The 56,431-nt window shown below is 68.3% G+C and carries 57 protein-coding genes (2 of these 57 cut by a window edge); 27 read left to right on the top strand and 30 right to left on the bottom strand.

From position 1 onward, the window contains the following. A protein-coding gene (locus LKO27_RS15580) for a CHAT domain-containing protein (protein ID WP_227736980.1) crosses the window boundary here: on the top strand, nt 1–1,861 show its 3' portion. The gene continues 629 nt to the left of window position 1, outside the view; 1,861 of the gene's 2,490 nt are visible here — the last part of the coding sequence; its start codon lies off the left edge, out of view; its stop codon occupies nt 1,859–1,861. 113 nt (nt 1,862–1,974) lie between these two features. Then, nucleotides 1,975–2,571, top strand: coding sequence for a hypothetical protein (locus tag LKO27_RS08580; protein WP_227736978.1), 597 nt, complete (start codon nt 1,975–1,977; stop codon nt 2,569–2,571). An 11-nt stretch (nt 2,572–2,582) separates the two neighbouring features. Here the strand turns inward: LKO27_RS08580 and LKO27_RS08575 are convergent, their stop codons facing one another. The 7 genes from LKO27_RS08575 to LKO27_RS08545 are packed head-to-tail and all read right to left on the bottom strand — an operon-like array spanning nt 2,583 to nt 9,326. Next, on the bottom strand, nt 2,583–4,343 hold the full coding sequence (locus LKO27_RS08575; RefSeq protein ID WP_227736977.1) for an ABC-F family ATP-binding cassette domain-containing protein: 1,761 nt from the start codon (nt 4,341–4,343) through the stop codon (nt 2,583–2,585). A 7-nt stretch (nt 4,344–4,350) separates the two neighbouring features. After that, nucleotides 4,351–5,118 carry a DUF4191 domain-containing protein gene (locus tag LKO27_RS08570; protein WP_227737260.1) on the bottom strand — a complete coding sequence of 256 codons (768 nt, stop codon included), beginning with the start codon at nt 5,116–5,118 and terminating at the stop codon, nt 4,351–4,353. Continuing rightward, nucleotides 5,115–6,056, bottom strand: coding sequence for a lipoyl synthase (locus LKO27_RS08565; RefSeq protein ID WP_227736975.1), 942 nt, complete (start codon nt 6,054–6,056; stop codon nt 5,115–5,117). Before LKO27_RS08565 ends, LKO27_RS08570 begins: the two co-directional genes overlap by 4 nt. A 10-nt stretch (nt 6,057–6,066) precedes the next feature. Next, complete coding sequence (gene lipB, locus LKO27_RS08560) at nt 6,067–6,735, bottom strand: lipoyl(octanoyl) transferase LipB (protein WP_227736974.1); 669 nt, start codon at nt 6,733–6,735, stop codon at nt 6,067–6,069. 47 nt (nt 6,736–6,782) lie between these two features. Continuing rightward, entirely contained in the window at nt 6,783–6,998 is a 216-nt protein-coding gene (locus LKO27_RS08555; protein ID WP_227736972.1) for a DUF1731 domain-containing protein, read from the bottom strand. Then, nucleotides 6,998–8,086, bottom strand: a complete 1,089-nt coding sequence (locus tag LKO27_RS08550) for an NAD-dependent epimerase/dehydratase family protein (RefSeq protein ID WP_227736971.1) — start codon at nt 8,084–8,086, stop codon at nt 6,998–7,000. Before LKO27_RS08550 ends, LKO27_RS08555 begins: the two co-directional genes overlap by 1 nt. A gap of 40 nt (nt 8,087–8,126) precedes the next feature. Beyond that, nucleotides 8,127–9,326 carry a sorbosone dehydrogenase family protein gene (locus tag LKO27_RS08545; protein WP_227736969.1) on the bottom strand — a complete coding sequence of 400 codons (1,200 nt, stop codon included), beginning with the start codon at nt 9,324–9,326 and terminating at the stop codon, nt 8,127–8,129. A gap of 62 nt (nt 9,327–9,388) precedes the next feature. On the opposite strand from LKO27_RS08545, the gene rarD reads away from it, so the two are divergent. Continuing rightward, nucleotides 9,389–10,276, top strand: coding sequence for an EamA family transporter RarD (gene rarD, locus LKO27_RS08540; RefSeq protein ID WP_227736967.1), 888 nt, complete (start codon nt 9,389–9,391; stop codon nt 10,274–10,276). 33 nt (nt 10,277–10,309) lie between these two features. Here rarD and sucB read toward each other — a convergent pair whose 3' ends face one another. Together sucB and LKO27_RS08530 are read right to left on the bottom strand one after the other, a co-directional pair. Next, nucleotides 10,310–12,133: a 2-oxoglutarate dehydrogenase, E2 component, dihydrolipoamide succinyltransferase gene (gene sucB, locus LKO27_RS08535; RefSeq protein WP_227736965.1), complete on the bottom strand. Its 1,824-nt coding sequence runs from the start codon at nt 12,131–12,133 to the stop codon at nt 10,310–10,312. Nucleotides 12,134–12,189: 56 nt separating this feature from the next. After that, nucleotides 12,190–13,587: an FAD-dependent oxidoreductase gene (locus LKO27_RS08530; RefSeq protein ID WP_227736964.1), complete on the bottom strand. Its 1,398-nt coding sequence runs from the start codon at nt 13,585–13,587 to the stop codon at nt 12,190–12,192. 93 nt (nt 13,588–13,680) lie between these two features. Here LKO27_RS08530 and LKO27_RS08525 point away from each other — a divergent pair, with 93 nt between their 5' ends. Further along, the gene (locus LKO27_RS08525; protein WP_227736963.1) at nt 13,681–14,502 is read left to right on the top strand and encodes a hypothetical protein; all 822 of its coding nucleotides are present in this window, start codon (nt 13,681–13,683) and stop codon (nt 14,500–14,502) included. Nucleotides 14,503–14,523: 21 nt separating this feature from the next. After that, a complete protein-coding gene (locus LKO27_RS08520; protein WP_227736961.1) occupies nt 14,524–14,862 on the top strand; it encodes a hypothetical protein in 339 nt (112 codons plus the stop codon). Here LKO27_RS08520 and LKO27_RS08515 read toward each other — a convergent pair. Further along, on the bottom strand, nt 14,856–16,373 hold the full coding sequence (locus LKO27_RS08515) for a leucyl aminopeptidase (protein WP_227736959.1): 1,518 nt from the start codon (nt 16,371–16,373) through the stop codon (nt 14,856–14,858). The two genes, LKO27_RS08520 and LKO27_RS08515, sit on opposite strands and share 7 nt — an antisense overlap. A gap of 37 nt (nt 16,374–16,410) precedes the next feature. Here LKO27_RS08515 and LKO27_RS08510 point away from each other — a divergent pair, with 37 nt between their 5' ends. Next, on the top strand, nt 16,411–16,728 hold the full coding sequence (locus tag LKO27_RS08510) for a hypothetical protein (RefSeq protein WP_227736957.1): 318 nt from the start codon (nt 16,411–16,413) through the stop codon (nt 16,726–16,728). Here LKO27_RS08510 and LKO27_RS08505 read toward each other — a convergent pair. Then, complete coding sequence (locus LKO27_RS08505) at nt 16,701–16,907, bottom strand: hypothetical protein (protein WP_227736955.1); 207 nt, start codon at nt 16,905–16,907, stop codon at nt 16,701–16,703. The two genes, LKO27_RS08510 and LKO27_RS08505, sit on opposite strands and share 28 nt — an antisense overlap. Beyond that, a complete protein-coding gene (locus tag LKO27_RS08500) occupies nt 16,904–17,578 on the bottom strand; it encodes a DUF3043 domain-containing protein (protein WP_227736954.1) in 675 nt (224 codons plus the stop codon). The genes LKO27_RS08505 and LKO27_RS08500 overlap by 4 nt, the downstream gene beginning before the upstream one ends. Before the next feature lie 138 nt (nt 17,579–17,716). Here LKO27_RS08500 and LKO27_RS08495 point away from each other — a divergent pair, with 138 nt between their 5' ends. From LKO27_RS08495 to LKO27_RS08465, 7 genes are all read left to right on the top strand, one after another. Further along, a complete protein-coding gene (locus tag LKO27_RS08495; RefSeq protein WP_227736952.1) occupies nt 17,717–18,520 on the top strand; it encodes a PspA/IM30 family protein in 804 nt (267 codons plus the stop codon). After that, nucleotides 18,517–18,885, top strand: a complete 369-nt coding sequence (locus LKO27_RS08490; protein ID WP_227736951.1) for a hypothetical protein — start codon at nt 18,517–18,519, stop codon at nt 18,883–18,885. Before LKO27_RS08495 ends, LKO27_RS08490 begins: the two co-directional genes overlap by 4 nt. Continuing rightward, complete coding sequence (locus LKO27_RS08485; RefSeq protein ID WP_227736950.1) at nt 18,882–19,766, top strand: glycerate kinase; 885 nt, start codon at nt 18,882–18,884, stop codon at nt 19,764–19,766. The genes LKO27_RS08490 and LKO27_RS08485 overlap by 4 nt, the downstream gene beginning before the upstream one ends. An 81-nt stretch (nt 19,767–19,847) precedes the next feature. Beyond that, nucleotides 19,848–20,198: a HesB/IscA family protein gene (locus tag LKO27_RS08480; protein ID WP_370629992.1), complete on the top strand. Its 351-nt coding sequence runs from the start codon at nt 19,848–19,850 to the stop codon at nt 20,196–20,198. A 214-nt stretch (nt 20,199–20,412) separates the two neighbouring features. Beyond that, on the top strand, nt 20,413–21,189 hold the full coding sequence (gene coxB / locus LKO27_RS08475) for a cytochrome c oxidase subunit II (protein ID WP_227736944.1): 777 nt from the start codon (nt 20,413–20,415) through the stop codon (nt 21,187–21,189). Further along, nucleotides 21,186–22,922 (top strand): cytochrome c oxidase subunit I, encoded by a 1,737-nt coding sequence (gene ctaD, locus LKO27_RS08470; protein WP_370629963.1) that lies wholly within the window; start codon nt 21,186–21,188, stop codon nt 22,920–22,922. The genes coxB and ctaD overlap by 4 nt, the downstream gene beginning before the upstream one ends. After that, on the top strand, nt 22,919–23,317 hold the full coding sequence (locus LKO27_RS08465) for a cytochrome c oxidase subunit 4 (protein WP_227736943.1): 399 nt from the start codon (nt 22,919–22,921) through the stop codon (nt 23,315–23,317). The genes ctaD and LKO27_RS08465 overlap by 4 nt, the downstream gene beginning before the upstream one ends. A 76-nt stretch (nt 23,318–23,393) precedes the next feature. Here LKO27_RS08465 and LKO27_RS08460 read toward each other — a convergent pair whose 3' ends face one another. The 9 genes from LKO27_RS08460 to LKO27_RS08420 form a co-directional block, all read right to left on the bottom strand. Continuing rightward, the gene (locus LKO27_RS08460) at nt 23,394–24,497 is read right to left on the bottom strand and encodes an ABC transporter permease (protein WP_227736942.1); all 1,104 of its coding nucleotides are present in this window, start codon (nt 24,495–24,497) and stop codon (nt 23,394–23,396) included. A gap of 53 nt (nt 24,498–24,550) precedes the next feature. After that, nucleotides 24,551–25,432: an ABC transporter ATP-binding protein gene (locus LKO27_RS08455; protein ID WP_227736941.1), complete on the bottom strand. Its 882-nt coding sequence runs from the start codon at nt 25,430–25,432 to the stop codon at nt 24,551–24,553. A 110-nt stretch (nt 25,433–25,542) separates the two neighbouring features. Beyond that, entirely contained in the window at nt 25,543–26,193 is a 651-nt protein-coding gene (locus LKO27_RS08450) for a response regulator transcription factor (protein ID WP_227737258.1), read from the bottom strand. Further along, the gene (locus LKO27_RS08445) at nt 26,193–27,449 is read right to left on the bottom strand and encodes a sensor histidine kinase (RefSeq protein WP_227736940.1); all 1,257 of its coding nucleotides are present in this window, start codon (nt 27,447–27,449) and stop codon (nt 26,193–26,195) included. Before LKO27_RS08445 ends, LKO27_RS08450 begins: the two co-directional genes overlap by 1 nt. After that, nucleotides 27,446–28,900, bottom strand: coding sequence for a GuaB1 family IMP dehydrogenase-related protein (locus tag LKO27_RS08440; RefSeq protein WP_227736939.1), 1,455 nt, complete (start codon nt 28,898–28,900; stop codon nt 27,446–27,448). The genes LKO27_RS08445 and LKO27_RS08440 overlap by 4 nt, the downstream gene beginning before the upstream one ends. Before the next feature lie 82 nt (nt 28,901–28,982). Further along, nucleotides 28,983–30,731 (bottom strand): cytochrome bc complex cytochrome b subunit, encoded by a 1,749-nt coding sequence (locus LKO27_RS08435; RefSeq protein ID WP_227736938.1) that lies wholly within the window; start codon nt 30,729–30,731, stop codon nt 28,983–28,985. Then, the gene (locus tag LKO27_RS08430) at nt 30,731–31,810 is read right to left on the bottom strand and encodes a ubiquinol-cytochrome c reductase iron-sulfur subunit (RefSeq protein ID WP_227736937.1); all 1,080 of its coding nucleotides are present in this window, start codon (nt 31,808–31,810) and stop codon (nt 30,731–30,733) included. The genes LKO27_RS08435 and LKO27_RS08430 overlap by 1 nt, the downstream gene beginning before the upstream one ends. Next, on the bottom strand, nt 31,807–32,607 hold the full coding sequence (locus tag LKO27_RS08425; protein ID WP_227736936.1) for a c-type cytochrome: 801 nt from the start codon (nt 32,605–32,607) through the stop codon (nt 31,807–31,809). The genes LKO27_RS08430 and LKO27_RS08425 overlap by 4 nt, the downstream gene beginning before the upstream one ends. A gap of 26 nt (nt 32,608–32,633) precedes the next feature. Further along, a complete protein-coding gene (locus tag LKO27_RS08420; protein WP_227737257.1) occupies nt 32,634–33,278 on the bottom strand; it encodes a heme-copper oxidase subunit III in 645 nt (214 codons plus the stop codon). Between the two features lie 161 nt (nt 33,279–33,439). Between LKO27_RS08420 and LKO27_RS08415 the strand changes: the two genes are divergently transcribed. Genes LKO27_RS08415 through trpD form a run of 3 tightly spaced genes read left to right on the top strand, consistent with a single transcriptional unit; the run spans nt 33,440 to nt 35,936 of the window. After that, nucleotides 33,440–34,492: a cytochrome c oxidase assembly protein gene (locus LKO27_RS08415; protein ID WP_227736935.1), complete on the top strand. Its 1,053-nt coding sequence runs from the start codon at nt 33,440–33,442 to the stop codon at nt 34,490–34,492. Then, the gene (locus tag LKO27_RS08410) at nt 34,489–34,905 is read left to right on the top strand and encodes a response regulator (RefSeq protein WP_227736934.1); all 417 of its coding nucleotides are present in this window, start codon (nt 34,489–34,491) and stop codon (nt 34,903–34,905) included. The genes LKO27_RS08415 and LKO27_RS08410 overlap by 4 nt, the downstream gene beginning before the upstream one ends. Continuing rightward, a complete protein-coding gene (trpD, locus tag LKO27_RS08405) occupies nt 34,902–35,936 on the top strand; it encodes an anthranilate phosphoribosyltransferase (RefSeq protein ID WP_227736933.1) in 1,035 nt (344 codons plus the stop codon). The genes LKO27_RS08410 and trpD overlap by 4 nt, the downstream gene beginning before the upstream one ends. Here trpD and LKO27_RS08400 read toward each other — a convergent pair. Both LKO27_RS08400 and LKO27_RS15575 read right to left on the bottom strand, forming a co-directional pair. Continuing rightward, on the bottom strand, nt 35,923–36,579 hold the full coding sequence (locus LKO27_RS08400) for an A24 family peptidase (RefSeq protein ID WP_227736932.1): 657 nt from the start codon (nt 36,577–36,579) through the stop codon (nt 35,923–35,925). The genes trpD and LKO27_RS08400 overlap by 14 nt on opposite strands. Nucleotides 36,580–36,686: 107 nt before the next feature. Next, nucleotides 36,687–37,649 (bottom strand): hypothetical protein, encoded by a 963-nt coding sequence (locus tag LKO27_RS15575; RefSeq protein ID WP_370629962.1) that lies wholly within the window; start codon nt 37,647–37,649, stop codon nt 36,687–36,689. A gap of 128 nt (nt 37,650–37,777) precedes the next feature. On the opposite strand from LKO27_RS15575, the gene LKO27_RS08390 reads away from it, so the two are divergent. Continuing rightward, complete coding sequence (locus LKO27_RS08390; protein ID WP_227736931.1) at nt 37,778–38,287, top strand: peptidylprolyl isomerase; 510 nt, start codon at nt 37,778–37,780, stop codon at nt 38,285–38,287. Here LKO27_RS08390 and LKO27_RS08385 read toward each other — a convergent pair. Continuing rightward, a complete protein-coding gene (locus LKO27_RS08385; RefSeq protein ID WP_227736930.1) occupies nt 38,265–40,067 on the bottom strand; it encodes a DEDD exonuclease domain-containing protein in 1,803 nt (600 codons plus the stop codon). The two genes, LKO27_RS08390 and LKO27_RS08385, sit on opposite strands and share 23 nt — an antisense overlap. Before the next feature lie 96 nt (nt 40,068–40,163). Here LKO27_RS08385 and LKO27_RS08380 point away from each other — a divergent pair, with 96 nt between their 5' ends. Genes LKO27_RS08380 through LKO27_RS08345 form a run of 8 tightly spaced genes read left to right on the top strand, consistent with a single transcriptional unit; the run spans nt 40,164 to nt 47,414 of the window. Continuing rightward, entirely contained in the window at nt 40,164–40,388 is a 225-nt protein-coding gene (locus tag LKO27_RS08380; RefSeq protein WP_227736929.1) for a hypothetical protein, read from the top strand. Nucleotides 40,389–40,435: 47 nt separating this feature from the next. Then, nucleotides 40,436–41,536 (top strand): C40 family peptidase, encoded by a 1,101-nt coding sequence (locus LKO27_RS08375; RefSeq protein ID WP_227736928.1) that lies wholly within the window; start codon nt 40,436–40,438, stop codon nt 41,534–41,536. Between the two features lie 9 nt (nt 41,537–41,545). Continuing rightward, nucleotides 41,546–42,298, top strand: a complete 753-nt coding sequence (locus LKO27_RS08370) for a carboxylesterase (RefSeq protein WP_227736927.1) — start codon at nt 41,546–41,548, stop codon at nt 42,296–42,298. Between the two features lie 34 nt (nt 42,299–42,332). Continuing rightward, nucleotides 42,333–43,091, top strand: coding sequence for a lysophospholipid acyltransferase family protein (locus tag LKO27_RS08365; RefSeq protein ID WP_227736925.1), 759 nt, complete (start codon nt 42,333–42,335; stop codon nt 43,089–43,091). Further along, complete coding sequence (locus LKO27_RS08360) at nt 43,088–44,269, top strand: ATP-binding protein (protein ID WP_227736923.1); 1,182 nt, start codon at nt 43,088–43,090, stop codon at nt 44,267–44,269. The genes LKO27_RS08365 and LKO27_RS08360 overlap by 4 nt, the downstream gene beginning before the upstream one ends. A 23-nt stretch (nt 44,270–44,292) precedes the next feature. Further along, nucleotides 44,293–44,934: a response regulator transcription factor gene (locus tag LKO27_RS08355; protein ID WP_227737256.1), complete on the top strand. Its 642-nt coding sequence runs from the start codon at nt 44,293–44,295 to the stop codon at nt 44,932–44,934. Nucleotides 44,935–44,994: 60 nt separating this feature from the next. Continuing rightward, entirely contained in the window at nt 44,995–46,380 is a 1,386-nt protein-coding gene (locus LKO27_RS08350) for a class II 3-deoxy-7-phosphoheptulonate synthase (protein ID WP_227736921.1), read from the top strand. Beyond that, on the top strand, nt 46,377–47,414 hold the full coding sequence (locus LKO27_RS08345; RefSeq protein WP_227736919.1) for a GntG family PLP-dependent aldolase: 1,038 nt from the start codon (nt 46,377–46,379) through the stop codon (nt 47,412–47,414). Before LKO27_RS08350 ends, LKO27_RS08345 begins: the two co-directional genes overlap by 4 nt. Here the strand turns inward: LKO27_RS08345 and LKO27_RS08340 are convergent. Continuing rightward, nucleotides 47,393–48,316, bottom strand: a complete 924-nt coding sequence (locus LKO27_RS08340; protein ID WP_227736917.1) for a sorbosone dehydrogenase family protein — start codon at nt 48,314–48,316, stop codon at nt 47,393–47,395. The two genes, LKO27_RS08345 and LKO27_RS08340, sit on opposite strands and share 22 nt — an antisense overlap. Before the next feature lie 25 nt (nt 48,317–48,341). On the opposite strand from LKO27_RS08340, the gene LKO27_RS08335 reads away from it, so the two are divergent. After that, nucleotides 48,342–48,677 carry a hypothetical protein gene (locus tag LKO27_RS08335; protein WP_227736916.1) on the top strand — a complete coding sequence of 112 codons (336 nt, stop codon included), beginning with the start codon at nt 48,342–48,344 and terminating at the stop codon, nt 48,675–48,677. A 571-nt stretch (nt 48,678–49,248) separates the two neighbouring features. Here LKO27_RS08335 and LKO27_RS08330 read toward each other — a convergent pair. From LKO27_RS08330 to LKO27_RS08315, 4 genes are all read right to left on the bottom strand, one after another. After that, nucleotides 49,249–50,757, bottom strand: coding sequence for a sorbosone dehydrogenase family protein (locus tag LKO27_RS08330; protein WP_227736915.1), 1,509 nt, complete (start codon nt 50,755–50,757; stop codon nt 49,249–49,251). Between the two features lie 112 nt (nt 50,758–50,869). Further along, on the bottom strand, nt 50,870–52,114 hold the full coding sequence (locus LKO27_RS08325; RefSeq protein ID WP_227736914.1) for a hypothetical protein: 1,245 nt from the start codon (nt 52,112–52,114) through the stop codon (nt 50,870–50,872). 43 nt (nt 52,115–52,157) lie between these two features. After that, nucleotides 52,158–53,096 carry a DMT family transporter gene (locus LKO27_RS08320; protein ID WP_227736912.1) on the bottom strand — a complete coding sequence of 313 codons (939 nt, stop codon included), beginning with the start codon at nt 53,094–53,096 and terminating at the stop codon, nt 52,158–52,160. Nucleotides 53,097–53,124: 28 nt separating this feature from the next. After that, nucleotides 53,125–55,263 (bottom strand): Stk1 family PASTA domain-containing Ser/Thr kinase, encoded by a 2,139-nt coding sequence (locus LKO27_RS08315; protein WP_227736911.1) that lies wholly within the window; start codon nt 55,261–55,263, stop codon nt 53,125–53,127. Between the two features lie 185 nt (nt 55,264–55,448). Between LKO27_RS08315 and LKO27_RS08310 the strand changes: the two genes are divergently transcribed. Further along, the gene (locus tag LKO27_RS08310) at nt 55,449–56,126 is read left to right on the top strand and encodes a hypothetical protein (RefSeq protein WP_227736909.1); all 678 of its coding nucleotides are present in this window, start codon (nt 55,449–55,451) and stop codon (nt 56,124–56,126) included. On the opposite strand, the gene LKO27_RS08305 is transcribed toward LKO27_RS08310, so the two are convergent. Further along, nucleotides 56,099–56,431 carry the 3' end of an HAD-IC family P-type ATPase gene (locus LKO27_RS08305; RefSeq protein WP_227736907.1) on the bottom strand. It continues 2,046 nt past the right edge of the window, so the window shows 333 of its 2,379 coding nt (coding positions 2,047–2,379); its start codon lies beyond the right edge, outside the window; its stop codon occupies nt 56,099–56,101. The two genes, LKO27_RS08310 and LKO27_RS08305, sit on opposite strands and share 28 nt — an antisense overlap.

The raw sequence follows: 56,431 nt of genomic DNA, 5'->3' as shown, positions 1-56,431 counted from the left end.
CCGCCTGGACCGTTCCCGGGTCCTGATGGAGGCTGGGCTCCTCGACGACGCGGCCGAACTGCTGGCCGGGACCGTCGACGCGATGAGGCGCACGGGCATGGTGGAGGAACTCACCGCCGCGCTGCTGGACCAGGCACGCTGCGCGCTGCTCCGTGGCAGGCCCGGCGAAGCCGTCGCCGTCGCCGACGAGGTGGTGACACGCTGCGCCGCGCGGGACGAGACGCGCCGCGGACTGGCCGCTTCCGCCGTGCGGCTCGAAGCTCGGCTGGCGGCCACGGAGACAACGGCCGACGACCTCAGCGAGGAAGCCGACCGCTTGGTCGATGCGGCCGTCGGCGCGGGTCTGTCCACGCTCGCGGACCGGGCCCGGGCGTTGCGAGTCCTCTGTCTTGCCAGGTCACTGCACGTGCCAGGGGACGCCGAGACCGCCGCGGCACTCGGACGGCTCCGCGCGTCGCCGTTCCTTGCGACTCGGCTGCTGGCCATCCGTGCCGAGTTGATGCTGGCCTCCGACGGCGACAGCCGTTCGGCGCTGGTGGCCGCGGCCTTGCAGGACGTGACCACCGCCAAGGAGGGCATGGCGAGCCTCGACCTGCGGACGGCGTTGACGATCCACGCCGAGCCCATCATCGCGCTGGATGTCGAACGAGCACTCCTGGAGGGCTCGCCAAGCAGGATGCTGGAGACCACTGAACGGTGGCGGAACGCGCTGGCCACCGTGCCGTCGGTGACTCCGTCCCCGGACGCGGAGACAGCCAGGTTGTTCTCGGAACTGCGGCAACGCCGCGAGGACCTTCGCAGCGCGTCGGACCGGGAGGCCGAGTCGACGGCGGAGACGCAGGTCACCCGGCTGGAGCGCCAGCTCAGGGAGCGGTCCTGGCGTGGCCACACGAGGTCCCGGGCGGAAGTGGGCGGTGGCGGGGACGCGCGGCTGAGCCAGCCGTCGGTGATGCTGAGCTACTTCTGGGCGTCGGGGAGGCTGCACCTGGTGCACGTGCCATCGGCCGCACCCCCGCGGCTGCACCAGGTCCCCGGCGGCATTGACATCCCGGAACTGGCGGCGCGTGCTGCCGCCGATGCCGCTGTGCTCGCGCATGCTCCTCACGGTCCGTTGGCTGCGGCGGTGCAGAGTTCCCTGCTCGACACCCTTGCCCAGCTCGACGACGCGATCCTCCCGGGCGAACTGGAGGACCTCCCCGTGGTGATCGTGCCGAGTGGGAAGCTCGCCAGGCTCCCGTGGGGAATGCTGCCGCGGCTGCGGCACCGCAGTCTCACGCTCAGCCGTTCGGTGGCGTCCTGGCGGGGGAACGCGACCCGGAAGAGCGGCACGGTGGCGGTGGGGGTGGCCACCGGACCGGACCTGTTCCTGGCCGAGAACGAGGCGCAACGAGTCGCGGCATGCTGGCCGGGGGCGATCCGGGTCCCTGGATCGCCCGCGGAGGTGCGTTCGGCACTCGCCTCCCACGACGTCGTCCACATCGCTGCCCATGGCGAGCACAGGGCTGACAATCCGCTGTTCTCCTCCGTGCGCCTCCAGGGCGGCTCCCTGTTCGCCCACGAACTCGAGGGGTTGGACGTCAAGGCCTCCTTGGTGGTGCTGTCGGCCTGCGGGTCCGGCCGTTCAAGGCTGCGCCCCGGGGACGAGGCGCTCGGGCTGACTTCGAGTCTGCTGGCGCTCGGGGTGCGGGCCGTGGTGGCACCTCTCACCGACGTCCCGGACGACGTCGCGTGTGAGACCATGGCAGGTCTTCACGCAGGGTTGGCTGCGGGCCACGACGGTCCGGAGGCGCTGGCAAAGGCTTCCCCCAGCCTGCTCGCGCGAAGCTTCAGCTGGTTCGGGTCTCCCTGGAGCCGGGACTGAGCAGAAGGCAGCGCGCCTGCCCGGCACGGGCGACAGGACGGGAGTGGATCACCGAGTGCGACACTCCGGAGACCGGCTTCAACGGCTGCCGCTCCTGGATCTGGACGTCCTACGTGACCCGCACCAGGACCGCATCGGGCTGGCAGTACAACCACGTCGAGGGCTGGGTCTTCAACAACATGGTGCGCTTCAGCACCAGCCACTATGCGCAGTACACCGGCACCGGCAGCTCCCTGATCACGCTGCCGGTGGGTGCCACCGAGCTGTACGTGCAGGCGGCGCATCAAGGGTCCGGCAATTTCGCCGTCTGGGGGCTGGACGCGAGCAACAGCCAGACCGACCTGGCGATCAACGAGATCGGTCCGAGCAGGGCCAGCGGCGCAATCGGGATCTTCGACGACGACACGGTGAAGCTGGAGGTCACCGCGAACGGATCGTGGAGCATCACGGTGAGTCCGTTGTCAGCAGCCCCGAAACTGGGAGCGCAGGGTGCCTCGGGAACGGGAAGCGCCGTGCTCTGGTACTACGGAGACCCCCGGTCCTACACCGTGTCCAGCAAGGGAGAGGGTTACGTCGGCATCTGGCAGTGGGGGAGTGAGGATTCCAAGCTGCTCGTCAATCAGGTCGGTCCCTACTCCGGTCAGGTGGGGTTCCTCGGCGGACCCTCAGTGCTGGAGATCGATGCCGACGGGGAGTGGAAGATCAGCTGAGTGGGGGGACTTCACTCCTCAGCTGCCACCAGCCAGGCCTCTTCCACCTCGTCCTTGCGGGCCTCGGCTGCCCTGAGTTCTTCGTCCAGCCTCGCGAGGGCCTCGAAGTCCGTCGCCGAGGCGGCCATCGCCGCGTGCAACCGGTCGATCTCGGACTCCAGCTTTGTGAGCTGCGACTCGAGCCGCGCGAGTTCCTTCTTGCGCTGGCGATCAGCTGCCGCGCCGGAGGACTTGCGGGGGGTTGCGGGGGCTGGGTCCGTGGCAGCCGCCTGGGCGGCCCGACGGCGGGCTAGGTACTCCTCGACCCCTCCGGGCAGCAGCACGCAGGAGCCGTCGCCCAGCAGGGCGTAACTCACGTCCGTGACGCGCTCGAGGAAGTAGCGGTCGTGGCTGACGACGATCAGGGTGCCGGGCCACGTGTCGAGGTAGTCCTCGATCACGTTGAGGGTGTCGATGTCGAGATCGTTGGTGGGCTCGTCGAGGATCAGCACGTTCGGCTCCTCGAGGAGCAACCGCAGGAACTGCAGCCGCCTGCGCTCACCGCCGGACAGGTCGCCGATGCGGGCGACTAGCTTGTCACCGGTGAACCCGAACTCCTCCAGCAGATTTCCGGCGCTGGCCTCGCGGCCGGTCGCGAGCCGTGTCTCCTCCTTCAGGCGGGCCACGGCGTCGAGCACCCTGTCGGTGTCGTCGAGTTCCCCGACGGTCTGGGAGAGGTATCCGATGCGCAGCGTCCGGCCCCGCTTGATCTTGCCGGAGTCCGGTTGGCGGGCGCCGACGAGGAGTTCCAGGAGCGAGGTCTTGCCAGCGCCGTTGACGCCCACCAGCCCGATCCGGTCGCCCGGACCGATGGACCACGTCAACCGGTCCAGCAGCGTCCGGTCCCCGGCGCGGTAGGTGAGGTTCGTGAGGTCGAAGACGTCCTTGCCGAGCCGGCTCACGGCGAACTGCTCGAGGCTGAGCTTGTCCCGCGGGGGCGGCACGTCGGAGATCAGCTGCTCTGCGGCGTCGATCCGGAACTTGGGCTTGGACGTGCGGGCTGGTGCCCCTCGCCTCAGCCAGGCGAGTTCCTTGCGGGCCAGGTTCTTGCGCCGCGACTCGTTCGCGGCCGCCTGACGCTGCCGCTCGACGCGGGCCAGCACGTAGGCCGCGTATCCGCCGTCGTAGGAGTCCACGACGCCGTCGTGCACCTCCCAGATCCGGGTGCACACGGCGTCGAGGAACCAGCGGTCGTGGCTGACCACGAGCATCGCCAGGCCTGCGCGGGTCCGTGCCACCAGGTGCTCGGCCAGGAAGGCGACGGCCTCGACGTCCAAGTGGTTGGTGGGCTCGTCAAGGACGACGAGGTCGTGCTCGCCCATCAGGACCTCCACGAGTCCCACGCGCCGGCGCTCACCGCCGGAGAGGGAATCGATCGGGCGGTCCAGGTCGATCCCCGCCAGCAAGGACTCCACCAGCGCCCGGCGCTCTGGGCGGGCGGCCCACACGTGGTCGGGCTCGTCGTCGAGCAGGACCTTCCGGACGGTTTCCCCCGGGAGTCCGACATGCTGTTGGCCCAGCGTTCCGATGGAGGCGGAGTTGGAGATGGTGACGCGGCCGGCGTCGGGTTCCAACTGTCCGGTCAGGATGCGCAGCAGCGTCGACTTGCCGTCTCCGTTGCGGCCGACGACGCCCACCACCTCGCCGGCGCCGATGCCGAGTGAGACCTCGTCGAGGAGGATGCGGGTGCCGAAGCCGTGGATGACGGATTCGAGGTTTACGAGGTTCGCCACTGGTGGGTCAGCGGCCGCGCATGGCCTGGCGGGAGCCCTTGGTGTTGATGGGACCCTTGGGGATCGGCAGTTTCGGGCGCATGGCGTCGAGGGCCCGGAGCCGAGCCTGGACTTCGGCGATCTTGGCCGGGGTCAACTGCTTCGGGAGCTTCTTGATGTGGTCCACCAGCTTGTCCAGTGGCACCTGGTCAGCACCGTTGCCCATCTGGATGATCTGGACGGGAACGCCGAAGGACACCTGCTCGTGCTTGCGCTTCTCACTGGCCAGCTGTGCCTTGAGTGCCCGCGGGTCGCCCTCACCGATCAGCAGCAGTCCGCCCGGGCCGATGGCGCGGTGGATGACGTCGACGGAGTTGCGGTTGCGCGTGGCAGTGATCACGGGGGTGTAGGCCCACTTCTTGGGCAGCATCTGGAGGGCCACCTCCGCGGACCCGGCCTGGCCCTCGTACCTCTTGTAAGCCGCCTTCTTGGCGCGCTGCACGAAGACCAGCATCGCCACCAGCAAGCCCGCCATGAGGCCGGTGAGGACCCACATCCACCACGGGGACACGAAGAACCCGATGACGAGGAACACCAGGAACGTGCCGCCGCCGACGCCCAGGAGAACCCAAGGGAGTTGCTTGTCGTGCTGGGCGGTGATCCGGTAGGACTCCCGGATCTGGCGCATCCTGCCCCAGTCCTCGGGGTTGGTGGAATTCTTCCGGCGCAGCTTCTCTGCCTTGGCCTCGGCCTTCTGCCGGGCCGCCAGTGCCTTGGCCTTCTCGCTTGCCATCAGTTCTCCAGTGGTGTCTTCTTGCGGGCATCCATCGCCGTCCGGTACAGCCGGCCCGCACGGTAGGAGGAGCGGACGAGGGGTCCGGACAGCACGCCAGAGTATCCGATCTCGCGCGCCTCGGCATCCAGCTCCTCGAACTCCTCCGGCGTGACCCAGCGGTCGATCGGGTGCAGGGTGGCGTTGGGGCGCAGGTACTGCGTGATCGTGATCAGCTCGGCTCCGGCGTCATGCAGGTCACGCAGGGCCTCGGAGATCTCGGCGCGGGTCTCGCCCATGCCCAGGATGAGGTTGGACTTGGTGACCAGACCCTCGTCCCGGGACCAGCGCAGCACCTCGAGCGAGCGTTCGTAGCGGAACCCGGGCCGGATGCGCTTGAAGATGCGGGGGACGGTCTCCACGTTGTGCGCGAAGACCTCCGGGCGGGCGTCGAAAAGCTGCTGGAGCAGTTCGCGCTTGCCCGAGAAGTCCGGTGCGAGCATCTCGACGCCGACACCGGGGTTGACGGAGTGGATCTGCCGGATCGTCTCCGCGTACAGCCAGGCGCCTTCGTCGGGGAGGTCGTCGCGGCACACGCCGGTGACGGTGGCGTAGCGCAGCCCCATCTTCTTGACCGACGAGGCGACGCGCAACGGTTCGCTCGGGTCGTAGCCCTCGGGCTTGGCCGAGGTGATCTGGCAGAAGTCACAGCGACGCGTGCACTGGTCACCGCCGATCAGGAACGTGGACTCCCGGTCCTCCCAGCACTCGTAGATGTTCGGGCAGCCCGCCTCCTGGCAGACGGTGTGCAGGTCGCCCTGTCCGACGATCTCCTGCAGGTCCTTGTAGTTCGGGCCCATCTTCGCGGTGGTGCGGATCCAGGAGGGTTTGCGCTCGATCGGGGTCTGCGCGTTCAGCGCTTCGACGCGGAGGAGACGACGGCCTTCTGGTTTCACGGTCACGGCGTCCACCCTACCCCTTGTCAACGCTGCCAATGAGGGGCGCCAGGTGCTTGCTGAGCAAGGGCTCGAGTTCGGCGGCGACCGCGCGGACCGTCCAGTCGCCGGACAACTCCTCGGCAAGTGAGGTCACCCCCGCGTCCGCGATGCCGCATGGGACGATGTTGGCGAAGTGGGCGGTGCTGGGCTGCACATTCAGGGCGAAGCCGTGCATCGTCGTGCGCCGCGCCACCCGTACCCCGATGGCGCAGATCTTGCGCTCGGGGCGGTCGCCGTCGGAATCGAACCAGACGCCCGTGCGCCCCTCCACCCGCCGGGGGGAGAGGCCATGGGCCGTCAGCAGTTCAATCACCGCTGACTCCAGCCTGCGGACATGGTCGACGACGCCCACGCCGTCGGCCAGGTGGAGGATCGGGTAACCGACCAGCTGCCCGGGTCCGTGGTAAGTGATCTTGCCGCCGCGGTCCACGTCGACCACCGGCGTGCCGTCGAACGGCCGCTCCTGGGGTTCGGTCCTCCGGCCGGCGGTGTAGACGGGCCGGTGCTCGTTGAAGATCACGTGTGCAGGACGGAGACCGGCCGCGACGTCGGCGTGCACCTCGCGCTGGTAGTCCCACACCCGCTGGTAGTCGGTGAGGTGCGGGTCCTCACCCAGACCGAGGTACTCGAAGGTCAACGTCACCGGGCCAGCTTAGTCCCGCCTCCCGGCAGCCACCCCGTGGCCTCGGGTCAGGTGGTGATGTCGGCCACCGCTGAATCGAGGTCCGGGTAACTGAAACGCAGGCCGGCTTCCTCCAGGACCACGGAGGTGACGTGGCGACCTGTGAGCGCCAGGGCAGGGTCAGTTCTCAACAGCGCCGCACCCAGACGGAGCACGGGAGAGGGGGTGGGAACCGGCCAGCGCTTGAGCGGGCCGGGTGCCAGATGCTTGCGCAGTATGGCCATCAGTTCCCGGTTTCGCACTGGCGCGGGTGCGGCCGCGCACACCACCCCGGACGCGAGATCGACGCCGGCCTCGATCCCAGGGCGCCGCGGGCGATCCGGAGCCAGTCCGCCAGATGGATCCAGCTGAACCACTGCTCACCCCCGCCGACAGGGCCCCCCAGGCCCGAGTTCGCCAGGAGTGCGAGGCGCTCGAAGGCAGGGCAATCCTGCTCCAGGACGATCGAGGTCCGCAGGATGGTCACATGTGCCGCGTTGGCACCCTCCACTGCGGCCTCCCATGGCTGGGCGACGCCCGTCATCTGCGGCAGCGCCCCCTCTCGCGGGCTGGCCGGGATCGCCGAATGCTCGGTGAGCCTGGCCTCCCCTGCATCGCCGAAGATGGCGGTCGTGCTGGCCTGGAGCCACCGTGCCAGCGGGGCCCGGAGTCCTTTGGATGCCTCGACGAGGGCGCGCGTCGCGTCCACCCGGGAACTGCGAAGGTCTGCGATGTTGGCTTGCGTGGGTGGACAGTCGACGAGCTTGCCTGCAAGGTTCACCAGCGCGGTCCCATCGCCGGTCAGTTCCGAGGCCCACGCCCCGACGGTGCGTCCGTCCCAGACACTCTGCCGGAAGGAGAGCGCGGGGTCGGAGCGCCGGGTGAGGACCACCACCTCGTGCCCGCGGCACGCGAGATCTGCCGCCAGCTGACGGCCCAGGAATCCGGAGCCGCCCGCGATGACCACCTTGGGTGCGTTCGGCGCGCCGCCCGACTGGGTGAACAATCGTGCGCAGTTCTCTGCGAACCCGGACACGTGGGGCCGGGCGAGCCGTCCTGCAGCGAGCGATGGATAGGGCCCCTGGACAGTAACCCTCTGGGTGAGCAGGGTGCCGTCACCGGATCCGGACAGCGTCCACGAGACGAGCAGCGTGCCCCCGACGAGGGGACTCCGGCAGGTGATCGTGCGCTCTGCAGCGTTCCGGTCCACGGTCTCGGGCAGGCGGGAGACGGCGGGGCTCCAGCACGGGAGGCGGGACGGGTCCCCGATGATCTGCCACAGCTGCTCTGCGGGCAGGTCGAAGTGGTGCTCTTGTGTTCGGGACCAGCTCATGCCCGGACTCTAGGGGGTAGGGGAGTCAGGACCCGGTGCCTCACGCCTCCGCGAGGGCGTAGGACAGAATCCTGTCACCCCCGTTGTTGGACGTCAGCACCCAGATGGTGCCGTCGGGCGCCGCCACGATGTCCCGCAGCCGCCCGGGGCCGCCGTTCAGCACGTCGGTCACGGTGCCGGCCGGGTCGGACTCCAGCATCACCCACATCCGCTCCCCCCGCAGGGCGGCCACATACAGGTTCCCGTCGCGGTACAGCAGCCCGCTCGGGCTGGCTTCGTCAGTGGTCCAGGTGAGAACAGGATCGCGGTACTCGGGCTCGCCCCCGCTGCCCTCCACCTCGGGCCAGCCGTAGTTGACGCCCGGTTCGATGATGTTGAGCTCGTCCCAGGTGTCCTGGCCGAACTCCGTGGCCCACATGGTGCCGTCGTCGGCCCACGCCAGTCCCTGGACGTTGCGGTGCCCCATGCTCCAGACGGCGGAGCCGTTGGGGTTGTCCCCCGGGATGCTGCCGTCCGGATTGACCCGGAGGATCTTCCCCCCGAGATTCAGGGCGTCCTGGCTCCTCGGCTTTTCGGACGCGTCGCCCGTGGCGACGTACAGCTTGCCGTCCGGTCCGAACTTGATCCGGCCGCCGTTGTGCGCCCGTGCCTTCGGGATGTCCTCGATGATCACCGTCGGTTCACCGAGGGTGAAGGTCTCTCCCTGGCGGGCCAGCGGGTAGCTCACCACCCGGTTGTCCCGGGCGGCTGTGTAGTAGACGAACAAGGTGTCGGCGGAGCCGGGGGAGACTTCGATTCCGAGCACGCCACCCTCTGCCTCGGGGCGGGCGTCCTCGATGCGCGCCACCTCGACGACCTCGCCGTCGACGACGGTGCTGATGGTGGCCCGAGCACGCTGGGTGAACAGGGGCTGGTCGTCAACGAACACCAGCGACCAGGGGTTCTCGAGCCCCTCGGCGATGACCTCGGGCTCGCCGGAGGGCAGCATCAGGACGGACTCGCTGGTCTCCGGCGGGCTGCTCGACGGGACCGGGGTCTGCTGGACCGAGGTGCTGTCCGACGGCGACGCGGGCGATTCGGGAGACGCCGGAGGCGCGGAGCTTGGGCTGGTACCGGGTTGGGTCGTGGGGGCCTCGGGCGGGGCGGGCGGTGGCTGGTCGGTCCCGCAACCGGCAAGGGCGACCACAGCAGCGAAAGTGGCCGCGACGGCCGCGGAGCGGCGTTGCCTAATGAAACGCATTCGTGTGCCTCCTGTGACGACCGATTGGTGCTCAGGGCTGCTCTGGGGCAAGGATGCCACACATGAACAAGGGACTTGCCTACAGCGGGGCTGCCTACCTGCTTTGGGCCCTGTTCCCCCTGTACTTCAGGCTGCTCGCAGCGTCCCCTGCGCTCGAGATCATCGGCTACCGGGTGCTGTGCTCGTTGCTGTTCTGTGTCGTGCTGATAGCGCTCGGGAGGCAGTGGCCGGCGCTCCGCGCGGTTGTGGCCAGCCGACGCTCTGTCGTCATACTGGCCGTCGCAGGCGTCCTGGTCACGGCCAACTGGACGGTCTACGTGGTGGGAGTCAATTCCGGGCGGACGCTGGACGCGGCATTGGGCTACTTCATCAATCCCCTGGTCGCGGCCCTCCTCGGCGTGGTGGTCCTGCGGGAACGCCTCGCCCGCCTCCAGTGGCTGGCGTTCGCGGTGGGGGCGGTGGCCTGCGTCGTGCTGGTGGTCGGCTACGGCGAGGTTCCGTGGATCGCCTTCGGCGTCGCCAGCACCTTCGGGGTCTATGGGCTGCTGAAGAACCGGGTGGGGGCACGGGTGCCGGCCCTGGTGGGCCTGGGCGTGGAGACGGCCGCGGTGGCGCCGGTGATGCTGGTCTACCTGCTTTGGCTCGGCGCCTCAGGGGGTGCGACGGCGGATCCCACCACGGGCTACGGCTGGTTGATGTACCTGTCAGGCCCGATCACGGCAGTTCCGCTGTTGCTGTTCGCGGCCGGGGCCAGACGCCTGCGTCTGGTCACCCTGGGGATGGTGCAGTACATCGCCCCGATCGGCCAGTTCCTGCTCGGCTGGCTCGCCTTCGGTGAGCCGATGCCACTGGAGCGGTGGGTGGGCTTCGCGCTGGTGTGGGTCGCCGTGGCGATGTTCGCGCTCAGTGCCGTGCTCCAGCTGGGAAACAGGAGGCGGCAGCCGGACTGACCGGCTGCCGCCTCCTGCGGTTGCTGCTTCGCCTCAGAGGCCGAACTCGCCCCCGAAGTCGCCCTCCTCGAGCCGCTCCTTGACCGCGCTCAGGAAGCGTGCCGCCACCGCGCCGTCGACGAGTCGGTGGTCGTAGCTGAGGGAGATGTACATCATGTCCCGGATGGCGATGGTCTGGCCCCCGAACTTGTCCACCACGACCACCGGGCGCTTGGTCAGCGCACCGGTGCCCAGGATGCCCACCTCGGGCATGTTGAGTATGGGGGTGTCGAACAAGGTTCCGGCCGAGCCGTAGTTGGTGATGGTGAAGGTGCCACCCGAGAGCTCGTCCGGTCCGACCTTGGAGTCCCGGGTGCGCTTGGCAAGGTCGGCGATCTTCTTGGCCAGGCCGGTGACGTTCAGGTCACCGGCGTCCTTGATCACCGGGACCATGAGACCCCGCTCGGTGTCGACGGCGAGACCGATGTGCTCGCCGTCGGCGTAGGTCACTGTGCCCGCTTCGGTGTCGATGGTGGCGTTCAGGACGGGGAACTGCTTGAGCGCCTCGATGGTGGCCGCCATGATGAACGGCAGGTAGGACAGCGAGGCGCCCTCGCGCTTCTTGAAGTCCTCCTTGACCGCGGCACGGATGTGGCTGATCGAGGTCAGGTCCACCTCGACGGTGGCCGTCAGCTGCGCGGAGTTGTGGAGCGATTCCATCATGCGCGAGGCGATCACCTTGCGCATGCGGCTCAGCTTCTCCGTCGTGCCCCTGACCTGCGGGGCGGCGGCGGGAGCGGCTGCGGGCTTCGCCGCGCCGGCTGCTGGAGCGGCGGCAGGCGCGGCCTTCGGCGCCTCGGCCGCACGCTTGGCCTCCTCGGCCGCGGCGAGGACGTCCTGCTTGCGGATGCGCCCACCGACACCGGTGCCCTGGAGCTGTGCGAGGTCGACGCCGTGCTCGGTGGCCAGCTTGCGCACCAGGGGCGTCACGTAGGTGGCGTCACCCTCCGACTCGGCCGCCCGGCGTGCCACAGCCGCCTTGACGGCCTCCGACTGCTCGGGCTTCGGCTCGGGCTTCTTCTCCTCGGCCTGGGGGGCGGGGGTCTCCTTGACGGGCTCGGGCTCCGGCTCGGGCTCGGGTGCGGGCTCCGGTTCGGGAGCGGGCTCCGGCTCGGGAGCGGGTTCGGGAGCAGCGCCCTCGGCGGCCGCCTCACCCACCACTGCCAGCACGTCGCCGACCTGCGCGACGTCGTCCTCGGCGAAGCGGACCTCGAGAAGGGTTCCGGCGACGGGGGAGGGGATCTCGGTGTCGACCTTGTCGGTTGAGACCTCGAGCAGCGGTTCGTCCACCTCGACGGTGTCCCCGACGGCCTTGAGCCAGCGCGAGATGGTGCCCTCAGTCACGGACTCACCCAACGCGGGCAGCGTGACCTCGGTTCCCGTCGCCGCGGCCGAAGCCTGCGGGGCGGGTGCCTCGGAGGCGGGCTCCTCCTGGGCGGATGCCTCCTGGAGCGGCTCCTCCTCGACGGCGGCCTGCGGTGCTGGTGCCTCCTGAGCGGGGGCCGGCTCCTCCTGGGGCTGGGCTGCGGCCTCTTCCTGGCCGGCGGTGTCGCCGCCGGCATCGGAGCCACCGGCTTCGTCGGCGTCGCCGACAACAGCGAGCACGTCTCCCACCTGGGCGACGTCGTCCTCCTCGAACCGGATCTCCAGCAGCACCCCGGCGACGGGGGAGGGGATCTCGGTGTCGACCTTGTCCGTTGAGACCTCGAGCAGCGGCTCGTCGACCTCGACGGTGTCCCCCACGGCCTTCAGCCAGCGGGAGATGGTGCCTTCGGTGACGGACTCGCCCAGTGCCGGCAGGCTTACTTCGGTGGACATGGGTATGTGGCTCCTTCGCTGAGCTTTGTCTATTCCGCCCCCTAGACTAGCCCGCCCTAGCCGTGCATGTGCAGCGCGGCGCCCGCCAGCTGGAGGTTCGCCTCGCCCAGCGCCTCCCCCAGGGTGGGGTGTGGGTGGACCAGGTCGCGCAGGTCCTCCGGGGTGGCCTGCCAGTTGACCAGCAGGGCGCCCTCGGCGATGAGTTCGGCCACGCCGTCGCCGATCGCATGGACCCCGACGATCTCGCCACCCGGGCGGCGGATGATCCGCACGAGACCCGGCTCCTTTTCGCCCGGCGGGCGCAGGATCAGAGCCCTGCCGTTCCCGCGGAGGTGGAAGTCCGCCACCTCCACCGGGCCTCGTTCGCGGGCCTCGGCGCTGGTGAGCCCGACGGAGGCGACCTGTGGCGAGGAGTAGGTGATCCTGGCGATGTCGCGGTCCGCCGGAAGGGTGGGACTCCCGGGGTGCCTGCCGTGGAGGTGGGCGATCCGCTCGGCGACGAACATGCCGTGCGCGTAGCCGCGATGGGCCAACTGCGGTCCGGCAACCACGTCGCCGACGGCGTAGACGCCTCGCGCCGAGGTCTCCAGGTGGTCGTCGACTGCGATGTGGGCACCGTCGAGTCGCAGGCCCGCGTGGGCGACGGGGGCGACGTTCGGCCGGCGTCCGACCGCGACCAGCACCAGTTCGGCTTCGACGGCGTTGCCACCGAGCTGTACGAGCACCCCCGTTTCGGTGTGCTCGACCTCTTCAACTGCCGCGCCCAGGATCACCTCCACGCCGCGGCGACCGAGCTGCCGGGCGAGGATCGCTCCGAAATCGGGCTCCTCACCTGGCAGCAGGCGGTCCGTGGCCTCGACGAGAGTCACGTGGACCCCGAGATCCGCCCACAGGGATGCGAACTCCACGCCGATCACCCCGCCGCCGACGACCACCGCCCGCTTGGGCAGGGTCTCGAGGCCGAGCGCGTGCTCGCTGGTGAGCACCCGGGTGCCGTCCACGGCCAGACCGAGGGTGATTGGTTCGGCGCCGGTGGCGACCACGACGTTGCGCGCCCGGACCACGGCGCCGTCGGCCTCGATCCCGGGTCCACGTTCGTCCAGGACCAACCGCCCGGCCACCGGCAGCACCTCCACCTTGCGGGAACGCAGCAGGCCCTCCAGGCCCTTGTGGAGGCTGGCGACGACGTGTCCCGCGTAGTCCCTGACACCCTTGGCGTCGACGTCGCCGCCCTGCGCGGAGATGCCGAAGGCGGAGGCGCTGAGCACGCTCTGGCGGATCTCGGCGGCGTGCAACCAAGCCTTCGTCGGGATGCATCCGCGGTGCAGGCAGGTGCCACCGACCGGGCCGGGGTCCACCATCACGACGTCGAGTCCGAGCTGCGCCGAGCGCAGTGCGGTTGCGTAGCCTGCCGAGCCGGCTCCCAGGATGGCGACGTCGCGGGTCTTGTTCATGGCGTCCAGTCTGTCAGGTCTTTTGTGATGCTTGCCCGGGCGTGCACTAGAGTGCGCGGGAGAAGCAGACCCCCGGAAAATGTGGAGCGCACCGTGAAGACCTCAATGAAGAAGGCGGGAGTGCTGGCCGCGGCCACTGCCCTGACCGCGTCCCTCGCGTTCCTGGGCTCGACCATGGTCGCCAGCGCCGCTCCGGTGACCGTGGAGGTCGACGCGGACTACGTGCTGCCAGGGGGTGTCGCCCAGCTCACGATCGCAGGATGCTCCGTCGGGGCGACGCTGACGATCACGGGCGGCGTGGAGGACGAGACCATCACCGTCGCGGAGGGCACCCTCCCCATGGTCACGCCCCTGCCCTACGAAGAACTGGCCCCCGGGTCGACGGTCAGCTACTCAGCCACCTGCACGCCCGCCGAGGGCTCGGCGGAGGCCGAGACCACGGCCTCGGACTCCACCTACGTCTTCGGGAGCTGGATCGATGCCGTCCCGCCGGAGTTCTACGCGGGAGAACCGGTCACCATCACCGCCGGGGACTTCGAGCCCGGGGTGTCCGTGGGTCTGGAGCTCTACCCCGAGGACGGCACGGAACTGTTGTTCAGTGCCCCGCTCGGGGTGTCGGGCGCGGACTACAGCGCCAGCGCCGACGTCACCTTCCCGGCCGAGCTCGAGTGCGGGACCTATGACCTGGATGTGGTGGGTGGGGAACAGCTTGTCCTCGCGCAGCTCTACATCTGTGGTGAGCCGACCCCGACTCCGACCCCGTCTCCCACGCCCTCGGAGACGGTCACCCCGAGCGCATCGCCCACAGTGACGGCCTCTGCGACGGCGACAGCCACGCCCAGCGCCACGGCCAGTGCCACCACGAGTGCGCCGCGCCCTGCCGCGGGACCGGGCCTGCCCGCCACCGGCGTGTGAGCCAGCGGGCATACTTGCTGCGTGGGCTGGTTCAGGAGGCGCAAACAACAGGCGCAGGTTGCGCGCGAGTCCCGCGAGGTCCCGGACGGCCTGCGGGAGCATCTGTCTGAGTTCGTGCGGAGCCGCCGCGGCGTCGAGGCGTGGCTGGAACAACCCACCAGCTTCAACAAGCCCTCGATCCTGCTGGTGGCCGCCGACGGTGAGTCCACACGCAGGGCCATCCCGTCGGTGGACTACGGTTACGACTTCGCCGCCGCGCATGGCCTGCCGGCCTACGATGCCGGCGTCGTGCCCTATCCCCAGCGCATGCGGGACTACGGAGCGGACAAGCGCCGCGCCGCCCGTCGCATCATCTACTGATCGGCCAGCTGGCTCGCCAGCGCCACCAGGGTGCGGACCGCCACCCCGGTGCCGCCCTTCGGGGTGAAACCGTGCGGAGTGTCGCCGTTGTTGGCCGGCCCGGCGATGTCCAGGTGCGCCCAGGCGATCCCCTCGGGCACGAACCGCTGCAGGAACGCTGCGGCGTGCAGGGCTCCTCCGTAGCGGTTCTTGCCGCCCGAGCGGAAGTCGGCGATGTCGGACTTCAGCTGCTCGCGGATGTCATCGGTCACCGGCAGTTGCCAGAACTCCTCACCAGCGGCCTCGGCCGCGTCCAGCACCCGGTCAGCGGTGTCGTCGTCGGACGCCATCAGACCGCCCATGCGCACTCCCAGCGCCACCATGCACGCGCCCGTGAGCGTGGCAACGTCGACGACGAGGTCGGGCTGGTCCAGTGCGGCACGGGCGATGGCGTCGGCCATGACGAGCCTTCCCTCGGCGTCGGTGTTGTAGTTCTCCACCGTCTGGCCGTCGAACATCGTCATGACGTCGCCGGAGCGGTACGAACTGCCCGATGGCATGTTCTCGGCCATGGCTGCGTACCCCGTGACCTTGATCCGCAGGCCGAGTGCGGAGATTGCGCGAACAGCCGTGATGACCGCGGCGGCGCCGGCCATGTCGTACTTCATGCCCGCCATCTGCCCCGCCGGTTTGATGTCCAGGCCACCGGAGTCGAAGGTGATTCCCTTGCCCACCAGCGCCAGGTGCCGCCTGGCACCGCGTGGGGCATACTGCATGCGCACCAGCCGGGGCTTGTGGACGGAGCCGCCGCCCACGGCCAGGATCCCGCCGTAGCCGCCCTTCTCCAACGCCTTCTCGTCCAGCACCTCCACCGACACCCGCTGGTCCCGCAGCGCCGCTCGAGCCTCCTCCGCGAACGTCTCCGGATACAGGAGGTTGCCGGGGAGGTTGACCCAGTCGCGTGCCTGGTAGACCGCCTCCACCAGCACCGAAGCGGTCTGCAGCGCGCTCTTCAGGGCGCCGCCTCCGGGTGCGACGATGCCGATTCCGGCCACCTTCGCGACGGCGCCCTCGCGGCTCAGGCGTGCCATCGAGTAGGCGCCGAGCGCGGCTCCCTCGGCTGCGGCCTGGACCAGTTCGGGATCACTGATGTCGAGCGAGATCGAGACGGTGAGTCCCTCAGCGCCGGGCTGGTCTGCCACCGTGCGCAAGGCGGATCCGAGTGCACGTCGCAGCCGGTCGGGCGTGACGTCGGCATCCCCGAGGCCGACGACGACGATGCGCTGGGGGCAGGGTGGCAGGACGACCGTGCTGCCCAGCGTGGTGCTGGCTCCGAGCGCGACCGCGAGTTCGGTGATCCTGGTCGGCAGGGTCCGGCGCGCGGCCTTCTCCAGTTCGGGCGTGGAACCGACCAGCGTCGGGCGGCCAGCGACGTCGGCGAGACCGAGGACCACGACGTCGGCGGACCCCTCGATGGCGGCGGACAGCTTGAGGTCTGGCTTCGTTCGATTCACGACCGCCAGCCTACTCATTCGCGGCGCCGCGAGGCACCGGGGTAGCCTGCTCGTCGTGATTAAGCATGTCGGCTTGTGGGCGTTCGTCCTCGGGGGAGTCGCCCTGGTCGTCTGGGGGATCCTCACCATGGTGGCGCCGTCGGCCACCTGTCGGGGAGAGCAGATGCGCCCCGGCGACGTCTGCCACTACTACAGCGCCACGGACACCGAGACCGAACGCATCCAGAGCTATGAGCAGCGGATTGCGGCGGCCCGTGGGCAGGGCCCCACCGTCATCGGCCTGGGAGTGCTGGCGGCCGCGTTCGGGGCCTTCACCGGGTTGCGGCCCGGACTTGGCCAGCGGGATCAGGCCTCCAGCGACATCGGCCCGTAGACGAGCCTGTCCTCCTCGTAGAGGCCCACCTCGGCCACGCCCCGGCCCTGCAGGTCGGTGTAGAACAAGCCCAGCCATTCCTCCGCCTGGCGCTGCTCGTCGAAGCTGGGGAGCAGACCGCCGGCCTCCAGTTCGGCGACGTCGAAGCTGCCCGCCGCGGGCCGCCAGCGGTAGCTCACTCGAACCCGCCCCTCTCGACGGTGGGGGCGGGACGGCGGAAGCGGCGCATCATCAGGGCCCGGTTGAACATGTACATGAGCAGGCCCCGCTTGTCGGTACCGGGCAGGCGTTCGTCCAGGACCTTCTTGAAGCTGCGCCACATGAAGAAGGTGTTCACCACCGCCATGGCCATCAGCAGCCACAGGCCCATGGCGATGGTGGAACTGAGCACGAGGTTGTTGGTGGTGAACATCACGCCGGCCATGATGAGGATCATCGCCGGGAGCATGAATTCGTTGATGGTCCAGCGGGAGTCCACGAAGTCGCGGAGCAGCCGGCGCTCCGGTGAGCTCTCCTGCTTGTCGAAGGCCTGCAGCCGGGCGTCGGCGCGGGCCGCCCGGTCCGCCTTGCGCTGTTCCTTGGGGGTCAGGCTCGGGTGCAGCCGCTCCATGCGCTCGGCCTCCGCCTGCCTCCGGGTCCGGGTGGGCGTGGCCTTGCGCTGCGGTGTCCGCGCGATGACGACCTTCTCGGACGCCGAGGCTGGTGACTGCACAGCCTCGGGCGCCCGGGGTCCCTCCTGCGACGGTTCCTTCGGCTTCGGGGTCAGTGCTGAGATCCGGGTGCCCGCGGCCTTCCCCCCGGGTTCGGTGTCCTTGCCGGTCGAGCGCTCGTACGGGCGAAACAGTCCCACTTCGAAAATCCTTTGTCCTGAGAAGGCCCCAGTCTAGGGGCTGATGCCGATCCGGGGTTCAATCAGGGTTGGATCCCAAGCGCCCGCCCGCCCCACCGGGTAGCGTTGGTGCGTACACAAACCTCTGGAGGGAAAACCGTGGCAGGCATCTTTGAACGAATCGCCTTGATGTTCAAAACCAAGACGACCAAGGTACTGGACAAGTACGAAGATCCGCGGGAAACGCTCGACTACTCCTACCAGCGTCAGCTGGACCTGCTGCAGCACGTACGCCGGGGAGTCGCCGACGTCGCGACGAGCCGGAAGCGCGTCGAGCTGCAGGCCCAGAAGATGAACCAGGAGGTCGAGAAGCTGCAGGTCCAGGCGCAGCGGGCCCTCGAGGCCAACCGCGAGGACCTGGCGCGTGAGGCGCTGACCCGCAAGAGCGGACTCCAGACCCAGCTGGCCGACCTCCAGACCCAGCACGCCGCCCTGCAGGGTGAGGAGGAGAAGCTGGTTCGTGCGAGTTCGCGGCTGCAGGCCAAGGTGGACGCCTTCCGCACCCGCAAGGAGACCATCAAGGCCACCTACTCGGCCGCGGAGGCCCAGACGCGCATCAACGAGGCGTTCACCGGCATCTCCGAGGAGATGGGCGACGTCGGGCTGGCCATCCAGCGCGCCGAGGACAAGACCCTGCAACTGCAGGCGCGGGCCTCTGCCGTCGACGAACTGCTCGCCTCCGGCGCACTGGAGGATCCCACGGGGTCCACGCGCGACGACATCACGCGCGAACTGGATGCGCTCGCCTCCGACTCCTCGGTCGAGAACGAACTGGCTGCCATGAAGGCCCAGCTCACCGGCGGCCCGGCCGCTCGAGCGCAGATCGACGCCCCCGAGGAGGCGGCCGCTCCGGCCGCGCACGGCTCGCAGCCCAACTTCGACCAGACGGAGCGTCAGTCATGATCGTACGCATCCTGGGTGAGGGGCAGTGGGTCATGGAGCCTGAGCAGCTGCTCGCGCTCAACGAGATCGACTCCGCGGTCGAGAAGGCCGTCGCCGATGGCGATTCGGTGGCGCTTCGCGCCGCACTGGAGCAACTCAACACCGCTGTGCGCACCTACGGCACCGAGGTGCCCGACGAGGTGCTGGCCGAGTCGGACCTCGTCCTGCCCGACGCGGACTCCACGGTCGAGGACGTGCGCGCACTCCTGGACAGCCAGTCCGAGTACTACGGACTGATCCCCGACCATGAGAACTTCGAGAGCGAGAGTGACTTCGTGCGTCCCGACGGGGTCGAGCCGGACGTCCGCGAGGACACCGCCCGTTGAGGGTTCTCATCGCCTGTGACGAGATCGCGGGACTGGGGCCGAGGTCAGCCTCCGAACTCATCGGGACGGCCTTCGCGCAGACGGGGGCCGAGGTCGCCGTGATCCCGTTGGGTCACGGCGGCGACGCGCTCGCCGATGCCCTTTCCACGTTGGAGGAGCGGGCTCAGCTCGTCAGGCCGGCGGACCTCGAGTCCGCCCTGGTGTCCCTGGTTCCCGGTCCGGATCCGCTCTGGCTTGATCTGTCGCAGTGGGAAGCCCCGTCGCTGGCCGAACTCACAGCCGTCTTGTCGCCCGAAGTCGTCGGCAGGGTGCGGGGCGGGCTCTCAGGCAGGGAAGTGGTGGCCGTCGTTCCGCACGCGGGTGCCCTGGCGCCACTGACCGGCCTCTCGGGGGCGCTGGCCGAACTGGGCCGGGATCGTGGCGCGGACCTGGCCGAGACGCTGGCCGACGACGCCCGCGCCGAGGCCTGGGCCAAAGCCATCGGGGCAGACCCCATGGCAGACGGGTCGGGGGCTCTGGGCGGCGTCGGGGCGGCGGTGATCGCGCTCGGCGGGCGCGTCGGTTCCGGTCTTGAGCTGTGCCTCGCCGGCTATGACGCAGCGCGGGTGATGGGCGCTGCAGACGTCGTCGTGACGGCGACGGCGCAGCTGGACTTCCACGCCGTCGGGGGACCCGTGGTGAAGCGGCTGTCAGAACTGGCGGCTCTGGCCCTCAGGCCACTCGTCGTAATCGCCGGCCGGACCTTCGTCTCCGCGCGCGAGCTCAGGCTGGCGGGGGTGGAGGCGGCCTATGCCGTGCTGCCCGGGGCCGGCGATGAAGAGCCGACGCCAGCCGATCTTGCCGCCACAGCGGCGAAGGTGGCCAGCACCTGGCGTTGGTGACGCACCGCTGGGCAGACGTTGTGTTTGTTGCAGAAGGCGTACACTGGCGCTCGTACCAATTCCATCCATGACCTGGAGCAAATCGTGACCGATACCCAGACAACCACCTCCGGTGTCGTCCTTACCGACGTCGCCGTCACCAAGATCCGTTCACTCCTCGAGGGGGAGGGACGCGACGACCTGAGCCTGCGAATCGCTGTTCAGCCCGGCGGATGCTCCGGTCTGCGCTACCAGCTCTACTTCGACGACCGCTCGCTCGACGGCGACGTCGAGGCCGACTACGACGGCGTCAAGGTCGTCACCGACAAGATGAGTGCGCCCTACCTCGGCGGCGCGAGCATCGATTTCGTCGACACCATCGAGAAGCAGGGATTCACCATCGACAACCCCAACGCAACCGGTTCCTGCGCCTGCGGCGACTCGTTCCACTGAGCCGATCCGGCTGAGGGCACAGTCCTTCACCAAGAATGCCACCCCGACTGGTACTGCGTTACCTCGGGGTGGCCTTTTGCGTTAGTGTGTCCTCAGTAGTGGCAAGCAGATGGAAGGGCAACCTGTGACTGGGAAACTTGGGCGAGCCGGAAGTCGCCCCGGACGTCTGCTCCGACGGGCGGCAACGCTGGCCGGTGTCGGGGCGATTGGCCTGTTGACGGCATGCTCCGGACAGGGAGCCAGGTTCGGCCTTCCCGAGGCGGCCTCGGCTGAGGCGCCGAACGTCAGCAGCCTGTGGATCGGTGCCTGGATCGCCTCGCTCATCATCGGAGGCCTCGTGTGGGGCCTGATCGGGTGGTCGGTGGTCCGCTACCGGCACAAGGAAGGCGTCAACTCAGCCCCGCGGCAGACCAAGTACCACCTCCCGCTGGAGCTCCTCTACACTCTCGTCCCCTTCCTGATCGTCGGCGTCCTGTTCTTCTACACCGTCCGGTCGGCCGACGCCATGAAGTCGCAAACCCCTGAGCCGGACCTGGTCATCGACGTGATCGGTCAGAAGTGGTCCTGGACGTTCAACTACAACGAGGCGGACAACCCCGCCATCGGCGTGGACGCCCATGAGAGCGGCACGCTGGAGAAGATTCCGGACCTGTACCTCCCGGTGAACAAGACCGTGCGCATCAACCTGCAGTCGCCGGACGTGATCCACTCGTTCTGGGTGCCTTCGTTCTACTACAAGCTCGATGTCATTCCCGGACACCCGAACTCGATGGACGTCACTCCCAACAAGATCGGCGTCTACGACGGCAAGTGCGCCGAACTGTGCGGCACCTACCACGCGCTGATGCTGTTCGAAGTGCACGTGGTCTCGGAGGAGGACTACAACGCCTATGTGACGCAGCTTGCGGATTCCGGCAACGAGGGCGTCATCGAGATGCCCTCCAGCCTGGCCGACACCCTGCCGCAGACCGAGACCGAGGGGGACCAGTGAGCAGTATCGCCGCCCGCACCACCGCAGAGGCAGGACGCCCCGCCCAGCGAGCCGCCGAGACCACGCTCGGCACCCGCGCCATGAAGTACCTCACCACCACTGACCACAAGGTCATCGGGAACATGTACTTCGTCACCGCGATGGCGTTCTTCATGTTCGGTGGAGTGCTGGCACTGGCCATCCGTGCGGAACTCGCCAACCCCGGCATCGAGTTCCTGAACTACGAGACGTTCAACCAGTTCTTCACGATGCACGGCACCATCATGCTGCTGATGTTCGCCACCCCCATGTTCGCTGGGTTCGCCAACGCCATCCTCCCACTGCAGCTGGGTGCTCCCGACGTCGCCTTCCCGAGGCTGAACGCGTTCTCCTACTGGCTGTACCTCTTCGGCTCGCTGATGGCCTGCTCCGGCTTCCTGAGCCCCGGCGGCGCCGCCAGCTTCGGATGGTTCGCCTACGCGCCGTTGTCCAACCCGATCAACTCCCCGGGCAGCGGCGGCGACCTGTGGCTGATGGGCCTCTACCTGCTGGGCCTTGCCACCATCCTCGGTGCGGTGAACTTCACCACCACGATCATCACGATGCGCGCGCCCGGTCTGACGATGTTCCGCATGCCGATCTTCAGCTGGAACATCCTGGTCACCTCCATCATGGTCCTGATCTGCTTCCCCGTGCTCGGTGCGGCGCTGCTCGTCCTCGGCGCGGACCGGATCCTCGGCAGCCACGTCTTCGACGCCGCCAGCGGTGGCCCCATCCTGTGGCAGCACCTGTTCTGGTTCTTCGGCCACCCCGAGGTCTACGTCATCGCGCTGCCGTTCTTCGGCATCATCACCGAGGTCCTGGCCGTCTTCAGCCGCAAGCCGGTCTTCGGCTACTACGGCCTGGTCTTCGCGACGCTGGCCATCGGCGCCCTCTCGGTCTCGGTCTGGGCCCACCACATGTTCGTGACCGGCGCCGTGAACCTGCCGTTCTTCTCGTTCATGACGTTCATGATCGCCATCCCCACAGGCGTGAAGTACTTCAACTGGATCGGCACGATGTGGCGAGGCGCGATCACTCTGACGGCGTCCATGCTGTTCGCCATCGGGTTCCTCACCACCTTCCTGTTCGGCGGCCTGACCGGCATCATCCTCGCCAGCCCGACGCTGGACTTCCCCGTGTCCGACACCTACTTCGTGGTGGCGCACTTCCACTACACGGTGTTCGGGACGGTGGTGTTCGCCACCTTCGCCGGGTTCTACTTCTGGTGGCCCAAGTTCACCGGCCACATGCTCAACGAAACGTGGGGCAAGGTTCACTTCTGGCTGCTGTTCGTCGGCTTCCACACCACCTTCCTGGTCCAGCACTGGCTCGGAGTCGAGGGCATGCAGCGCCGCATCGCGGACTACGGCGCCTGGGAGGGCTTCACCGTCCTCAACCAGGTGTCCACCTTCGGCGCCTTCGTCCTGGGGGTCTCGATGCTGCCGTTCCTGTGGAACGTCTGGATCACGCGCAAGGCTCCCAAGGTCACCGTCAACGATCCCTGGGGTTGGGGCCGGTCGCTGGAATGGGCCACCTCGTGCCCGCCGCCACGCCACAACTTCGACTCGCTGCCGCGGGTGCGGTCGATGCACCCGGCCTTCGACCTGGCTCACCCCGAGCTGGCGGAGGAGGACGAGGCCGAGTTCGCGGAGCTTCTCGACGAATCCTCCGACGTCCACCATGAGCTCTTCGAGAAGGGAACCAAGAAGTGAGGCCTGAGAAGGGAACGTTCTGGTTCGTCGCCGTCTTCTTCGGGGTTGTCACCCCGATCTACTGGTTCACCGCGCATGAGATCGCAGGCACGTTCGTGCTCGGCTTCACCGCCCTGCTCGGAATCATCATCGCGAGCCACCTGACCATCACCGCGCGTACGTTCGACCCACGCCCCGAGGACCGCAAGGACGCCGAGGTCATCGAGGGTGCCGGCGAGTTCGGGTTCTTCGCGCCGTCGAGCATCTGGCCCTTCTGGGCCGCCCTCGTGGCCGCGCTCATCTTCCTCGGTCCGGGCACGCAGCAGTGGTGGATCAGCCTGATCGGCCTGGGGCTCGGAATCTGGGCCGCATCCGGCTGGCTGTTCCAGTTCTATCGCGGCGACTACAAGCACTGAGACCGGACCAACGCATACGAAAAGCAGGACCCGCGCCCAGTTGGGCGCGGGTCCTTTTTCGTGGTGCACAGCCAGGTCAGGATGCCTTGGCGAACACTTCCCGCCATTTCAGGATCCCCGAGGTCTTGAGCAGACCCCGACGGTAGATCGTCGAACCCAGCTTGATGGCCAGCGCCATGAAGACGCCACACAGGGCCAGCGAGATGAGGGCGCCCACCCAGCCAGCCTCGCCGCTCAGCAGCCGCTGGGGCATCATCACGCTGGAGGCCACGGGTACGTAGCTCAGGACCTCCGCCAGGGTGCCCCGGGCCAGGAAGCCGGCCATGTAGACGCCCATGATGATCAGCGTCAGCGGGGTCGTCGTGTTGCTGAGGTCCTGCACCCGGGTGGCCATCGCCCCGGCCGCGGCCCACAGCGTGCTGAGCGAGGCGAAGCCCACCAGGAAGAACAGGACGAACCAGCCGACCCCGGGAAGCAACCGGGGCAGGAAGCTGCCGAACTCGGTGAATGCGACTCCCACGCAGCCGACGAGGATGTAGAGCAGCAACTGCCCCAGGGCCATGATCGTGTTGCCGAGCGCCTTGCCGATGAGCAGATCCCGCGAGGGGATCGCGGCGTTGAGGATCTCCACCAGGCGGGATTCCTTCTCCTCCACCACGCTCTGGGCGATCTGGATGCCGTAGGTGAGAGCGGCCATCAGGAACAGTGCGGAGAAGACCATGCCCGTCACGAGGGCCACCGCCGCATCCTCCTGGAGCTGTTCGCCCGCGAGCCGCACGTTGACGTCGGCGCCCGAGTGCAGGACGGCGGGATCGATCCCGAGCTCCGCCGCGTTGCGTGACGTTACGTAGGTCTGGATGGCGTTCTCGAGGGCTCCGGTGCTCGTCTCGATGCTCCCGACGACGAGGTCCCAACCGTCGGACGTGGGTGCGATCCCCGCGTCGATCCGGTCGTCCTCGATCGCCGTCACGAACTCCTCGGCGGGCAACTCCACCACCTGGATCTCCGCCTCGGTGTCCCGCATCGCGAGGGCCACCACCTCCTTGCCTGACGCGTCGCTCACACCCACCTTCAGGTCCTGCGAGGTGGCGAACAGGAAGCTCGCGCCGAGGCCTATGACCATCAGGACAACGACGACCACCGTCGAGATCCAGAACCCCTTGTCAGTCAGCTTGGCCATGATCTCCCGCCTCGCGACGATCGACCAAGGCATGCGTGGGGGCGGGTAGGCAGTCATCGGGTGACCTCCCGGTAGATCTCGCTGAGGGGGCGGACTGAGGGTCCGAACGCGCGTACCGGCCCACGCCGCACGGCCTCGTGCAGAACCGCCTGCTCGGCGTCGGGGTGCCGGAACGTCAGGTGTGCCTCGTGGCCGTCGAGGTCGAGCACGTGTACGCCTGGGAAGTCGCGCAGCCAGCCCAGGTCGGAATCCGTCCGGATCCGGTGCTGGGTCTCCCCGGCGGCACGCAGTTCGCCCACGCCACCGCTGGCGACCACACGGCCCTTCGCGAGGATGACGATGTCGTCGCAGAGCCGCTCCACGAGTTCGAGCTGGTGGGAGGAGAACAGGACGGGGACCCCGCGCCTGGTGAACTCGCTGAGCAACGCGAACATCTCATCGACGGCGTCGGGGTCAAGTCCGCTGAAGGGTTCGTCGAGCACGAGTCCCTTCGGGTTGGGCATCACCGCAGCAGCGATCTGGACGCGCTGCTGGTTGCCCAGTGACAGGTTCTCCACCTTGTCGCGCATCCGGGTGCCGAGTCCGAACCGGGTGAGCAGCGCCTCCGCCGCCTGCCGCGCCTCGCGGGCCGGCATGCCGTGCAGCTCGCCCAGGTAGACGAGCTGGCTGCGCACCTGCTGCTTCGGGTAGAGCCCGCGCTCCTCCGGCATGTAACCGAACTGGGCACGGTCGGCCCTGGTGATCGGGCGTCCCTGCCACAGCACCTCACCGCGGTCCGGCTCCAGCAGCCCCATGATCATCCTCATGGTGGTGGTCTTCCCCGCTCCGTTGCCTCCGACGAACCCGGTGAATCGTCCCGGCTGGACTGTGAACGACACGTCGTCGACTGCGACGAGTTCCCCGAACCGGCGCGTGAGGTTTCTGATCTCAAGCATGATTCTCCCTTCTCCCACAACCATGACAGCAGGGGGAGGCCACCGTCATCGGGCTGGGGGTGGGTCTCTGCTCCGCTTTCTCCCTCCGGAGCGCCAGTGGCGTCTCCTCCTCAGGAGGGAGACACGAGGCCGTGTTCGAAGGCGTGGATCACGGCCTGGACCCGGTCTCGGACCCCCAGCTTCGCCAGGCAGGCGGACACGTGCGTCTTGATCGTCGCCTCACCCACCCAGAGTTCCGCGGCTATCTCGGCGTTCGAGAGACCCCGCGCCATCAGGACCAGGACGTCCCGCTCCCGATCGGTCAGCCGTTCCAGGCCGGGGCTCAGCCGGCTGGGCCGACGGCGGCCGGCCACTGCCTCGGCGATCACCCGGCGAGTCACCTCGGGGGCCAGGAGCGCCCCACCGTCGGCGACGGTCCGGATGCTCTCCACCAGGCGCTCCGGCTCTGCGTTCTTGAGCAGGAACCCGGCAGCCCCGGCGTGCAGCGCCTCGAAGAGGTAGTCGTCGCGGTCGAACGTCGTCAGCACGATCACCTCCGGGCCATGGCCGGCAGCCCGCATCCGGCGGGTGGCCTCGATGCCGTTCATGCCCGGCATCTCAATGTCCATCAGCACGACGTCACATTCGGTCCGGGCAACGAGCTCCACCGCCTCGGCACCGTTGCCGCACTCGCCCACGAGCTCGAGGTCGTCCTCCACCCCGAGCATGAGCGCGAAGGCCCGGCGCACCATCACCTGGTCGTCGACGAGTACCAGGCGAATCACTGCGCTGCCCCCGACGCCATGGGCAGGCGTGCGCGGACGCGATAGCCGCGCCCCGGCCTTGGGCCGATCTCGGCGCTGCCACCGAGCGCCAGGACACGTTCCCGAATGCCGATGTGGCCCAGCCCACTGCCAGCTGTGCCGGAACGGGCAACGCCGTCGTCGAGGATCTCGACCTCGGCCAGGTCTTCCTTGAGCCGGACTGTGACGCGCGCGTCCGTGGCTGTCGAGTGGGTGCGGACGTTGGTCAGCGCCTCCTGGACCACCCGGAACAGCGTCGCGGACTGGGAGACGGTGAGGTGGTCGGCCAGGTCGGGGGAGCCGACCAGTTCGTGATGCACCTGCAGGCCCAGCGTTGCCGCCTCGTCGAACAGTGTGGGGAGCATGTCGAGGCTGGGGCGGCCCTCGTCGGGTGCGCCGGCGTCGCGGAGGGAGCCGAGGACCGACCGCAGCTCCGCGACGGTCTGTCGCGCGGACTCCTCGACGCTGACCAGCGCCCCGGCTGCCGCCTCCGGCTTCTTCTCCAGGGCGCGACGTGCCGCGGCCGCCTGGACCCCGATGAGGGCGACGTGGTGGGCCACCGAGTCGTGCAGTTCCCGGGCGATGCGCAGGCGTTCGCCGACGACCGCCTGCTGCGCCAGTTGTTCCGTCTGGGCCGCCACCAGTGCCTGGGATGCCTCCAGCTCAGCGTCGGACCGGGCCCGCAACCATGCGTTGCGGCCGAGCCAGGTGGCGCCGCCGAAGTACGCGACGTTGATCAGGACCTGGGAGACGACCAGGGGAACCGGAGTGGTGCCGTGCTCGTCCCGGAAGTACGCGACTCCCAAGGCCAGGTCCACGGCGATCCACGTCGCCATCGTGAGCATCACGGCTGCCACAGCCAACAGCAGCGCCTCGCGGTTCCGGGCCCAGGCGACCGCGGAGTACAGCCCGAGGAAGTAGAGCACCTGCATGCCGGCCTGCACGATGACGATCGGGAGCAACAACCCGGCGACGAGGAAGTGCACCCCCGTCGCGAGCAGGAGGACAGCCACTGGGTAGCGGCGGCGGAAGGTGATCAGGACGCCCGCCACGGCGATGGCGATGATGCTCCAGGGGAACTTCGCGTCCTGGGCGTAGTCCGGGAGGGAGGCGGTGCCCAACAGCCCCGTCATGGACAGGACCATCAGGACACCGGCCACGATGCTGTCCTGGCGCCACGCGTCGGTGGGGACGGGCCGGACGAACGAATCGTCCAGCCCGAAGAAGTCTCTCACCAGCTCTTCTCCACAGGCCGGCCCTCCTCGAAACCGGAACCGGACTGGACGCCGACGACGGCCCGGTCGGCGAACTCGGCGAGGTCGCGTGCGCCTGCATACGTGGCCGAGGAGCGCACGCCGGAGGTGATCCAGTCCAGCAGATCCTCGATGCCCGGCCTGGCGGGGTCAAGGTACATGCGCGAGGAGGAGATGCCCTCCTCGAACAGCGCGGCGCGGGCACGATCATAGGCAGACTGCTCGCGGGTGCGCTGCCGCACTGCCCGTGCCGACGCCATGCCGAAGGACTCCTTGTAGGGCCGGCCCTCATGGTCGAAGAGCTGGTCCCCGGTGGACTCGTGGGTGCCCGCGAACCACGAGCCGATCATCACCGACCCCGCCCCCGCCGCGAGCGCGAGAGCCACGTCGCGGGGGAACTTGACCCCGCCGTCGGCCCAGACGGACTTGCCTAGTTCCGAGGCCGCGACGGAGCACTCGAGCACCGCGGAGAACTGCGGGCGGCCGACGCCGGTCTGCATGCGGGTGGTGCACATGGCACCCGGACCCACGCCGACCTTGACTATGTCGGCGCCGGCCTCCACCAGGTCCGCCACACCTTGTGAGGTGACGACGTTGCCCGCCACCACGAGGATTTGGCGCCCGGTCTCGTCGGTGAATCGGTCCCGGGTCTCCCGTGCCAGACGCAGGGCGCCGATCATCTTCTCCTGGTGCCCATGTGCGGTGTCCATGACCAGCACGTCGGCACCACCGTCGAGCGCGGCGCGCACCTTGGCGGCCACGTCGCCGTTGATCCCGACGGCCACGCCGGCACGCAGCCGGCCCTGCTCGTCAAGGCTGGGGGAATAGATGGTGGAGCGCAGAGCGCCCTTGCTGTTCATGATCCCGACGAGACGGTCGTCGGCGACGATGACTGCCACCTTCTGGTGCTGCTCCGACAGCTTGTTGAACACCTGCTCGGGTGTCGCGTCGTCGTCCATGAACGTGACGTCAGTGGTCATCACGTCCTTGGCCTGCGCGAAACGGTCCGCGCCCGCCGCGTCGGCCCGGCTGACGAGTCCGAGGACGCGCTCGCCATCGACGACGACGGCGACCCCGTGGGACCGCTTGCCGATCAGTGCCAGGCTCTCTCCCACGGTGGTGTCCGGGGCCACGGTCACCGGGGTGTCGAACACGGGGTGGGCAGCTTTCACCTTCGCGATGGAGCGGGCCACCACCTCCGAGGGGATGTCCTGGGGGAAGATGGCCATTCCGCCCCGGCGGGCCATCGTTTCAGCCATGCGGCGACCCGAGACCGCGGTCATGTTCGCCGCGATGAGGGGCAGCGGGGTGGCCAGGCCGTCGGTGGAGGTCAGGTCAACGTCCAGACGGGAGGTGACGTCCGAGCGGCTGGGCACCATGAACACGTCGGAGTAGGTGAGGTCGTGGGACGGGGGATCGGTTAGGAACTGCACCGCCCCAGTATGTCAAACAGCCATTCGCCACCAGAACAAGGAAGCCCGCCTCGGTGGAGGCGGGCTTCCTGGTTGCGGTTCGTCAGTCGTTGGCCGGTTCCGGTTCCCGCTGCCGCTCGATGGCCGGCTCGATGGGCCGGTCACCGTCGATGGCGGGCTGGTCTTCGATGGCGGGCCGGTCGTCGGCATGGTGATGGGCGTCGGCGATCTCCTGGGCCGTGGGCTTGTGGACCACTCCCCCCAGGTACCAGCGCGACATGCGGGCACGGAAGCCGCTGACCTCCTGCTTGATCCTGACCCCGTTCTCGTCGGTGTCCGGGGCCACCTCCAGCGGAGGCTTCTGCAGGTGCTGGGTGAGGGTGAACGCCTCCTGTTCGGTGATCGGCACGTGCGGCTCGGAGTACCCGCCGCCGGGGGATCGGTGGATGATGCCGGTCTCGGAGCCGTGGAGCACCCGTTCACGGTCCCGGCGCTGCAGCCCCAGGCAGATTCGCTTGGTGACGATGAAGGCAACGACCGGGCCGACGAACACCAGGACCCGCAGGACCACGGTGATGGCGTTGAGGCTCAGTCCGAAGCGGGTCGCCACGATGTCGTTGCCGCCTCCGATGAGGAACAGGATGAAGCAGGTGATGCCGGCGACGCCGAAGGCGGTTCGCGTCGGGGCGTTCCGGGGGCGCTGCAGCAGATGGTGCTCACGGTTGTCGCCCGTGAGCCACCGCTCGACGAAGGGCCAGACTCCGAGCACCGTGAACAGCACGCCCATGGCTCCTACACCAGGGATCACGACGTTCCAGGACCAGGTGGTGCCGAGGATGTGCGACTCCCAGCCGGGCATGATGCGGACGGCGCCCTCGAGCCAGCCCATGTACCAGTCGGGCTGTGAACCTGCGGTGACCTTGGCCGGGTCGTAGGGGCCGTAGAGCCAGACCGGGTTGATCTGGAACAGGCCGCCCATCAGCACCAGGAAACCGAAGACGATGAAGAAGAAGCCGCCTGCCTTGGCTGCGTAGACGGGGAAGACGGGGTATCCGACCACATTGTTCTCGGTGCGTCCGGGGCCGGGGTACTGCGTGTGCTTGTGGTAGACGACGAGAGCCAGGTGGAGTGATACGAGGCCAAGCAGCAGCCCCGGCACCAGGAGGATGTGGACCATGTACAACCGCGCGATGATCAACTCACCGGGGAACTCGCCCCCGAAGACGAAGAACTCCGCCCACGTGCCGATGATCGGGATGGACCGGATCAGCCCATCGACGAACCGCAGACCAGTGCCAGAGAGCAGGTCGTCAGGCAGCGAGTAGCCCGCGAACCCGGCGATGGTCGACATCGACAACAGGCCGACGCCGACCAGCCAGTTGACCTCGCGCGGCTTGCGGTAGGCGCCGGTGAAGAAGACGCGCAGCATGTGGACGAACGCGGCCGCCACGAACAGCAGGGCAGCCCAGTGGTGGATCTGTCGGACGAGCAAGCCTCCGCGGACGTCGAAGCTCAGGTTCAGGGTCGATGCAAAGGCCTCGGAAACCGGGATGCCCTTGAGGAGCTGGTAGCTGCCGTCGTACTCGATCTCGGCCATGGACGGCTTGAACCAGATGGTCAGGAACACGCCGGTCAACAGCAGGATGATGAACGAGTAGAGGGCAATCTCGCCGAGCAGGAAGCTCCAGTGGTCGGGGAACACCTTGCGCAGCCCGAAGCGGCTGAGCTTTCCGAGCCCCAACCGGTCATCGGCCCACGTCAGGGCGCCGGTGGCAGGATGTTTCTTGGTGGTGGGTGCAACCTCGGGTTCGATGACGGGGGAGGCCACACCGATCGTCGTGGGCTTTGCCATCACTGGTCACCATCCTTGTAGTCCTCGCGGGAATCACGCTCGAAGTAGCTGGGCCCCACCGGAACGGTGAAGTCGCTCTGCGCGACCAGATTGCCCTCGGCATTGACCTTGATGGGCAGCTGGGGGAGTGACCGGGCGGCCGGCCCGAAAACCACGACGCCGGAGTTGCCCAGGTCGAAGGTCGACTGGTGGCAAGGGCACAACAGGTGGTGGGTCTGGCGCTCCCACAGGCTGATCGGGCAGCCCACGTGCGTGCAGATCTTGGAGTAGGCAAGGATGCCGCTCACGTGCCAGTCCTTGCGGGACTCGGGGATCTTGATGGATGAGGGGTCCATCCGGACGATCACCAGTGCCGCCTTGGCCTTCTCCACCTGGAACTCCGAGCCGTGGAGTTCCTGCAGGGTGGCCGGCTGGGCGTTCACCAGCTGGCCGATTTCGATGTCCTGGGGGCGGATCGGGCGCCAGGTCTCGTCGTTGACGAGTTCCACGCCCTCGTCCCAGATGGTCTCCTCGATGGTGCGGGCGCGGACGCTCTTGGTGGGCCATGGGCCCATGTCGGCCAGCAGCACGACGGCCGGGATGACGGCGAATCCGATGGCTCCGGCCAGTGCGCCGCCGATGAGCTTGCGACGGCCGAGCCCGGACTGCTTTGCACCGGCGTTCCACTGCTCAACGAAGACCGCGCGATCCTCGTCGCTGGAGGCCGCCGGGTGGCGCAGTTCCACGGACTCCTCGTCGGTCATGATGACGCGCGCCCATTGGACGAGAGCAAGCCCGATGAACAGGACGGCGAGACCGCCGGTGACGCCGAAGCCTACGTTCTGGGCGTTGGCTCGGAGTATCTCGGCACCCGCGAAGCTGAAGTCCAGGACTGCGTCCCGTGGAACCGCGAAGTAGATGACGACGAACGCGATGGCCAGGAGCGGCACTGCGGCCAGCATTGCGACGATGCCCGCGTAGGCCCGCCTGCCGGCACCGGGGTCGACGTCGGTGTAGCGCTCGATGTGTTCCTCGAGACCGGGGTTCGGCACCACATGGCCGAGGTCGGGATCCCTGACGGGAAGGTTGTCATGGCTCATCGGGCTCGGGCCCCCTTCTTGGCGATCCAGCCGCCCACGATGATCAGGCCGACGATGCCGATGGCGAACACCCACAGGCCCTCGGAGACGGGACCGTTGCCGCCGAGTCCGAGGCCGCCGTAGGTGGGGGCTTCCTGCTGGGCGTTGAGGTATCCGATGATCTGGCGGACGTCGTCGTCGGTCAGGACGTCGGATGAGAAGACCGGCATCTGCTGGGGGCCGGTGCGCATGGCCTCCCACACGTGGATGTCCTCGGTCTCGAACAGCGACGGCGCGTACTTGCCGTTCGGGAGGGCGCCGCCGCCGCCGACGATGCCGTGGCAGGCGGAGCAGTTGGCGCGGAACAGGGCGCCACCGGCGGCGACCTCCTCCTCGGTGAGTCCCTCGGGTGAGTACTGGCCCTCCTCGGGGACCTCCAGACCAGCCCCGAGCGAGGCAACGTAGGCGGCCACGGCGTCGATCTGCTCCTGGGTGTAGATCACGTCACGGCGGGGGAGCTGGACCTCGGGGCGGGCGGCGGGCATACGGCCTGTGCCCATCTGGAAGTCCACAGAGGCGGCGCCGACGCCAATGAGGCTCGGGCCCTGCGTGGTGCCCTCGCCGTTGAGGCCATGGCAGGAGGAGCAGGTGACGTCGAAGAGGGCCTTGCCCTCCTCGATCTGCTGGGTCATCTCCGTCTCCGCGGAGGTCTGCTGCGGAGCGACGAAGGAGTAGGCGAGCCCGATGGCCACCAGGGCCAGCAACAGCAGCACGGGCTTGGCTGCCGCGTGCTTGCGTCGTTTGGAAAGAAACTTCACGTTGTTCTCCAGTTATCTATCGGGACTCAGCGGAGGAAGTAGAGGACGCCGAACAGCAGGATCCAGACCACGTCGACGAAGTGCCAGTAGTAGCTCACGACATGCGCGGAGACCGTCTGCTCATGGGTGTGGGTGATGGTCATGTAGGACCGCGCCAGCACGAACAGGAAGGCGATCAGACCGCCCAGGACGTGGAGGCCGTGGAACCCGGTGGCCAGGAAGAAGACCGACCAGTAGGCGTTGGTCGAGATGAAGTAGCCCTCGCTGAACAGGGTGAAGTACTCCCAGACCTGGCCGGCGATGAACAGGGAGCCCAGCACGAAGGTGACGGTGAACGCCTGGCGCAGCCCCCACTTGAGCGGGTTCAGCCAGGACCCGTTGGCACGGCCGCGCTCGGCGGCGTTGGCGCCGAGCTGGCAGGTGAACGAGGACAGGACGAGGATCGTGGTGTTGATGGCCGCGAACACCACGTCCAGATGCGGCGTCATCGAGTCCCACAGGCTCGTCGTGCCGGCGGAGACCGCCTGCTCCGTCGTCACGTTGCGGATCCAGAAGTAGGCGGCGAACAGGGCCGCGAAGAACATCAGCTCACTGGCCAACCAGACGACCACCCCGACGCTCAGCGGGTCCGGGCGTCCCTTCGGCTTGTTCAGCCGCGAGGGAGCGATCATGTGGACGGCGCCCGAGGGCAGCGCGTCCGGGGCTGTCAGGGTGTCATGTTTGCTGGCCACGGGCCCATTATGGCCGCAAACCGCACTGTATGCACAAGGTAGCCGCGTTGTGACTCGACCCCGCGTGCGATCCGTGATTGGCATGGGGCATAATGCCACCCATGTCTCCAGCCCCGGGAGCGGTCGTCCTGCTGCCGTCACACGCCAATCCGGATGACGAGATCGTCCCGTTGGAGGGCTGGGCCTACTTCACCAACTGGGCCTTCGAACCCCTCCCGATGATCCTCCTGCTGGTCACCGCCGCGCTCTACCTTTACGGCGTCCACGTGCTCCGGAGGCGCGGCGACAAGTGGCCGGTGGGCCGAACCGTGAGCTTCGTCGTCCTCGGACTCGGGTCGCTCGCGGTCGCTCTGTTCAGCTTCCTGGGCGCTTACGACACCGTCTTGTTCTGGGTCCACATGGTCCAGCACATGCTGCTGAACCTGATCGCGCCGGTCTTCCTCGTGTTCGGCGCTCCCGTGACGTTGCTGCTCCGGACCCTTCCGAAGCAGCCGAAGACGCTGTTGCTGAAGCTCCTGCATTCGGGACTGGCCAAGGTGCTGCTGTTCCCGCCCCTCACGACACTGCTGATGGTGGGCAGCCCCTTCGTGCTCTACCTGACGGGGTGGTACGACCTCACCCTGCGCAACGACCTGGCCCACGACACCCTGCACCTGTGGCTGTTGCTGTTGGGCTGCCTGTTCTTCTTCCCGCTGCTGGGGGTGGACCCGGTGCCGTTGAAGATGCCGTACCCCATCCGGATGTTGCTGTTCTTCCTCACGATGCCCTTCCATGCCTTCCTCGGCGTGATCATCATGAGTTCTACGCAGTTGATCGCGGAGGAGTGGTATCTCTCCTTCGAGCGGTCGTGGGGTCTGAGTCCCTTGGAGGACCAGACGTGGGCCGGTGCGTTGATGTGGGCAACCGGTGACCTGACGATGCTGGCGGCGATGTCCACCATTTTCATCCAGTGGATCCGGGATTCCAACCGGGAGGCCAAGCGCATGGATCGGCAGTTCGACCGCGAGGACGCCATCGCTGCGCGGAAGGCGGCGACGGACCCGACGCCCGGACCCGTCGTGGCCCCGTCCGGCCCAGTTGGCTACGATTCACACGTAGGTGAAGTTCCAGGCGATACCGCCTTCGGCGGTGGCGAGGATGGCGATACAAGATGAGTGAACCCCGAGAGACCGCGAAGGTGCTCCTGTTCTCGGACGACCGGACGGTACGCGAGGAGGTTCGCCTGACGCTCGGGCGCCGGGTGGCCCGCGACCTGCCCGAGATCGAGATCTTCGAGGTGGCCACCGGTCCCGCCCTGCTGCGCACCCTGGACGCCGGTGGGACCGACTACTCGCTCATCATCATGGACGGCGACGCGCAGCCCGAGGGCGGCTTCGGTCTAGCCCACCAGGTCAAGCAGGAGTACGCCAACTGCCCGCCGGTGCTGCTCCTGATCCGCCGGGTGGCGGACGCGTGGCTGGGCACCTGGACCGAGGCGGAAGCGCTCTCGCCGTTCCCGGTCGACCCGATCCGTCTCCCCGAGCAGGTCGCCGAGCTGCTGCGGGCCGGCAAGGCCGTCGCCAAGTGAGCTACACCTGGCCTGAGATCCTCACCGGTCTGGTCCGCAGTGAGGGCCTGGAGGCCGAGGCGGCCGAGTGGGCGCTGAACGAGATCTTCAACGGGCGCGCCAACGACGTGCAGCTTGCCGCCCTCCTGGTGGCCCTGCGTGCGAAGGGGGAGACCGAGGACGAGATCTCCGGGCTTTCAGCGGCGATGCTCGCGAACGCCACGCCGATCCTCCTGGACGACGAAGCGGTCGACGTGGTGGGCACCGGTGGTGACCGCGCCGACACCGTCAACATCTCGACCATGGCCGCCATCGTCGCCGCTGCGGCCGGCGCAAAGGTGATCAAGCACGGCAGCCGCGCCGCCTCGTCGCAGTCCGGGACGGCCGACACGCTGGAGGCGCTGGGCGTCAACATCATGCTGGAGCCGGCCCGGCAGGCCGACGTGCTCAACGAGGTCGGCATCGTGTTCCTGTTCGCGCAGCTCTACCACCCGGCCATGAAGAACGTCGCCTCCGTGCGCAAGCAGCTCGCCATCCAGACCACGTTCAACTTCCTCGGTCCGCTTTCCAACCCGGCCCGCCCTCGAGCCATGGCCCTGGGCGTGGCGAACGACGACATCGCACCCGTCGTGGCCCGCGTGCTCGCCGGCCGGGGGGTGCGCGGCCTGGTGTTCCGGGGCTTTGACGGTCTGGACGAGCTCACCACCACGTCGCCGTCGGACGTCTGGGTGGTCACCGACGGCAGGGTGCACCGCACCACGCTGGACCCGCAGCAGCTCGGGCTCGCGCCTGCCGCCCCGGCCGACCTGACGGGCGGCCCCGCAGAGCACAACGCACAGGTGGTGCGTGACCTGGTAGGGGGGAAGACTGGCCCGGTTCGCGACATCGTGGTCCTGAACGCTGCGGCCGCCCTGCTGGCCTACCGCGGGGTCAGCCCTGTGCTGGACCTGACCGAACAGCTCACGGAGACCATGGCCGACGTGCAGCGGGCGATCGACTCGGGCGCGGCAGCCAACCTCCTGGAACGTTGGGTGGCAGCTACCAACCGCTGATCGCCACCGCTGCCACGGGCCCCAGCCAGAGCGCTGGGCCGTAGGGGAAGTGGGCCGGAGCGTCGGTCCCGCGGCGCAGGAGACCGTGCGCGATTCCCCAGGCAGCGCCGATGACGGTGCCGGCCAGGACGGTGAGCAGCCACTGGTCGAGACCGCCCGCTCCGGCGAGGACGCCGACGATCCCTGCCAGTCTGACGTCCCCGTAGCCGAAACCCGTCCCGAACGCCCACACGAGGTGGAACAGGCCGAAGGCGGCCAGCCCGCCGATGAGCCCCCCGACCGCGGAGCCAGGATCCGTCAGCGCCAGCCACAGCGCCCCCGCCGCCACCTGCAACAAGCAGAGCTGGTTCAGGATGCGCGGGAGCCAGGTTGTCCGCAGGTCGACCCAGGCCAGGGCCGCCCCGGCACCGAGATGGCCGAACCACATCGGCAACTGCGCCTGCGGGGCAGCTACTGCCACCACGGTGGCCGACGCCGCGGAAGCGGCAAGGACGCCCAGGAGGTCCCCGCGGGAGCGCAGGGCGACGAAATCAGGCGCGGCCTCGCCCGCTGGCACGGCGGGGACCGGGAGCCTCGGGACGACGAGCATTTGGTGCAGCAGGGCCGATGCGGCGCAGACGGTGACCACCAGCGCCACGTTCATGACCCGAAGGCTAGTGAGTCCTCGGGGTCACCCGGTATCGGCCTGTGGACAACGCACAAACAGGGGCGCCCACCGACCTGGTCGGGGGCGCCCCTGTTTGGTGTGGGTCAGCGCTGGGCCTTGGTGAAGCCTGCTGCCTGGGCAGCCTCCTCGGAGTTGAACCAGACCTCGGCGATGGTCCGGTCATAGCCCCCGGAACCTTCGAGGTGGTACTTCTTCGAGCGTTCGTTGCCCTTGATGACGTACCCCTCGGGAGGGTTGTCGCCGACGTAGGACCCCTCGCCGTAGGTGACGGGCACGGACTCGGTGCCTGCTTCGCCCTCGTGTGCCGGCTGCGGGGTCTCCTCGGCGGAGGTCTCGGCGGGCGGGGCATCGTCGGGTGTCACCTCGGTCACGAGGTCCGCATCCTCCGTGGGCGCCGCGTCGGACGCCGCGTCCCCGGCGGTGCTGGCCGATCCCTCGCTCATTCGGGCAGCCGTCGCGAACGTGTCGTTGTTGTTGACGTAGGCCTTGGAGGGCTCGTGCGCTGTCCAGCCGTCATCCTTGGGAGTCAGGAAGTGCCGGATGGCGGCGACGGCGCCGGCGACGATGGCGCCGATGGCGACGACCTTCCCGAACTTCTTCAGCTTGCCACCCTTGTGCCTGGGTTCCAGTTCTCCCTTCAGGGCCTGCGCGGTGGCCTCGCCGCGCTTCGCGGCTTCGGCGACGGCCGGGTGCTCGGCGACGTCGTGCAGCATGGTCTGGAGTCGCGGCAGCAGGTCGTCGGAGACCCGGTCCTTGGCCGCCTCGACGGCGGGAGTGACCCGGTCGAGGGCGCCCCTGATGTGTGGTTCCCAAGCATCCAGACGCTTCGACGCGTAGTCAGCGGCACGGACACCGGCGTCCTTGGCCACGGGGGCGGCCCGTCGCTGGGCTTCGTCGAGGATGGTGGCGGCGCGCTTCTGCGCTTCGCCGAGCACCAACGTCGCGCGGGCGATTCCGTCGTCCAGCGCGGAGTGGACGGCCGGGCTGGCTGCAGCGGCGGCTGCTGCTGCAGCGGCGGCCTTCTTCAGCTTTCGTGTTTTTCTCACGATTTCCTCCAATGGGTTCGGCTCGTGGTCGAGCAGGTCCCACGCTACCGCCTTGTGGGCTCCCAACAACCGGAATGCGGTCGGCCGGGTAGGTTGGCACCGAACGAACCCAATGAGAAAGGAAGCGCATGAGCACCGCGACACTCCACACGACCGAGGGCGACATCGTCATGACGCTGTTCGATGACCAGGCGCCCGTCACCGTCGCGAACTTCACCGGACTGGCCGGAGGGACGAAGCAGTACCGGGACGCGAAGACCGGCGAGCAGAAGACCGGCAACTTCTACGACGGCCTGAAGTTCCACCGGGTCATCGACGGCTTCATGGTGCAGACCGGTTGCCCGCTCGGCACCGGGACCGGCAACCCAGGCTATGAGTTCGCCAACGAGATCCACCCGGAACTCAGCTTCAGCCGCCCCTACATGGTGGGGATGGCCAACGCCGGACCGGACACCAACGGTTCCCAGTTCTTCATCACCGTGGTCCCGACGCCGCACCTCAACCGTGGCTACACCATCTTCGGTGAGGTCACCGATCCCGCCAGCCAGAAGGTGGTGGACAAGATCGCAACCACCCAGACCGACGTCCGGGACCGTCCCACCAAGGACATCGTCATCAACTCCGTGACCCTGTCCTGACGCGGCGCCGGTGGCGGCCTTCCTGGTCGCCATCGGCCAGCTCCGGGGGAAACGCCATGTCCACCTCGGCGCTGCGATGCCCGGTCAGTTCGGCGGTGAGGGCCTCCGGCTCCAGTCCGGCGTGCAGGGGCCAGGACCACTCTCCGTCGACCGAGAGCAGGCGGACACCGTCGCTCTCCAGCCAGGCCGCAACCCGTTCGGCCTCCTCGACGCTGCCGGCCGGAATGCCGCCGGCCGGAGCCAGCACCGTCTCGGCGGCAGCGGGCAGCGCCTCCGCAGTGGCTCTCACCGCAGCCGTGTCCGCAGTGGTGGCGGCGGCCAGTTTCCCGTAACGGATCACGTGGATCGCCCATCGGTTCCCCTCTGGGGCGGCGGCAATGATCTGTGCACAGGCCGCCACGGAACGCACCCGGTGATGCCGCACCGACGTCCTGTAGAACGCCTTCACGCGCGCTGTCACTTCCGCAGCCTCCTCGAACCTCTCCTCCCGTACCAGCCGGCCCAGCCGCTGTCGCACCGATCTCAGCACGGGTCTGACGTCCGCGGCCCAAAGGTTGCGGACTTCGTCCACCACCTCTGCGTAGCCCTCCGCTCCGCTGCCGAGTTCGCAGGGAGCAAGGCAGCGGCCCATCTCGGCAAGGGCGCACGCCTGCGAGGGCTTCCGGGCAGACAACCGCGTGGTGCACTGGCGCAGCGGGTAGGTCTCGTGGATGGCCATTGCTGCCTCCTGGGCGGCCTCCCTGGATGGGAACGGCCCCCAGAACGTCCCGTCATCGCCCACCCGGCGCACCACCGACAACCGCGGGAACGCCTCGTTGGTCAGCTTCAGCCACACCAGTCTGGTCTGGTTGCGGGAGCGCCGGTTGTAGCGGGGGGAGTGGGAGGAGATCATGCGCAACTCGCGGACCTCTGCCTCCAGATGCGTTGAGCAGCGCAGGAACCGGACTCCGGTGGCCACCCTCACCATCTCGTGGATGCGCCCCCGCTGCTCCGCCGCGGAGAAGTAGCTCCGCACCCGCGAGCGCAGGTTGTTCGACTTGCCGACGTAGAGCACCTCCGAACGCGGTTTGCCGTCGGCGTCCGGTCCCTCATGGACGAACCAGTAGACCCCCGGCCCCTCCGGCGCGTCCTTGGCCCAGACTCGCTTGGCCCTGCGGTCCGGCGAGACGCGGCTCGTCAGCTCGCCGAGATCCTCCAGGGTGTGGACTCCCAGGTTTCCCACGCGCTCCAGCAGTCCGTGGAGGACGTCGACAGTGGCGCGGGCGTCGCTGAGGGCGCGATGGTTGGGAACCGTCGTGGCGTTGAAGTGGGCAGCCAGCGTCGCGAGCTTGCAGTTGCGAACCTCCTCCTGGAGCAGGACCTGCCGGGCGAGTGGGACCGTGTCCACCACCACCGGTCGTTTCCAGGGGATGCCGAGTTCCTGGTGGGCCCGCTGGAGGAACCCGACGTCGAAGGGCGCGTTGTGGGCCACGAGGACGCAGCCGGCGGAGAACTCTGCGAAAGGCCCGATGACCTGTGCCAGGGTGGGCGCGTCGGCGACCATCTGGTTGGTGATGCCGGTGAGGACCTGGATCATGGCCGGAATGGGGCCCGTCGGCCGGACGAGGCTCTGGAACTCACCGATGATCTGCCCACCGAGCACCTTGACCGCGCCGATCTCCGTGATCGAGGAGTTCTTCGAGCCGCCGGTGGTCTCAAGGTCCACCACGCAGAACGTGACCTGTGACAGATGTGTCCCGAGGTCTTCGAAGGACGGCTGCTGGAGTTGCTGGTGCTGCATGTCGGGGACCCTACGGGAGCCCACTGACAGGTCCGGGAGGCGGTGGCGGATACTCGCGGGCCCCGGACTGTCAGAGGCTGGGTACATGCTGTCGCCATGGCTACTTTGCATGTTGATTGCGACGGCTGCGCGGCCCGTGGGCCCGCCTGCGGGGACTGCGTCATGAGCGTGCTGCTCGGTGTTCCCAGCAGCACGGCTGACTTCGGCGAGGAGGAACAGGAGGCCCTCGGCGTGCTCGCGCAGGCCGGGCTGGTGCCGCCGCTGAGGATGGTGTCCAACCAAGACCCGGAACCGTTTGGGAAAAGACTGAGGGTCGTTTAGGATTCTCTCAGCCTTTGGTTTCACCGTCGACGCACCTGGAGTCCCCTTTGAAGAAGTTCCGCCTCGCTCTCGTCGCGCTCCTCAGTGTTGCAACCCTCATGGGCTTCGTCGGACAGGCGGCAGCGGACCCCGATGCGGTCTCGCGTGCCAAGGATGAGCTGGACAGGATCCACCAGGAGTCCTCTGCCATCGACCAGCAGATCATCGAGGCCATCGTCCGGGCGGACGAGGCGGCCGAGAAGCTGGAGCAGCTGCAAGCGGACCTGAGCGTCCAGGAGGCCAAGGTGGACGCCATGGCCTCGGCCCTCGGAGCCATCGCGGTCATCCAGTTCCAGTCCGGCGGGTTCGACGTCACCGCCCAGCTGCTCACCAGCGACTCCGAGGCAAGTTTCCTGTCCAGCCTCGCAACCATCCAGAACGAGGCGGACCGCAGCAATGCGGACCTGCAGGCACTCCAGGTGGGCCAGGCCCGCGTAGAGAGGCTCCGGGCCGAGGCCGACCGCACCAACGCATCCCTCCAGGCGGATTTGTCCGCCAAGGAGCAGCTGGCCAAGCAGTACGACGCCAAGGAGGCGGAGGCCGAGGCGGTCTACAAGCGCCTCGACGCCGAGGAGAAGGAGCGCCTGCGTCAACTGGAACTCGAGCGCCAGCGTCAGCAGGAACTGGCCGACCAGAGGGCCCTCGAGGCTGCCGCTGCAGCCTCCCGGAGCCGCACCGAGGCACCCGCCGCCGCCAGTGGACCCGCTCCCGCCGCCGCGGCCACCGAGGCCACCGAGGCCACCGTGTCGGGCAGCGCAAGTTCGCGTGCCCTGGGTGCCGTCGCCGCCGCCAAGGCCCAGGTGGGGAAGCGCTATGTCTGGGGGACCTCCGGCCCCAACACCTTCGACTGCTCGGGCCTGACCAGCTTCGCCTACCGGCAGGTGGGCATCAACCTCACCCGCTCGTCGCGCGCACAGGCTTCACTGGGCACCAAGGTGGCCAAGAGTGACCTGCAGCCCGGTGACCTCGTCTTCTACTACAGCCCGATCAGCCACGTCGGCATCTACATCGGCAACGGCAAGATCGTTGATGCCGCCAACCCGCGCACCGGCGTGCGCATCACCTCGTTGAACTCGATGCCGTTCACCACCGCCCGCCGCGTCGCCTGAGCCGCCCGGATGTCCGCTCCCGTCCAGCACGTCTGGCCCGAGGCCGACACCCTCAGACTGGGTGAGGGCGACATCGGTGTGGTGGTCTGCCACGGATTCACCGGATGTGTCCAGTCAGTCGCCGGCTGGGCCAAGGCCATTGCGGAGCGGACTCCGGCTCGTGTCATCGCACCGCGGTTGAGGGGGCATGGCACCGTCTGGACCGACATGCACGAGGTGGTCTGGACCGAATGGCTGGAGGACGTGGACGCCGCGTATCGGGAACTCGCAGAAGAGTGCAGCCAGGTCTTCGTCGCCGGGCTCTCGATGGGTGGTGCGCTGGCGCTGCGGCTGGCCCAGACCCGCGACGTCGCGGGCGTCCTGCTGGTGAACCCGGGCATCGCCTCCCGGAACCCGTTGCTCGAACTCTCGGGAGTCATCCGGTACCTCGTCCGCTCCCAGCCCGGGATCGCCTCGGACATCGCCAAGCCCGACGTCGAGGAGACCGGCTACACACGAGTGAGCGTTCCGGCCGTCTGGACGATGACCCGGCTCTGGGCGAAGGTGCGCGCTGATCTGGACAAGGTCTCGGCGCCGGTGGTGCTGTTCCGCTCGGACGTGGACCACGTCGTCGACGACTCGAGCCATCGACGGATCCTCGCAGCGCTGCCCGGCACCCGGTTGGTCCCACTGCCCAACAGCTACCATGTGGCCACGCTGGACCATGACGCGGAAACGATCCATCGCGAATCGGTGAAATTCATCAGGCGGCACGCTCGCTAGAGTGGTTCCGACAAGTCAGATTGGAGCCAGCGCGGTGTGGTACGGATTCTTCAAGGCGGCCCTGTTCGGTCCCCTGGTGAAGTACGGCTTCAGGGCCCGCATCGTCGGCGCGGACAACGTCCCGGCCGAGGGCGGCGCCATCCTCGCCAGCAACCACATCGCCACCATGGACTCGGTTGTCATCCCCGCGATGCTGCCCCGCCGGCTGACGTTCCCCGCGAAGGCTGAGCTGTTCACCGGATCGCACGGGCCGGGTTCCAGGATCGTCGCCTGGTTCCTCAAGGCTGTCGGCATGGTCCCCATGGATCGCGGCGGCGGCCGCGCCAGCGCCGCTTCGCTGGGAGCGATCGCCAAGGTGCTGGCCGACGGGGAAGTGGTGGCGATGTTCCCGGAGGGGACCCGCTCACCCGATGGCCGCCTCTACAAGGGCAAGACGGGCATGGCCCGCATGGTCCTGGCCAACGACGTCCCGGTCATTCCGGTCGGTGTGGTCGGGACGCAGAGCGTCCGGGGACTTCTCGGGATCCCCTGGCTGAGCCGACCAGTGGTGATCGTCGGAGAACCGCTGCGGTTCTCGGAGTTCACCGGCCAGCCCCAGGACACCAAGACCCTGCGCTGGGTGACCGATGAGATCCTGGCCGCCATCCAGGGGCTCACAGGTCAGGAGTACGCCGACGTGTACGCCAGCCGGGTGAAGATGGGTGACCTCAAGGACAGGGGCTCCGACGACTTCGTGCTGCCGCGTCCGGGCGGTGGTTCACCACCGGCCATCGCCGCCGACGGTGACAGATGAGCGTTCCCTCTCCGCGGGTGAGCTGGCTGAAGGCGTCCACTGCTTGGTTTCGCCACGGCTACGACCTCCTCGGCCGGGCCTTCAACGTACTCGTGCTGGTGCGGGGGATCCTGACCCTGCACGCGGTGGTGCACAATCTGGCACTGGTGCTGCCCACCGCACCCAACCCGCTTGGTGTGGTGGTCGCGACCGTCGTCATCGCTGGTTGGACCTTCTTCGCGTCCTGGCGACTGCGCTCCCCGGGAGGTCGCACCCGTGGGATGTTCGTCGCGGACCTCCTGGTCACCCTCGCGGTGGTGGCCAGCACGCCGCTGGTGGTGGAGCCCGGTTCCTCCTCGCTCTCGCTCGCGGGCTTGTGGATGACGGGATCCTCGCTGTTCCTCGCGGTGCTGTCCTCCAGGCGCTGGGCGTTCCTGAGCGCAAGCAGCGTGAGTGTCGTGTACCTGCTGGTGTCCCCCGAGATCACGCTGACCCGCCTGAACCTGGTGCTCGTCATGCTCGTGGCCACCTTCACGCTCGGGGAGTTGATGGGCCAGTTCAAGGCCTCGATCACCGAACAGGAACGCGAACGCATCCGGACCGTGGCCCTTGCCGAGCGGGAGAGGCTCTCCCGCATCGTTCACGACGGTGCCCTCCAGGTTCTGGCGCTGGTGGAGCGGGAGGGCCCTTCCCTGGGCCCCCGGGGCATCCGGTTGGCGGCGTTGGCGCGGGAGTCCGAGTCGCAGTTGCGCACCTTGCTGCGTGACCGCGAGATCGTCGAGGAGGATCCGGAGGCGCTGGTGGACCTCGCCGCAGCCCTCGACAAGTACCAGAGCGCCCGCGTGACCGTCTCCACGATGGCGGGGCAGGTGATGGTTCCCCGGATGGTCGTGGACGAGGTCGAGGCTACGCTGGTCGAAGCACTGAAGAACGTCGAGAAGCACGCTGGGCCGGACGCGGAGGCCTGGGTCCTGCTGGACCAGGAAACCGACGACGAGGTGATTCTGTGGGTCCGCGACAACGGCCAGGGGATGTCCGCGGCCGAGGTCACCGACGCGTCGATCCGCGGCCGGATGGGCATCAAGGACTCGATCGTGGGACGGATGTCGGCGCTGGGAGGTTCAGCGATGCTCAAGTCGTCGCCGGGCCTTGGGACTGAATGGGAGCTCCGGTTCCCGGTGGACATTGGAGAGCTGTGACTGAAGAGGTACGCAAGCGAGTGATGCTCGTCGACGACCACCCGATGTGGATCGACGCGCTGAGCGAGGACCTCACGGAGGTGGGGTTCGAGATCGTCGCCGTCGCCAAGAACGGCACGGAGTGCCTGCAACGGGCACGGGCCACCAAGCCCCAGGTCGTCGTGATGGACCTCCAGATCCCCGATCCCGACGGGGCCTCCTGCACCGAGATCCTGCTCCAGGAGTTCCCGGACCTGCACGTGCTCGTGATGTCCGCCTCGGGGGAACGCGACGACGTGCTGCGCGCCATGAAGGCCGGCGCCAAGGGATATCTGGTGAAGTCCGCTTCAAAGGCTGAACTGATCGAAGGGGTGCAGCGCACCGCCGTGGGCGACGCGGTCTTCACTCCCGGCCTGGCGGGGCTGGTCCTGGGCGAGTTCCGCCGGATGGTCAACGTGGCCAGGGCCCACAACGAGGAGGGGCCGGTGCTCACCACCCGGGAGATCGACGTGCTGCGCCGAGTCGCCAAGGGTCTGGCATACCGGGAGATCGCCGAGGAGCTGTTCGTCTCGCACCGCACCGTCCAGAACCACGTCCAGAACGTGCTGCGCAAGTTGCAGTTGCACAACCGCGTCGAACTGACGCTCTACGCCATCGACCAGGGCCTGCACGACCCCAACGAGTGAGCGTTCCACGCCCGGTCGCCCCGTGCGGACTGTTTTGCATTGTGCGGTAGCCTGACCGCCATGTCCACCAACATGTCCAGGGAAGAATTGCGCGCGCTGCCGATGGTCCAGCAGCCGACCTATCCCGACGTAACTGCGGTGGACCGGGTGATCGATCAGATCGAGAAGCTGCCGCCGCTGGTGTTCGCAGGGGAGTGCGACGATCTGCGTGACAAGCTGGCCGAGGTCGCGGCCGGACGTGCCTTCCTCCTCCAAGGAGGTGACTGTGCGGAGTCGTTCGACGCTGTGACAGCCGACAACATCAAGGGCAAGCTCATGGTGCAGCTGTCGATGGCGGTGGTGCTCACCTACGCTGCGCAGGTTCCCGTGGTGAAGGTGGGCCGGATCGCCGGCCAGTACGCCAAGCCGCGCAGCAACGACTCGGAGACCCGCGGCGAGCTGACGCTCCCGTCCTACCGCGGTGATGCCATCAACGGTTTCGACTTCGACGCCGACGCGCGCGTGCACGACCCGCGTCGTCTTGTGCGGGTCTACAACGCCTCCTCGGCCACCCTCAACCTGGTCCGGGCCTTCGTCAAGGGCGGTTTTGCCGACCTTCGCGGCGTCCACACCTGGAACCGCGACTTCGTCGGGAACTCCCAGGTGGAGCAGGAGTACGAGGAACTGGCTTCCGAGATCGACCGCGCGCTGGCGTTCATGGTCGCCTGCGGGGTGGACGACCGGGCACTGTCGGAGATCGACTTCTACGCCAGCCACGAGGCGCTTCTCCTGGAGTACGAGCGCGCCCTCACCCGCGTCGACTCGCGCAGCCAGCAGCTGTACGGCACCTCGGGGCACATGCTCTGGATCGGGGAACGCACCCGCCAGCTCGACGGTGCCCACGTGGAGCTGCTCCGCCGCGTCCAGAACCCGCTTGGAATCAAGCTCGGACCCACCACCACCCCGGAACAGGCGATCGCATTGGCTGATCGGCTGGACCCCGACCGGATCCCCGGTCGCATCACGTTCATCACCCGCATGGGTGCCGGCAAGGTCCGCGACGTCCTGCCGGACGTGATCGCCGGCGTGGAGGCGACTGGTCGCAAGGTGGCCTGGGTGTGTGATCCGATGCACGGCAACACCTTCGAGGCCGCCAACGGGTACAAGACCCGCGCGTTCGTCGACGTCGTCGAGGAGGTCAACGGCTTCTTCGACGTCCACGACAAGCTCGGCACCTGGCCCGGCGGCATCCACGTGGAGCTCACGGGTGACGACGTCACGGAATGTGTCGGTGGCTCGATCCAGTTGTCCGAGGATGACCTGGCCAGCCGCTACGAAACTGTCTGTGATCCCCGGCTCAACCGCAACCAGTCGCTCGAACTGGCCTTCACCGTCGCCACCAGGCTTCGCGAGGGCCGGTTGCGGCGGAAGAACCCGCTGCAGGCGTTCGAGGCCCGCGACCTGTGATCGACCTCCGAAGCGACACGGTCACCAGGCCGTCGCCCGGAATGCTGGAAGCGATGGCAGCTGCCGCCGTCGGCGACGACGTCTACGCCGAGGACCCGACGGTGGCCGAGCTCGAGGCCCGTGCGGCGGAACTCCTTGGCCACGAGGCCGGGCTGTTCTGCGTGACCGGGTCCATGGCCAACCTGCTGGGGATCTGGCTGCACACACCCGTCGGATCCGAGGTGCTCTGCGACGGCATCGCCCACGTAGCCCGCGCGGAGATGGGCGCGCACGCGGGTCTGCATGGCGTCACGATGCGCACCTGGACCTCCGATCGGGGGAGAGTCATTGCCGACCGGGTGCTGGAGATGCTGGCGGTCGACTGCGGTCCGTACCTGGTGGAGACCGCCTGCGTCGCCGTCGAGGACTCCAGCAACTTCGGGGGCGGCACCGTCCAGGACTTCGACGAGGTCTCCAGGCTCTCCCGGGAACTCGGCGGTCTGGGCATCAGGCGTCACCTCGACGGCGCACGCCTGGCCAACGCGGCCGCGGTGACCGGAAGGGCGCTGGCTGACTACGGCGCCCTGTTCGACACCGTCAGCCTGTGCCTGTCCAAGGGTCTCGGCGCACCCATAGGCACCGTCCTGGTGGGCACCCGCGACGACATCGCCCGGGCCCGCGTGCAGCGCAAGCGGCTCGGTGGCGGCTGGCGCCAGGCGGGTGGCCTCGCGGCCGCCGGACTCTGGGCCCTGCAGCATCACCTCCCGCGGACGGCCGACGACCACGCCTCCGCCCGGGCCTTCGCCGACGCCGTGGCGCAGGCCGCCCCATGGGCGGTCGACCCGTCCGGTGTCGAGACCAATATTGTCCTGGTACGTACCGACGACGCCCGGGCAGTGGCCGCTCAGCTCGCGGACCGGGACGTGCGGCTCAGCGTCCTGGGGCCAACAAGTCTGCGAGCCGTCACCCATCTGGACGCCACGCTCGAGGAGTGCGCCGAGGCTGGACGGATCCTCGGCGCACTCCTGACGGATCAGGCAGGCACCAGCTCGTAGCGGATGATCCTGTCGTCGGTGTTGTTGGACGTGAGGACCCAGATGGTGCCGTCGGGTGCGGCGACGACGTCGCGCAGGCGGCCGGGATCGTTCTGGAGGGTTGGGGTGTCGGTGCCGGCGGGGTCGTGGTCGAGCATGACCCAGAGCCGCTGCCCGCGCAGGGCGGCCAGGTAGAGGTTCTGGTCCTTCCAGAGCAGGCCGCTGGGGCTGGCTTCGGCTGGGGTCCAGACGGCTACCGGATCGGTGAATCCCGGTGTGTTGCCCATTCCTTCCACCGTCGGCCAGCCGTAGTTGTTGCCCGGCTCGATGATGTTGAGTTCGTCCCAGTCGTTCTGGCCGAGTTCGGAGGCGAACATGGTGCCGTCGTCGGCCCAGGTCAGGCCCTGGACGTTGCGGTGGCCCAGGCTGTACACCGGCGTGCCGAACGGGTTGCCGGGGGCCGCGCCACCAGTTGCCGGGTCGACGCGGAGGATCTTGCCGGCCAGTGAGTCCGGGTTCTGTGAGCGGCTGGGGTCGCCGGCGTCGCCGGTGCCGATGTAGAGCATGCCGTCGGGGCCGATTGCGATGCGGCCGCCGTTGTGCGAGCGTGCGCTGGGGATCCCGCTGACCAGTACCTGCGGGCTGGCCAGTTGCAGCCCACTGCCGCTGCCGCTGATGTTGTAGCTGACGACCCTGTTGTCGCTGGTGGTGGTGTAGTAGACGAACAGCTTCCCGGGGACTCGGGTGCTGTACGCCAGCCCGAGCAGCCCGCCCTCGGCCTCGGCGAGGATTGTCGGGATCGTCAGCACAGGGAGCACCTGTCCGTTCACGATGGTGCTGATGGTCTTGGTGTCGCGCTCGGTGAACACGGGCTGGTTGCCGACGAAGACCAGCGACCACGGATTGTCCAGGCCAGAGGCCATCACCGTCCCTGGCGTCTGGGGCACCATGAGGCCCGAAGAAGTCGCGGTTGCAGTTGGCGTTGGTGTTGCCGTTGCGGTTGCGGTCTGGGTGGCGGTCGCCGAAGCTGTCGCTGTGGGTGTTGCGGTTGTCGTTGCGGTTGCGGTTGCGGTTGCGGTTGCGGTCTGGGTGGCGGTCGCCGAAGCTGTCGCTGTGGGTGTTGCCGTTGCCGTTGGCGTAGAGGTCGACGTCGCAGTGGCGGTGACGGTTGCCGTGGACGTGGCTGTAGCCGTGGCAGTCGGCGTCGCGACCGGGGTGCCGGAGGGCGTCGCGGTGGGGGACAGCGACGGGCTGGCCGTGACGGTGGGCGAGGGTGAAGGGTAGACCGGCCCTGTGGGTTTCGCCCCGGACCCCGGCGGGTGGAATCGCACGATGTTGTTCAGTACCCACCTGGGGATCCAGTGGTGGACCCAGTTGCCGGACGGGGTGAGGAACGAGTGGATGACCTTGGCAAGCACGTAGCTGCGGCAGCCGTGAACTCCCGTCTCCGCAGTGCCGCAGATCGTCTTCCAGTGGCGCCCATCAGCGGCCACCCACTCCCCGGTACGCGCCAGGGGGTTGCCGGTCCAGAGCCCGCGAGAGGAGGCCTTGTAGGTGAGGCTGTTGAACACCCAGGTGTTCTTGCGGACGAACCGGCCGTTCTCGACCACCACCGTCGTCGCGACGATCTCGGTGGTACACCGCTCGGTCCGGGAGTAGGGGACGCACTCGGTGCGCCAGTCCCTGCCGTTGACGTGGTGGGTCCCCTCGGTCGTGTAGACGTCAATCTCGGCTCTCGCGGATCCAGCGTGGATCATGGGCAGCAGCGCCGCTGCCAGAACTGCCAACAGAAAAGCTCGTAGCGTCTTCATGGTTCCCCCTGATTTCGGCCCGTTCTACGGGTGTTGTCCGTTGTTCATGCCTCCCTGAGGCTGTAGGAGATGATCGTGTCGTCGGTGTTGTTGGACGTGAGGACCCAGATGGTGCCGTCGGGTGCGGCGACGACGTCGCGCAGGCGGCCGGGATCGTTCTGGAGGGTTGGGATGTCGGTGCCGGCGGGGTCGTGGTCGAGCATGACCCAGAGCCGCTGCCCGCGCAGGGCGGCCAGGTAGAGGTTTCCATCCTTCCAGAGCAGGCCGCTGGGGCTGGCTTCGGCTGGGGTCCAGACGGCTACCGGATCCGTGAATCCCGGTGTGTTGCCCATTCCTTCCACCGTCGGCCAGCCGTAGTTGTTGCCCGGCTCGATGATGTTGAGTTCGTCCCAGTCGTTCTGGCCGAGTTCGGAGGCGAACATGGTGCCGTCGTCGGCCCAGGCCAGGCCCTGGACGTTGCGGTGGCCCAGGCTCCACACCCGTGTCGTGCTTCCCGGCGCCGGTCGGCCATTCGCCGGGTCGACGCGGAGGATCTTGCCGGCCAGTGAGTCCGGGTTCTGTGAGCGGCTGGGGTCGCCGGCGTCGCCGGTGCCGATGTAGAGCATGCCGTCTGGGCCGATCGCGATGCGGCCGCCGTTGTGCGAGCGTGCGCTGGGGATCCCGCTTACCAGTACCTGCGGGTTGGACAGTTGCAGGCTGGTGCCGCTGCCGCTGATGTTGTAGCTGACGACGCGGTTGTCGCTGGTGGTGGTGTAGTAGACGAACAGCTTCCCGGGGACTCGGGTGCTGTGGGCAAGGCCGAGCAGCCCGCCCTCGGCCTCGGCGAGGACTGCCGGGATCCTCAGGACCGGGAGCACCTGTCCGTTCACGATGGTGCTGATGGTCTTGGTGTCGCGCTCGGTGAACACGGGCTGGTTGCCGACGAAGACCAGCGACCACGGGTTGTCCAGGCCGGACGCCTTGACGGTGCCGCTGCCCGAAGGCACCATCAGCACCCCGGGCGTGGCCGGAGGAGGCGTGGTAGGGGTGCCGCCAGGAGAGGTTGATTCGCCAAACCTCACGATGTTGTTGAACACCGACTTCGTGACCCAGCGGTAGGTCCGGTTACCCGATGAGTCGAGGTAGGACGCGACAACCTTCGCCAAGGCGTAGCTGCGACAGCCGTTGCGTCCGGTGGCCGCCGTGTCGCATTCCGTGCGCCATTGCCGGCCATCCGGGGCAGTCCAGGCGACCTTGCCCTCGTAGAACCCGTTGCCCCCGAGCGGGTTGTTCTTCCACAGGGAGCGCGGTGAGGGCTTGTAGGTCAGGTTGTTGAAGACCCAGTCGGTCCGCTGGACGAATCGTCCACCCTCCTGCACGACGGTGCTGGCCCAGATATCGGCCCGGCAACGCTCCGTCTGGGAGTAAGGCTCACACGTGGTCCGCCACTGCCGACCGTTGACTAGGTGCACACCCTCGTCGGTGTAGACGTCTGCCCGAGCCGAGCCGACCTGCGACCCCATCAACAGGCCGGCCGCGACCACCGGCAACAGGAATGCGCGCAACAACTTCATGGTTCCCCCGGACCGAGTTGGTGATGGGCTGCCTTGCCCAAGCGGTCCCACGTTATGCGAACAGGGGGGTCAAAGTCACGGATCGGAAAGGAACTTGTGGGCTTGCGGTGGCTCAGCGGGAGTAGTTCTCCACCTCTGCGATGGGCCGCGGCCAGGCTCCCAACTCCTTCCAGGTGAAGTCGGGCACCCGCGCGAAGAATCCGAGCAGGAACTGGCTGAACCACTCGAGTTCGTCCGGGAGCCAATCGCTTCGCGACACCAGGATCCGGCCGTCGCTCTCGATGCTGAAGGGGCCCGGTGAGGTCCGCAGGAAGTACTCCAGCTGTCTCGGGTGCATCACGTCGGAGGCGAACCGGGCGGAGGGACTGCGCACGGTGAACTGATCGTTGAACGCAGCCGACTCGAAACGCACTCTGTCCCCGAACAGCCCCCAGTTCACCGACAGCTCCCGGAAGGGGAACGTCGTGGCGAACTCGCAGATGATCTCCTGGTGGTGCTGCGTGTAGGTCTGGACGTTGCCCTTCGCGTCGGTGCGGGTGTGGGTGGTGTCCCAGTGATGCTCCAGGCGGATGAAGGGTACCCCGAAGTTGTCGGAGGTGATGATGTCCTCGGCGCGGTGGCCGTGCCCGCCTCGCGTGTGATTGACCAACTGAAGCACGCTGTCGTCTCGCGGCGTGTAGCGCCAGTGCGGGCGCTGGTGGAAGGAGAGGTAGGGCGGGGCGGGGGGACCTTCGAACTGCATGGCGGGTGAGGAGACCAACGCCCGTTGCACGTCGGCCAACCAATCGACGGCCTTGGCGAGTTCCTCGACGTCGCGAGGGGCATGCAACATCACCAGTTGGTCGTGGTCGATGCTCAGGTCCAGTTGCATGGGCCGTCCGGACGAATCCATCGGCGGCCTCGCCAAGGCGGGTGCGACTGCGTGGTGGGCGGCCGTACCGAAGGCCGGGTCCGTTGCCACCGCCTGCAGCGGCCCGGGCACGATCAGGTGTCCGCTGACGTTATCCCGAGGGGTCTGTGCGTTGAACAGGTAGAACGGGGGCAGGGGCTTGGGCAACCGCATCGTGATGACGTACCCCCCGCTGCGGAACGTGTCGCTGCGGTAGCGGAAGGCCTGGAATCCGACTCCGCTCCGGGAGGTCCCGAGGACCTGGTCGTCCACGCTGCGGTTGAAGCCGACCCCGAAGGGAGGGTTGTTCAGCCCGACGACGATACCGACGTCGGGCCTCTCCACCCACGTCCAGCCTCGGGCACGCACAGCGGCGAGGTACTGCTGCTTGCGGACGATGAAGAAGACGCCGATGGCGACCCCGAGCACGACCAGCACGGTGACCAGCACCAACAATGACGAATCCACGATCGCCAAACCCCCTCACAGGACAACATTTCCCATCCTAGGGTCAGGGGTTCCGTCGGGTGCGCTCGGGAGCCTTCCGCCTGCGCAGGTCCTCGACCAACTCCTCGGCAAGCGGCCGGCGCTTCCGCGGAAGCGAGGTCAGCAGGAGGGCACCGACGACGAGCGCGCCGCCGGTCACCATCGTGAACGTCAACGGCTCCAGCCCAAAGCTGATCGCGAGGACGGCGGACCACACCGGCTCGGAGCACATGATGATGGCGCTCGGGGTGGCGGGGACGTAGCTCTGCGCCCAGCTCTGGAGGAAGAGGGTGACGGCGCCGCAGAAGATCCCCAGGTACAGCACCTGCAGCCACACCGTCGGCTCAGAGGTCGCTTCGAACCCGCTGAAGGGTGCGACCACCAGTCCCAGCACCAAGCCGGTCAGCGCCTGCGTCAGCGTCAACTGCTTCACGTTGTCCGGCCGGACCCATCGCCCCAGGAGCACGATGTGCACCGCGAACGCCCCGGCACCCAGAAGCGTGATCGCCGCGCCGAGCCCGAGGCCGGCCCCGGCGCCCGAGTGGCCGCTGGCGAGCACGCCTATCCCGATCACCGTCAAACCCACCGCCACCCAGGTGGCGGTCGGCTGCCGCTGCCGCAGGACCACGGCCGAGATGATGGCCGTGAACACCACGTAGCTGGCAGTGATGAAGCCGGACACCGAAGGTGCCGTGAACTGCAGACCGATGATCTGCAGGAAGATCCCGCCGGCGAAGATCAGTCCCAGTGTCACGCCACGAACTGCGACCCGCCGGGGCATCCGCAAGTGCGGGAAGAAGACCACCAGGAGCACCAGCCCCGCGAGCGCCAGCCGGGCGACCGTCAGGTTGACCGGTGAGATGTGTGCGAACGCGCTCTTGGCCACCACCACCGTCGAACCCCAGGCGGCGGCTGCCAGCAGCAACGCCAGCACCGGTAACGCGACGCCCCTGCCCGATGCCATCAGAGCAGGATATCGCTGCCCCGGGGGCTCAGGAGAGCAGGAGCACCACTGTCGAACCCTCCGGCACCTTGGTGCCGCCACCGGGGTCGGTTCCAGAGGCGATCTCCAGGGCCAGTGGGAAGTCGGTGACGTAGCGCTTGTCCACCTTGAACCCCAGGTCGCTGAGGATCTTCACGGCATCGTCGGTGCTCTTGTACCTGACGTCGGGAACCTCCACCATCACCGGACCGAGGGAGCGGACGAGTTTGACTTCGTCGCCCTTGTGCCCGGTCCCGGAGTTCGGCGTCTGGGAGATCACCAACCCCGCCTGCACGGTCGCCGAGTTCTCCTCGGTGAGGCTCACCTTGAAGCCCGCCTCCTCGAGTTGCTTCTTCGCCGCAGCCGCGTCGCTTCCAGTGAGATCGGCGATCTCGATGGGTTTGGGTCCCTTGGAGACGGTCAGATCCACCACCGCGGCCCGCTTCAGCAGAGCGCCCGGCTCCTGTGAGGTCGACAGCACCAGACCTGGGGCGACGGTCTCCGACCAGTTCTCCGTGACCGTGCCCACCACCAGGTTCTGGGCGGTCAGCAACGACTTCGCCTCCGCGAGCGTCACGCCCACGACAGTGGGCATGGCGAAGCGCTCGGGTCCGAGGGAGACCGTGATGTCGAGCGTCTCGCCGCGCAGGACCCGCGAGCCGGCCGTCGGGTCCGTGGCCATCACTTGGCCGGCGGCAACGTCCTCGGAGTACTCGGTGCGGGTCTCCGGAAGCAGGTCGTTGGCCTCGGCCGCGGCCACGGCCTCAGACTCGGCGACGGAGGTGAGCGCGGGCACCACCGTGAACCGGCCCGCCATCCACCACCACGAACCGAAGCCGGCTCCGACGGTGAGCAACAGCACCAGGACCAGCGCGACGATGCCGCGTCGCCGACGGTGGACGGGAGACTTGGAAAGATGGACGTTCGGGAACACAGGGGTCCTGCTCAGCCTGGGCTGGCGGCCTGAGTCCTCGCCCCGGGGGGAGATCGGCGAGCGTCGCTCCACAGGGGACGCCGCGGGGCTGGTCGGGCGGGGGCGTACCGGTTCCCAGGTGGGAGCGACGTGCCGCGCCGCGATGTCCGTGCTGATGCTGGCCGACCCATGGGAGAGCGGGGCGGAGACGTGGCTGCGGGGCAGAGCCCTGGCACGGGTGCCCACGGCGGCCGCGACCGGACGGGGTCTGGGGGTCGGCCGGGGAGCGATCTGCTGGGTGAGGTCGCCCTCCCGAAGCACGACTGGCCGCAACGCCCTCGCGAGGCGTGGGTCGTCGGCGCCGGGGTCCCGGGTGAGGGCTGCGCGGACCTCCCGCAGGCGCCTGAGCATCTCGCGCCCGTCCGCCAGCCGGGCCTCGGGGTCTCGTGCCGTGCAGGCCGCGACGAAGGCGTCGACGTGGTCGGGGATCCGCCAGCCCTTGTGTCCCTGCGCGGCGAATCGGACCGACGGCGGCTCCACGTCAACGTTCACGTGCCGGTAGGCGATCTGGTAGTTGTTCTCGCCGGTGTGCGGTTTGGAGCCGGTGAGCATCTCGAACGCGACGATCCCGGCGGAGTAGACGTCGCTGCGCGCGTCGGGCCTGGAATGGGTGACCAACTCCGGAGGGAGGTAGCTGGCGGTGCCCACGAGCACGCCCGTGGCGGTCATCTGCGGCGAGGTCATGAGCCGGGCAAGTCCGAAGTCGGCGACCTTCACCTGGCCGCGAGCCGAGATCAGGACATTCTCCGGCTTGATGTCCCGGTGCACCAGCCCGGACTCATGGGCGCAGGCCAGTGCCGAGACGATCGGTTCCAGGTAGTCGAGCGCGTCCAGCGGGGACAGGGGTGACTCGCGGCTGATCAGCCGGCGCAGGGTCTCGCCCTCTACGAACTCCATGACGATGTAGGGGCGGCCGTGGGCAGTGCCCTGGTCGAACACGCCGACGACCGCGGGGTGGTTCAGGGTTGCGGCGGCGCGGGCCTCCCGGTCGAACTTGGCCGCGAACTCGTCGTCCTCGCCGAGGTCGGTGCGCATGACCTTTACAGCGACCGTGCGAGTCAGTCGCTGGTCGCGTGCGCGATACACCGTTGCCATTCCGCCGCGTGCCAGCTTCGCCAGAATCTCGTAGCGATCGTCCAACACGTGGCCAACCAACGGGTCGTAAGTGCTGCCCATGTGAACACCTGCTCCAAACACGGTCGGGGAAGGAGGCCGTGTCAGCCCGTGGGGCAGATTCTATTGCTCCTGCACTTGCCGCCCGCGTTAGGCGCGCCGCGGGCGAATGATCGCACGCAACACTGACAACCCGGTGATTCGGCCCCTCCGCCCCCGAAGGAACCGCCGCCGGATACGCTTGCCCTGTGACTGCGATGATGAGTCTGCGATCCCGTCTGGCCCTCGCCAAGCTGGCTCTGCACGCGCGTTCCGACCAACTCGACGTTGACCGCCTCGCACCGCTGATCAATGCCGGCGTCGATCTGCTCGTTCTCGGCGGCACCGGGGATGAGGCTGCTGACGCAGGCACGCTGCGGGCGTTCCGCGAGGTCTACGCCCGCACCCCGCTGCTGCTGGCCACCGACAACGGTGACGCGGCGGAGGAAGCCTCGGCCGACGTCGTGCACCTGGTCAAGCCCGGCTGGAAGCTGTGGGGTTCCTATCCGAAGGGTCATGAGTGGACCCTGCTGGGGCGCCACACCTGTGACGCCCGCACGGTTCGCAAGCCCGGCGACGACTGGGACTACCTGTTCGTCGGGCCGTTGCGCGAAGACGAGTTCGAAGCGCACCCGCTGCGGGAGGCGCTCGCCGAGCAGCCGCCGTTTGCGGCGGACGCGTTGCCGTGGTTCGCACTGGGCGCGTTCCAGCTTTCGGCAGTCGAGAACCTGCTCGGCATGGGGGTGCGCCGGATCGCCCTGACCGGAGACGTCCTCGACGCCGCAGAGCCCGTCGCGTCGGTGGCAGGAATCCGCGCGGCGCTGAACAGGGCCTGGGACAACGATGAGGCGGCGCGCGCCTACAGGTTGTCCGCGGCTGCCCTCTGAGGCAGGATCAGCGGGCGGTGGCCCCGGATGGCCGCAGTCACCCACCAGGTCAGCTCCACCGCGACCATCCCAGCGGCCCCCGCCGCGATGCCGACCAGCATGAAGGCGGTGTTTGAGATGTCGAGGTGGAAGAAGGCCGCGGCCGGTTCCCAGAGGAAGATCGCGGCGTAGAACACGTACCCGAACGCCACGAGGGCCACGCGCCAGAGGAACCATGGCCGGGACACCACCGCCAGCACCCACGAGGCCGTCATGATGAGGGCTGCGAGGGTGGCCGTCGAGGCCTGCGTCTGGATGGTGTCGGA

The organism is Tessaracoccus sp. OS52 (assembly GCF_020687685.1).
Lineage (GTDB): Bacteria > Actinomycetota > Actinomycetes > Propionibacteriales > Propionibacteriaceae > Arachnia.
The sequence above is the reverse complement of the archived record's forward strand: the minus strand, read 5'-3'. Positions and strand labels throughout refer to the sequence as shown.

Excerpts from the sequence above, each read along its gene's own strand:
- LKO27_RS08555 (WP_227736972.1), bottom strand. The coding sequence starts at position 6,998 with ATGGCCATACTGCGCAAGCATCTGGCACCCGGCCCGCTCAAGCGCTGG.
- LKO27_RS08550 (WP_227736971.1), bottom strand. The coding sequence starts at position 8,086 with ATGAGCTGGTCCCGAACACAAGAGCACCACTTCGACCTGCCCGCAGAG.
- LKO27_RS08545 (WP_227736969.1), bottom strand. The coding sequence starts at position 9,326 with ATGCGTTTCATTAGGCAACGCCGCTCCGCGGCCGTCGCGGCCACTTTC.
- rarD (WP_227736967.1), top strand. The coding sequence starts at position 9,389 with ATGAACAAGGGACTTGCCTACAGCGGGGCTGCCTACCTGCTTTGGGCC.
- sucB (WP_227736965.1), bottom strand. The coding sequence starts at position 12,133 with ATGTCCACCGAAGTAAGCCTGCCGGCACTGGGCGAGTCCGTCACCGAA.
- LKO27_RS08530 (WP_227736964.1), bottom strand. The coding sequence starts at position 13,587 with ATGAACAAGACCCGCGACGTCGCCATCCTGGGAGCCGGCTCGGCAGGC.
- LKO27_RS08515 (WP_227736959.1), bottom strand. The coding sequence starts at position 16,373 with ATGAGTAGGCTGGCGGTCGTGAATCGAACGAAGCCAGACCTCAAGCTG.
- LKO27_RS08490 (WP_227736951.1), top strand. The coding sequence starts at position 18,517 with ATGATCGTACGCATCCTGGGTGAGGGGCAGTGGGTCATGGAGCCTGAG.
- LKO27_RS08460 (WP_227736942.1), bottom strand. The coding sequence starts at position 24,497 with ATGGCCAAGCTGACTGACAAGGGGTTCTGGATCTCGACGGTGGTCGTC.
- LKO27_RS08455 (WP_227736941.1), bottom strand. The coding sequence starts at position 25,432 with ATGCTTGAGATCAGAAACCTCACGCGCCGGTTCGGGGAACTCGTCGCA.
- LKO27_RS08435 (WP_227736938.1), bottom strand. The coding sequence starts at position 30,731 with ATGGCAAAGCCCACGACGATCGGTGTGGCCTCCCCCGTCATCGAACCC.
- LKO27_RS08430 (WP_227736937.1), bottom strand. The coding sequence starts at position 31,810 with ATGAGCCATGACAACCTTCCCGTCAGGGATCCCGACCTCGGCCATGTG.
- LKO27_RS08420 (WP_227737257.1), bottom strand. The coding sequence starts at position 33,278 with ATGATCGCTCCCTCGCGGCTGAACAAGCCGAAGGGACGCCCGGACCCG.
- LKO27_RS08415 (WP_227736935.1), top strand. The coding sequence starts at position 33,440 with ATGTCTCCAGCCCCGGGAGCGGTCGTCCTGCTGCCGTCACACGCCAAT.
- LKO27_RS08410 (WP_227736934.1), top strand. The coding sequence starts at position 34,489 with ATGAGTGAACCCCGAGAGACCGCGAAGGTGCTCCTGTTCTCGGACGAC.
- LKO27_RS08400 (WP_227736932.1), bottom strand. The coding sequence starts at position 36,579 with ATGAACGTGGCGCTGGTGGTCACCGTCTGCGCCGCATCGGCCCTGCTG.
- LKO27_RS08390 (WP_227736931.1), top strand. The coding sequence starts at position 37,778 with ATGAGCACCGCGACACTCCACACGACCGAGGGCGACATCGTCATGACG.
- LKO27_RS08385 (WP_227736930.1), bottom strand. The coding sequence starts at position 40,067 with ATGCAGCACCAGCAACTCCAGCAGCCGTCCTTCGAAGACCTCGGGACA.
- LKO27_RS08380 (WP_227736929.1), top strand. The coding sequence starts at position 40,164 with ATGGCTACTTTGCATGTTGATTGCGACGGCTGCGCGGCCCGTGGGCCC.
- LKO27_RS08370 (WP_227736927.1), top strand. The coding sequence starts at position 41,546 with ATGTCCGCTCCCGTCCAGCACGTCTGGCCCGAGGCCGACACCCTCAGA.
- LKO27_RS08360 (WP_227736923.1), top strand. The coding sequence starts at position 43,088 with ATGAGCGTTCCCTCTCCGCGGGTGAGCTGGCTGAAGGCGTCCACTGCT.
- LKO27_RS08355 (WP_227737256.1), top strand. The coding sequence starts at position 44,293 with ATGCTCGTCGACGACCACCCGATGTGGATCGACGCGCTGAGCGAGGAC.
- LKO27_RS08350 (WP_227736921.1), top strand. The coding sequence starts at position 44,995 with ATGTCCACCAACATGTCCAGGGAAGAATTGCGCGCGCTGCCGATGGTC.
- LKO27_RS08340 (WP_227736917.1), bottom strand. The coding sequence starts at position 48,316 with ATGGCCTCTGGCCTGGACAATCCGTGGTCGCTGGTCTTCGTCGGCAAC.
- LKO27_RS08335 (WP_227736916.1), top strand. The coding sequence starts at position 48,342 with ATGAGGCCCGAAGAAGTCGCGGTTGCAGTTGGCGTTGGTGTTGCCGTT.
- LKO27_RS08330 (WP_227736915.1), bottom strand. The coding sequence starts at position 50,757 with ATGAAGTTGTTGCGCGCATTCCTGTTGCCGGTGGTCGCGGCCGGCCTG.
- LKO27_RS08320 (WP_227736912.1), bottom strand. The coding sequence starts at position 53,096 with ATGGCATCGGGCAGGGGCGTCGCGTTACCGGTGCTGGCGTTGCTGCTG.
- LKO27_RS08315 (WP_227736911.1), bottom strand. The coding sequence starts at position 55,263 with ATGGGCAGCACTTACGACCCGTTGGTTGGCCACGTGTTGGACGATCGC.